Raw genomic sequence first — 57,671 nt, 5'->3', positions numbered from 1 at the left:
CGCCCCGGAGAATTTACCGTCGTGCTCGGCCCGTCCGGTTGCGGCAAGTCGACGCTTTTGCAGATGATCGCGGGCCTCGAAAGGGTATCGGGCGGCAAAATCGTCATCGGCGGGCGTGAGGTGCAGGATCTGGAGCCGAAACATCGCGGCTGCGCCATGGTGTTCCAGAATTACGCGCTCTATCCGCATATGACGGTTGCGGAAAACATGGCCTATAGCCTAAAGGTTGCCGGTGTCTCCAAGGCCGAGAGGGCTGAACGCGTCGGCACTGTCGCGACGATGCTTGGGCTTGCCGATTACCTCGCCCGCAAGCCCAGTCAACTCTCGGGCGGCCAGCGCCAGCGTGTCGCGATCGGCCGCGCCATCATCCGGGAACCAGGCGTGTTGCTGTTTGATGAGCCGCTGTCCAACCTCGATGCGCAGCTGCGACACGACATGCGCGTCGAACTGACCGAGCTGCATCGTCGCATTGGCGCGACCAGCGTCTTCGTCACCCATGACCAGGTGGAAGCGATGACGCTTGCCGATCGCATCCTTATCCTCAACAAGGGGCGCATCGAGCAGTTCGATACGCCGAAGGCGATCTACCACAATCCGGCGTCCGTCTTCGTTGCCAAATTCATCGGGTCGCCGCCGATGAACGTTCTTCGCGTCACGGGCGATGGTTCCCATCTGCGGCTTGCCGATGGCCAGGTCGTCGCGGATTTCGCGCGCAAGGGGGATTTCCAGCTCGGAATTCGCCCGGAAGATATCACCGTCGGCGCTGGCGGGTCGATCAGGACCGAGATCCGCTACCGCGAAGATCTCGGATCTCATGAGATCCTGGAGACGACGATCGCCGAGCAGAACCTGCGGATCGCCATGCCCTTCGGTGTCGAGTTCGATACGACCCAGACGCTGCAGCTCTCGTTCCCCCAGGCGCGCCTGCATCTCTTCGATGCTGATACCGGCCGCGCCATTCCCAAAGCCTTTGCCGAGGTGCGATCGGCATCTGTGAAAGAATACCAGTGAGCTACAGGGAATTTATTGCCGACCGGACGCGCGATTGTGCGGTGGTTGCGCACAGGGGCATCTGGCGAGCAGCGCCGGAGAACAGCTTGGCCGCCATCGAACAGGCGATATCCGCAGGCTACGATGTCGTCGAGATCGATATCTGCCGTTCGGCCGATGGTGGTCTGTTCTTGCTGCATGACGACACGTTGGAGCGCATGACCGGCCTCGATCAGAGGCCGGAGACGCTGACTTCAGGCGAGCTTGCAGCCCTTCGTCTGCGCGACCGCGATGGGGGCAAGGACAACAGCGTCACGTTGGAAAAACTGTCGAGCCTCAGCGACGTGTTCGAGCTGACCCGCGGGCGCATCTTCCTGCATCTCGACGTCAAGGATCGCGCGGTGATCCCGGATGTCATAGCTCTCGCCAAGTCCATGGGTGTCGACAGTCAGGTCGATTTTTGGGCATCGCTGGAAAGTAGCGACGACCTTGCCTGGATCCGCCAGACGATCCTTCCCCATGATGTGCTTTTCCTGGCCAAGACCCGGCTCAACGTTCCTGATGCGCAAAGGCAGCTGGCGTTGCTGCAGGAATTGTCACCCGCGGTCTGCGAGATCTATTTCGATGCTCTCGAAGAGCTTCAAGCGCTGAAGCCGCTGACCCGAAACACCGGCATGGCGCTCTGGGTCAACACCCTCGACAGCATCGCCTGCGCCGGCTTCACCGACACCGCAGCACTTGTCGATCCCGATGCTGTCTGGGGGCGGCTGATCGATGCCGGCATCTCGGTGATCCAGACCGACGAGGCGGCGGCTCTCAAATCCTATCTCTCGGCCCGCCGCGCCTGAATACGCTCTAAGGAAACCCACATGACGCACTATGTAGACTATATCGCCGACCGGAACCGTGATCCCGCCATCGTCGCCCATCGCGGCGCATGGCGTGGCGCACCGGAAAACAGCCTGGCCGCCATCGAGCGTGCCATCGCGGTCGGTGCCAATATCGTGGAACTCGACATTCGCAAGAGCGCCGATGGCGAACTCTTCATCATGCATGACGACACGCTGCTGCGCATGGCCGGCATCGACCGCGATGCGGAGACGTTCACCATTGCCGAACTGCAGGCGATCGCGCTGCGCGAGGACGATGGCGGTGAACACCGCGCGACGACGGATCAGCGGATCCCGACGCTAAAACAGGCTTTGGAAATCATCCGCGGCCGGATCTTTGCAGACCTCGACCTCAAGGATCGCGACCTGTTTTCGGAAGTTGCCGCCTGCGCCCGCGAGATGAGGGCTGCATCTTTTGTCGACCTGAAGACGACGGTGATGACCCGCGACGATCTGAATTGGGTCCGCGCCCAGAAGATCGACGGCGTCCCGTTCATGGCCATGACAAAGTTCACGGCGAGCGGGTTCGACACCACGATGGCTCTGCTCGGCGAGATCCAGCCGTTCATGTGCGAAATTCACTTCGATCATCTCGATACGATCTCTGCCAACCGTCAGCGTTTCCTCGGTGCCAATATGGCCCTGTGGGTCAACACGCTCGACCAGGTCGGCAGCGGCGAATGGCGCGACGACAAGGCGCTGATCGATCCAGATAGCATCTGGGGCCGGTTGATGGATGCAGGCATCAGCGTCTTCCAGACCGATAGGCCGGAAGAACTGAAGGCCTATCTCGCGGAGCGCCGCACATGAAGGCCGTCAGCGACGAGCTCCTGGCGGGGCTGATGAACGATATGCACGAGGTGGCGCAGGCTGAAATCCTGCCGCGTTTTCGCGCCATTACGGCCGATGCCATCCGTGCCAAGACGGCCGCCGACGATATCGTGACCGACGCCGATATCGCGGCCGAGCGCGTGCTGAGCGAGCGACTGGCCGCGAGGTTTCCCGGGATCGAGATCATCGGTGAGGAAGCCGTCTCAGACGATGCCTCCATCCTGTCGCGTCTTGCCGATGCGGATCTGGCTGGTGTCATCGATCCGGTCGACGGTACTTGGCATTTCGCCCATGGCACGCCGATGTTCGGCAGCATTCTTGCCATCGTTTCCGGCGGAAAAACCATCGCCGGCATCATCCACTATCCGGTTTTGGGCGATTTCCTCGTCGCGCGGCCGTGCGAGGGCGCCTGGCATGTCTCCGAAGACGGAACCCACACCCGCCTTACTGCTGCAACACCGACACCGATCGACGAAATGCACGGCTTCATTCCGCTGCATATGTTTGAACCGGACATGCGCGCACAACTCGCGCCGCGCGTCTTGAAGTTCCTGCGCGTGACGACATGGCGCTGCTCGGCCTGGGAATATCGAATGCTGGCGACAGGTGCGATGAGCTTCTGCCTCAACGAGAGTTTGAAGCCATGGGACCATGCTGCGGGTGTTTTAATTCACACGGAAGCAGGTGGCTATGCAGCAACTCTTACGGGCGACGCCTACAGGCCGACCCTGAAGGTTGGTCGTCTGTTGGTTGCTCCTGACAGGGTGTCCTGGAATGCCCTCGTTGAAGCGCTTACTATCGATTGAAACGTGACCCGTCCGCGCATGGTCAACAGTTTATAGAGGTGGTGGCAGACATTGTCTAAACTCAACTCTTTACAGCGATCGCCCTTGCTGAGCCCTACTATGAACCGGCTCCTTCTTGCCGAGAGACCAGCGATTTGAACGCCTCTTTCTCGTTCAGATACGCGCGATAGGCGATCAGCCCGGACAGATAGTGTTCCACATCGTCGATCCTTACGCGAAACGCGTGGTGGCGGATGTAGAACGAACCCATGATCCGCCTTGGGTTGCGCATGAACATCGCCACCTCCGGGTAGAAATGACCGTTCAGCAGGTAATGAGCGCGTTTCTCGAGCGCTACCTCGAACGCTGCAAGGTCGATCTCGCCGAGGAGCGGAACCAGATCCGGGTGGTCAGCAATCCGCGACAGCGCCTGCCGGGTTGCCATCATCAGTTCCAGCAGTGTCGGAAAGGTGGTTATGCGATTGGCGACAAAATCGAGATAGGTGCTGACATTTTCGACGCAGAAGCGGAAATAGCGTTCCTCCGGCCGAAACAGCGTCAGTTCGTTGGCGCAATAACCCAGCCAGTGGTCGTGATATTGAGTGTAGTTCCGGCGCAGGAAATGCTCGAAAGCTTTTTCAACAGCGCTGATCCAGCGGATATCGCGGGTGAGCGCATAAAGGCGCATCAGCGCGAAGGCGGCCTCGCCGTCGTAATAGACAGTGCGGAACTCGGCCTTGGTGGAAAGGTCCGGGTAAAGCAGGACGTGGCGGAATTCACCGGTCTTTGCGTCCTGCATATGAACGATGCCGGTGGCGAGCTTATCCATCAGCGGCAGATATCGATCATCGCTCATGACACTTGTATATTTCGCGAGCGCCAGGAGGAAGACGGCATTGCCGCCGAGCTTTATCTCCGAACCGACGTCGATCAGAAAGGCGGCCTCGGCCCCATCAGGCAGTCTTGCGATCCGGGTAAGATGACCGGTCAGCTGCCCGAGCGAGCGCTCTATTGCCGCTCTCGTCTTGCTATCCCTCGTTACCTCGTAAGCTTCGATCATTGCATAGGTCGTGCTTGCATGGCGCAGGACATTGTAGGTGCGGATCTCGCGGTCGAAGCACGGGTGATAGCCGTAGACGAACGCGCCGTCCGGCTTGACCTGAGACGCAAGATAGCTGGATGAGGAGTCGATCAGGCGATCGAGCATGGCACGATCAAGCGGCTGACCTTCACGCTGACCGCTTCCCGCACCTTCGCCGCAAAGACGGTAGTGTCGGCCTTCCTCATCGAGAAAAAAACCGCTCGTTGTAAACGCCCAGAGCGCTCTCGCCTCGGCAAAATCCGTTTCGAACGCTTTTCCAAATCGTGTCTTCGCATAGAGCGCGAAGTTTCGTTCGTTTAGAACGCAGTGCTCGACCTTGTTGCCACCATAAAGCATGGCGTTGGCGTTCAGTTCGTTGTCCAGGAACGCGGTTTCGAATTGGTCGTTGAGCGACAGTCCGAGCCGGAAGTAGTTTCTCTTGGTGCGACCAAGCTGTTTGTGGAGGGTCTTGACCGTGATCTTCTCGATCCGCACCGGCCAGTCGATCCGCAACAGACGGCCGTCGAGCCTCTGGCTGTCCAGGAGGTCGCCGGCGGCAATTAGAGCCTTTTGCCAAGCTGCGTCAAAACTGTCGGCGCCGACCGTTGCAACGGACGCTCGTCTGTCTTCGTCGCTGATCGAGACAAACAGCACATAAGCCGGATGCGGTGCGTCGAGTGGTTGGATGACCTGCCGAACAGGGTCTCGAAGGCGATCCAGCCGCGCAAGGCCGAAAGTTTCTGCGGGCATGGTCACCTATCGCTCGCGCAGCGCCTCGCGCGCCTTGTTGAAGGGTTTGATCAAGTAGTCCAGCACACTCTTGCTGCCCGTGTTGACATCGACGGTTGCCACCATGCCCGGAACGATCGGCAGGCGCGTCCCTTGCGCGGTCACCAGCGCATCTGTGGTGGTCTGCACGAACACACGGTAATAGAACGTGTTAGGATCGACCTCGTCGCGCATGGTATCGGGGGAAATCGCAGTTACCCGTCCCTCCAGCCCGCCATAGACGGCGTAGTCATAGGCGCTGATCTTGACGCTGGCGCGCTGATCGGGGTGAATGAAGGCGATATCGCGTGGCGATATACGCGCTTCTATCAGCAACTCGTCGTCGAGCGGGATGATATCCATCAGCTTGCCGTTTGGCGGCACGACGCCACCGATCGTCGACACCTCGATATTCTTGACGATGCCCCGAACCGGTGAGCGATGCGTCAGGCGCTGCAGGCTGTCGGACCGTCCCTTGATGGTCGAGGAGAGCGATGTGATGTCGGAATTTGCCTTGGCGAGTTCCTCGCGGGCGCTGAGGTTCTGCTTGGCGGCGATATCGACCTTCTTCATTTCAAGATCGACCAATTCCCGCTTCAGCCGGATGATCTCGACATTGCTGGCGGCGCCGATCTTGGCAAGCGACTCGCTCATTTCCAGCTCGCGTTTGGCCAGTACGATCGCTTGTTCCATCCATTCCAGAGACTGTTCAAGGCTTGTCGTCCGCGCCTCGAATTGCTGGGTTTCCGAACGGATGAGGTCCGGATAGGCATTCAGCTCGGTCGGAAAGGTCAAAGCTGTCCGGTTGATCTCGGCCGTCAGGCGTGCGGCGGCCGCAAGCGAGGCACGGTATTTGGCCGATGATTCACCGACATCCGATTCGGTGATCGTCGGATCCAGCTGCGCCAGAAGCTGGCCGGTTTCTACAATCTGGTTTTCGCGAACAAAGAGCTCCGAAACGATGCCCCCCTCAAGCGACTGGACGACCTGTTCGCGCCTGATCGGAACGACACGACCCGCGCCGGTGGAGACCTCTTCAAGCATGGCGAAATAAGCCCAAACCGTCGCGATTGTCAGGAGGATCATGGCCAAAAGAATGACGGTCTTTGCCTTTGACAGCTGGACATCGTCCTCGTCACCGAAAGCCCACCCGTAGTCCGAAGCCTTGTCGCTCGAGATCTCTGCCATGTCTTCAAATCCCGCCAGACGTGTTGTGAACAGGAACCAGTTTGGGTGGCACTGTTTTTTCTGGGGCGAGCGGCTTGATGCCCTTCAGCGTCGTCATCGCATCTGCCTTTGCCTCGTTGAGCACCAGCTGACCCTTGTCGAACACCATCACCCTGTCGACCAGTTCCAGAACCCGCATGCGATGGGTTGCGATGACAACCGTCTTGTCGCGCGACCAGGTCTGGAAGCGCGATATGAACAACCGCTCCGTCGCCTCGTCCATCGCGGCTGTCGGCTCATCGAGGAGGACGACATTGGGATCGCGCACCAGCAGGCGGGCGAGGAGGAGAGCCTGCAGCTGCCCGCCGGACAGCCCGTTGCCGCCCTCCTGCAACGGGTAGTCGAGTCCCTTTGGCAGAGCGCGGATAAATTCGTCGGCACCGACAATCGATAGCGCGTCGAGGATTGCGGACTGGGAGGCGTTGGAGGCACCGAGCGTAACGTTCTCCCTCAGGGTCCCGTGGAACAGGCGGGAGTTCTGGGTCAGCAGCCCCACGTCACGGCGCAGATCCGACGGATCGATATGTCTCAGCGCAATATTGTCGAGCATGACTTCGCCGGAACTCGGTTCGATCATCCCAGATAGCGCCTGCAGAAAAGTCGATTTCCCTGCACCGTTCTTGCCCAGTACGGCAATCTTGTCGCCGGCGGCGATCTTGAGGCTTCTCAAGACCAGAGCCGGTTTACCGGCAGGCTCCGCGTGGTGGAACGCGGTCGATCGAAACTCGTAGGTTCCGGCAATGGCGGAAATAGAGATGCGTGTCTCGGCGACCGGATGGTCGACGGGCATCTGCATGATCGCGTCAAGGCTCTTCAGCCCGATTTTTGCCTGCTGGACACGGCTGAGAACCTGGGTGAGCTGCGCCATCGGCGCCATCATCCTGGAACCGAGAATGGAGCAGGCAACAAGCGCACCCGTTGTCATGTCCCCAGCCATGACGATCGGTGCGCCGAAGAATACGATGAACGCGTAAACGCTCGTCTGAACGCTGTGGCTCCAGCCGGTCAGAGACGACGTCAGAACGCGCATCTTCAGTTGGGCATCGGCATTGACCGCGTTGTAGTTATTCCATTTCTGCTGGAAGCGCTCCTCCGCCTGCAGCATCTTGATGTCTTCGATGCCCTGAATGCTCTCTACCAGGATCGCGTTGCGGAGTGATGCCTCGCGCATTGCAGCGCTGGCGCTCTGGTGCAGTCTTCGTTGTGATAGAATTCCGGGCAGGACAAGCAGCACGAGTGCGACCGCCGGAATGACGACCAGCATCCCGCCCACGAACCAGAAGATGACCAGAAACAGGAAGAAGAACGGCAGGTCCGCGACCGCGGCAACGGTGGTCGAGGTGAACACCTCGCGGACCTGCTCAAGATCCCGCAACTGAGCGATGAATGTTCCGGTCGATCTTGGGCGGACGCTGTTTTTCACACGCAGCGCGTGGCCGAAGATCAGGTCGGACAGTCGCAGATCACAGCGCTTGCCGAGGATATCGATGATCGAACCTCTAATCTTGCGAACGACAAAGTCGAACAGCACGGCGAGCATGACGCCTGCAAACAGCACATAAAGGGTGCTCATGGAGTTGGCGGGGACAACGCGGTCATAGACCTGCATCGAAAAGATGACGCCGGCGAGTGACAGCGCGTTGGCGATCAGTGATGCCACCAGAACATAGCCATAGGGGCGCAGGTCACCGAGCGCGAACCGTCTGAACCAGCTTTCGTCATGCGGGGCGATATAGGTGTCCACCCTCGAGTCAGGTGTGGAGCGTGCCGGCCTGGGAATGGCCGCAAGCGTTGCCTCGGCACACAGCACATCGATCGCCAGCGTCGTTTTGAGACCGTTGTCGCCGGCAAAGACGACCGCGCCATTGCGTTGCGCATCGATGGCGACAACCGTTGCAACCGACCCGTCCTTGAGCTGCACGATGACGGGAAGCCTCCAGCTGGTCATCATGTCCAGACTGGGTTGAGCCAGCTTTACACGAAGCCCGAATTTTAGCGCGAGCCGCTGGACGTATTTCGCCTGGTCTTCCAGCGAATAAGCCGCCGCAGCCTTGCGGGCCGCTTCGATCGAGAAGCCCAGTCCGTAAATCCGGGCAACCTGCTCAAACATTTCGATCCAGCCGTCCGCCTGGTTCTGCTGCACGACGTCGAACTGAGGTGTTGCTTGGGTCAATGCCGTGCCTTTCAAGCGTCTGCAAACGACGGGCGAGCGGGTGTCGTGCCGCTGCCGCAGAACCGGCAGCAGCACGACTGAGGCCTAGATCACTGAGGTACCGGCATGGTGCAGAGCGTCGTCGTCGAGCAGGCTGCCCACAGTTCCCCCAGCAAGCCGCCATGCAGCACACTGTCTGCGGCCGAACCGTCCAGCAGGTCCACGGTCGTGTCCTCCAAGACCGTGGGGACGAGGTTGCCGGCAAACTCGGGCAGGTCGGCAACACCGTCGGCTCCGGCGAGCCCGCCGATATCAAGGTCACCGTCCACGACAAGGCCCTGGTCTCCGCTCAGAAGTTCGTGGAGGCCAACGTCGATCGGCAGTACGCTGACGCTCCCGAGATCGATGAACTCACCGAGTTCGGTGCTCACACCATCCAGCGAGATGACGTCTGTCAGATCGCCGAAACGGCCGTGACTTCCGGTATCGAGATCCAGGAGGTCGAAGTCTGCGAACGCGGACGTCAGCATGCTCGGCTGCAAAGCTTCAGAGCCTGTATCGGCCGCCATCATCATCGACGTTCCGGCGATGGGCTCGGCCTGGTCGATGAGGATCGTCAACTCTGCTTCAACGACCTCTCCATTGGGATGAACGAGACGGTAGGTGAAGCTGTCGGTCATTCCATCAAGGCCGAGTGTGTCGTTCGGCTCATAGGAATAGCTGCCATCGGCAGAGACTTTGAGCGTGCCGTGATCACCCACGATGACGGTACCTGCGGCGGCCGGATCGACAAACACTGTCCCATTGGATACCTGGAAGTTGGTGAAGTTGGAGCCGAGCGTATCACCGTCCAGAACGTTGCCGACTGCCGCGACTACGCCATCGGAAATGACCGTTCCGAGGTCACTCGTCGACGTGGCGAGCTGAACGTCGATGTTGCCACCGATGTTCACGCCATCCTGCGATACCGTAACGCGGTAGTTGCCCGCGTCCAGGTCCTGCAGTTCCAGGCCTGTGGAGCCGCCAAGCAAACCGGCAAGCTCGGCCAGATTGGCACCTGTGCTGGTTTCGACGACCGTCCAACTGAGGTCAGCCTGCTGCATTTCGACGGCGATCGTCGTTGTCCCGAGGAGACCCAGAAGCTGGTCTGTGTCCGCGCCGATCTGAACCGTTGCCACGGATCCGGCGGCCACCGTGAACGTTCCCGTTTCACTTCCCCCAAACAGTCCCAACGAGACATCGAGGAAGTCGGCGTTCACGGCCTCCGTCACCGGGTGAGTGGTCACGACGGTCGCCGACCCAGCGTCGTCCGTGGCGACAATTCCAAGGCTCGCATCCGCCGTTGGATCAATCGTCGAGAAGGTGAGGTTTTGTCCCTCGCTGTCGATCTGGACATGCAGTTCCGCAGTCGAAGTCGCCTGGGTTTGCGGATCGAAGATCGTGTATTCGAAGGAGTCTACCCGTCCGATGCCGGCTGCATCGGGGTTCGGGGTGTAGGTGTAGCTGCCATCCTGGCCGATGACCAGTGTACCGTGATCTCCCTGGATGGTTGCGCCTGCAGCGGTCACCGGTGTGGCATTGATGCTCTGAATGATGGTGCCGGGATTGACCGCGTCGATTTCGCCGCCGATACCTGCGTCGGTGATCACGTTGCCGCTGGCAGCAACTACGGCGATGGCGCCGATACTGGTTGTGTCGGTATCCGTCCCGGTGATCGTCAGCTCGCTTCCGAGGCCCGCACCCAGCAAGCCGTCATAGGCGATAAAGGCGCGGTACTGGCCCGGTCCAAGATCCTCCAGGCTCACTGTCGGTGCACCATCCAGCAACTGCAGGTCCAGCAGTGTGGCATTGCCGGTGCCGGTGCCTGTGACGTTGGTCCACTGGACACCGTCAAATCGTTGGATGACCACCTGATAATCGGACACAACGCCGAGACTTAGGCCCTCGTCGAGTTCAAAACGTGCATCGAGTGTATGGCCCTCCTCGACGTTGAAATCGATCGTTTCGACGTTCGGAAGCACCTGGAGATCCAAGCCACCAAGGCTGACGGCAACGCCGTAAGTCTGGGTACCTATATCAACGTTGGTCACCACGGGGGAAAGGTTGATCGACGCGACGGCGGTATTGTCGTAGGCGGTTGTGTCTGCATCCGCATCAGCATCTGCATCTGCATCTGCATCTGCATCTGCATCTGCATCTGCATCGGCATCTGCATCGGCATCTGCATCGGCATCCGCGTCTGCGTCTGCGTCTGCGTCTGCATCGGCATCCGCGTCTGCATCCGCATCGGCGTCAGCATCCGCGTCCGCATCGGCGTCAGCATCCGCGTCCGCGTCGGCATCCGCATCCGCGTCCGCATCCGCGTCCGCATCCGCGTCGGCGTCGGCATCCGCATCGGCATCCGCATCGGCATCCGAGTCCGCATCCGCATCGGCATCGGCGTCTGCATCTGCATCCGCGTCGGCATCCGCATCGGCGTCAGCATCCGCGTCGGCATCTGCATCGGCGTCAGCATCTGCATCCGCATCCGCGTCGGCATCCGCATCCGCGTCGGCATCTGCATCCGCATCGGCGTCTGCATCTGCATCGGCGTCTGCATCCGCATCTGCATCGGCATCTGCATCGGCATCAGCATCTGCATCCGCGTCAGCATCTGCGTCCGAGTCATCGTTGTCGTCGCCACCGCCGCCGCCTCCGGAAGCGAGAGCTATTCCTCCAGCTCCAAGCGCGCCGAGTGCAGCAAGGCCGAGAATGGATGCATCGCCCCCACCTTCAGCGCCACCCACCAACTGGTCGCCGCCGGCCGACTCGGTGAATGAGAAATCGGCTTCTCCGACGGTGTGGTTGCCATCCCAGACGACCCCGTTCTCATCCACCAGGACCAGCTTGCTTGATGCTTCACCAGGGCCGCTGGCGTAGAAATCGGCAACTCGGATCGCCTCACCGTTCTGCAGGCGGATGACGAGATCGTCGCCCTGACGGATGGTCGCAGCAATGTCTTTCGGGCCGACCTCAAGCTGAATAACGCTTGGTTCACGGACAGAGATGTTGCCCGATGCGACGGTAATGCTTTCACCACTTGCGATATTCGTTACAACGGCAACCATGGATACATCCTCTTAAGGCCGTGAGCGTCACAGCGAAACTGAACGGACCTGGCGGATGGGCAGCGAGATGCGATGACACGGACCGTCAAAGGTCTGCGCCGGGCAAAATGTTGAATACCGAACTGGCTGGTCCGGCAGTGTCTCGATTGCTGTCAATCCTACCAAGAAACTCTGGGATAAGACTTGCTCAATTTTAGAACGTTATCAATTAGCGATAACTAATTCTCGCATCGGACGGTTGATGCAGGGTTAATGCCGGTCAGCGTATTTGCGTTTATGAAAGGCGGACAAAAACGAATTTGACCCCTGCGGGCTAGAGAGCGCCGCGCAAAGCAAGCTCTTCGAACCGGTTTCGCTTGTCCTTAACGTCCGCGCCGATACTGGAGGCTTGAAGCGAAACGGCAAGCGCCTCGCTTAGCTCGGTCTCAACGTCTGCTCCGCGTTCGGCATTCTCTGCGGCAGCTGGTCCTGCCTCTATCGGCAGTGCTTGTCGCGCAGGCATCGCGACCGCCATTTCGATTGGCGTCTCCGACCTGGATGCGCCGCCGTTCACGACGGTCGCGGCCGTGCCCGGCTTCTTTTCGAGCTTGAAGATGTCCCGCAAGCGCCCTGCCGCGGAGGCACACTCGATATTCAGCTTATGGACATCGAACTGGATGTTGATTGCGTCGAAACGTGCGGCATGTAGCTCCTGATCGGCATTCAAGACATCGAGGAGAGTCCGCGTTCCCAGGTCGAGGAACTGCCTCTGATAAAGATCTCGGGTTTCGCGCATCAGCGTCTGTCGCGAGGCGAGTGTCGTGAGCAAAGCGCGCATTCCAGACAGCTGCGTGCGCGATTCCATCCAGCTCCGCTGCGCGCCTGTCCTGGCACTGGCGATGCCGGCCTCAGCGGACTGAACCGCGAACTGGCCAGCTTCGCTCCGGGCCTTATAGGAGCCGCCATTGTAAAGCTTGCCGGTCAGTTTCAGACCGATCGTATAGTCCGGGCTGCCTGGTGAATTTCCGAGCAGATCCATGCTGCTACCGCCTTCAAGCGCCAGGGTGGGCAGGACATCGGCCTTGCTGAACCGCAGATTGGCCTCGGCGGCCGTCTTCTTCGATGCCGCCGCCCGGACGCTCGGCACCGTACCCCAATCGGGCTCTTTCGCAGAGCAGGCATTGGGGAGGTCTGAGGGAATACTCGCTCCGAGATTGATCTTCCCGGACATACCCAACAGCGACGCCATGCTGCCCTGCCAGCGCTCCGACTGAGACCTGATCTCCAGTGCCGTGGTCTGGGCCATCTGCACCCGCGCTTCGGCCTGAAGCTTGTCCGATCTCGTGCTGGCGCCCTGTTCCGTTCGCGCGTTGACGAGCTCGAGTATTTCCTTCGTGTCGCGCACCTGATCGGACGCGACAACCGCGAGACTGCGGTTTCTCAGGGTTTCGAGGGACGCAAGCGCGGTGTCCCTGATCACGTTGTCGACCACGGCAATGAACTCGGCGCGCCGGGTTTCCTCTGTCGCCGTGGCACTGGCGACCTGACTGGAGACTTTCCCGAAGTCGTAGATCATCTGCGACGCCGTCACGGTGGCGGCCGGCTGAAAACCGTTCCCGAAAGCGCTGCGCCTGCCGACATCGATCCCGCCCCCGATCGACGGAAAATATCCCGATCGTGCATCCCGGATCGCCGCGCCTTGCTGGTTGAGTTCGCCCGCCGCCTGCATGATCGATGGCTGATAGTCGACCGCCCGCCGGACGGCCGCCTGCATGGTCAAAATCGTGTTCCGGTCCTTCACTGCTGGCCGAGAGCTCGGGACTGATGCGGTCGCGATACTGTCGACCGATGTCGTCCGCGCCCGCGTCTGCGTCTGCGTCTGCGCGCAAGACGCAACGCTGAAGGCGAGCGGCACAAATATCGCCGTCCGGACAACACGGGAAAGCATGCTCATCGTATCCCCCAAGCCCGCACGTCCAGACGGACCTGCAAAGACAAATCACCGTCGCTCGACTACTTTCCAAGCCGAAGCATTTCAAGCAATTCTAATATACGTCTGAAGATGGTTAATGACTGCTTAACTGAGATCTCGTCAGTCTCTGGAGCATGATGATTGTGTTGTCGGAGTGGGCGGTAGAAGGCCGCGCCGCGGGCCGGACGAGAGGGCGAAGCTAAACTGGCTTCTGGTAAATGCTATGCTCGACAATGCGGGAGTAAAGAACCCCTTATACTGCCTTCAATGGTTCATGGGATGGTGGTTCGAATGCCATCGAGGTTGCGGAAGTTACCCTCTCCGTCCCATCAGGACCGCGCTGCCACAGTCTGTCGGGACGACACCATGCGATGGACAAACATACCGGCAAGCATGGCCGCGACGAACAGTGCTGCTTCCCAGCGGCCTGTAACGAGAGAGGCGATTGCGGGACCCGGGCATAGACCGACGAGGCCCCAGCCGAGACCAAACAGTGCAGCGCCTGCGACAAGCGGACGGTCGATCGTGCGGCTCGTCGGCACATGGAACTGGGTTTCGAAGACCGGTTTGCGGCAACGACGCCGGATCGCATAGGCAATTGATGACGGGATCAGTGCCCCGCCCATCACGAAAGCAAGCGACGGATCCCAGTTACCGGTCACATCGAGGAACGCCAGAACACGGGCAGGATTGACCATGTCGGACACGACAAGGCCAATGCCGAACAGAATTCCGCAGGCGATGGAGACGAGAATGCGCTGGGTCATCATGCCACTCCCATCAAATGTCGGGTAATGAAGACGGTTGCTGCCGCCACGATCATGAACGTTGCCGTCGCGACGATGGACCGGGGCGATAGGCGTGCCAGTCCGCAAACACCGTGGCCGCTGGTGCAGCCGGAACCAAGCCGCGTCCCGAAGCCGACCAGGAGCCCGCCTACCACAAGAAGGGGAGGCGAGGCGGTGATCGCGAACTCTGCGTGCCGTAACAAGGTAAACGCGGCGGCAGCTCCACCGAGTATGCCAACCAGAAAACCGACCCCGAGCGGACTGATTCCACTGCCTGTCCATCCGACAGCAGATGCGGCCAGACCGGAAATTCCGGCTATCCGACCGTTCAGCAGCAGGTAGATCGCGGCGGAAAGGCCAATCAGAAGGCCGCCGGACAGCGGCCAGATAAAGCTGAGATCAGACATGGGTCGTTTCCTTGGCGCCGACAGCGCGTTGACCGATATCTTCAGATAATGAATGCCGTTGTCTTCGGCCAGGGGGAACTGGCGCGCAGTCCCTACACGCTCAAATGACAACGCAGCAGCAGCGCGGTACTGCTAAACGCGTGATGGCCGTAAGCGCGTCCGAAACGACGCCGAGCAAGTTCCGTTACGATGACGCAGCGGTGGACGCATGCGTTTAAGTCTGCGCGTGGGGTCTTCCTGCCGGGGCATGGCATCACAATGCAAAGCCCCAGCGTAACCTGCCCCCTTCATGTTCGAGCCATCCGGGAGACGTATGCTGCAACGTCCTGGCGAGGAAGAGGTCGCGACATCAGAAAGCCCTGAAGATCGTCGCATCCAAGCCGTTCAAGTTCGGCACGCTGCTCGATTGTCTCAACGCCTTCAGCCGTTATCTTCAGCCCTTTCGCTCTGGCCATGCCAATCATCGCAACAACAACGGCTCTGCTGCCGCTTTGGTGCATTTCGCCGATAAACGACCTATCGATTTTGATGCGATCCACCTCGATATTCTGCACGCGCGAGAATGAAGAATACCCGGTTCCAAAGTCATCTATGGCAAACCGGACGCCTGCTTTTCGCAGCATGGCTATGGTTCGCTTCAGGTCGATTGTGTTATCCGCAGTTGCAGTTTCGGTCATCTCGATCTCAAGCCTCTCGGGGCTTACGTTCATGTTTGCGAGGGTCGTCAAAACCCGCAGACTGTAGCCGGGAGAACTAAGCTCAAGTGGCGAAGCGTTGATCGCAATAGAGATGCCAGGAAGATCAGCGAGAGTTCTGCATGCATTGTCCAGCACAAGGGCGCCGATGTCGTTGATCAACCCGATGTCCTCCGCCAGAGGAATGAACTGGTCGGGACTTATGTAGCCCATCGTCGGGTGCTTCCACCGAGCAAGCGCTTCGAGAGAACAAATGCTTCCGTCGGTCGCATTGAAGACTGGTTGATAAAAAGTCTCGAGCTGGGTCCTGGTCTCGACTGCAAAACGGAGGTCGCTTTCCAACGCCCTGCGCCTGCGTAGCAGTTCGTCCATATGTTCACCAAACACCGCATGGGTATTCCTGCCGGCTGCTTTGGCATGATAAAGCGCGATATCAGCCTGGCGCGTCAGTTCGATGGGGTCACATGGGCCGGTTGCTAGAGCTGCTCCGACGCTTGCGCCAATGACGACATGCGTCGTTCCGATTTCGAACGGTGCCCGCAGTGCCTGCACAATTTTCGATGCGAGATCTTCAGCATTCCTGGCATCATTTTCTCCCAGCAGAATGGTGAATTCGTCGCCTCCCACCCGCGCCAGAAGAGATTGCGGCAGGAGATCGCGCATCCGGTTTGCTGCCAAGCAGATCAGCTTGTCGCCAACCGGGTGACCGAACGTATCGTTGACAGCCTTGAAGCGATCAAGATCAACGAACAACACACAGTGGAGAGCCTCGGCGTGCCCGCTCGATAGTTGACGATTGAGTTGCTCGTTGAAGTAAGCGCGGTTTGCAAACCCGGTCAGGGCATCGTGGGAGGCTTGATGTTTCAGTTCTGCGCGGCTCGCAGCCAGCCGCTCGGAGCGGCGCCAGATTGCACCTCCAGAAAAACTGGTCCCAGCGAAAAGCGCAATAAACGCGATAAAAAGGGCCGGGGCAGTGGCTTCGAATACATATTGTCCGGGTTGGAATGGGTTCCAACGGAAGTATCCGAAGACTTGTCCGTCTCGTGCGACCAAGGGCACGTACGCAACATTCCGTTCCAGAGGCCGCTTAGAGGTGAACTCCAGTTTGGCGAACTCATATTCGGTACCGATGGCCAGAGGAAGATCGCCGTCGAGAAAGCGTATGCTCACATGCAGCATTTCCTCGCCCGGCGTCTGTTCCAGATCACCGGTGTCCGAAACGATTGGCTTTATGCTGACAATTGCAGGTCGAAATCCGACATAGCTCAGATCAGCTTCGCCAATCGAAAGCGTCCGTTCGCTGATACCCTCGGTATCTTCGGCAAGTAGACGCGCTTGAAGCTTTTTAGCGAGCGGCAAGTAGGCGTTGCGGAGATCATCAGGGGTAGGGGAATAGTCTGTCTCGGATGAAAACAGATATTGCACAGAGAGGTCCGGTCGAAGGACCAAGGCGCCATCATGCCCAAAATAGCTGTGCATCCATGAACCGAGGTTCGTCTCGATCCATTTCAGGTCGCCACTGGTTGCATGCCTCACGGCGTCGTCCCAGACAGTTGCGCTTTCCTGGTCATGCGCAATGCCAGCCGTCAGTTTCGCGACCGTAAGTTTCATGAGATCGCGCTGCCTTGCCGCGGCCACCTCATCGCTTGTAGCAGCCGCCCAACTCAAACTCAGTAAAAGCAGACCACAGACGACCAAAGAAACGAGAGCCGGCAGGCACCATCGTAGAAACCACTGACTCTGAAACTGTATCTTCATCCCGCAACCGTCATCTCTTATTTTACGTGATGGTAAAACAGAGGCTATTAAAGCACGGGTAAGTAAGGTGGTTACGTCTGCGTTAAATGGCGAAACAGCGGCACGACTTCCTCAGGCATCCTCCTACTAACGAGTATGGAGAGCGGTTGCGGAATGAGCCTTATCGCGAGGCATTCTCCGGACAAATCCGCTGGGTTAACTGGCATGCGCGAACTGCCTACCAGCCTTTGCCTGGACAACACCCATCGACCATTCACGCGCGGCCCGACCCCGTTTGGCAGGCTTCCAATCGGAAATTACCGCCACACAAACTGCGTCCAACACAACGGTCGCGCGCTCTTGGAACTTCTGGTCGTGTGAAATTGCGGGAGCTGGTATTCAGTCACCATTCAGGCCCGATGACTAGTTTGACCTCCAACTTAACAATGGGAGGCATGGGCTCATGCTCGCTACGCGATGCAAAAGTGTCTTCGATGACTTCTCAGTCCGCGAAGAACAGGATGGAAACCTTGGAGTCGATAAGGAGCAACTTCTGTTGGCTTTCCATCAGGGAACCCTCGCCGCGAAGGCAAACCGCGATGTTGGCCACTGTCCTTTCAGCGCACTGACACAACCGTCCGAATTCCTCGCGTGGTTGGAAGGCTTTCAATGCTGTTCGGCGTCACGCTAGCGAATTCGTCGGAGCGGTCCTCCGGCATCGCATCTCTGCATGAGGTGGGCTGTCCAAGGATTTCTCTGTTTACGGCGAGACAGGCTCTTCGCCTTCAATTACGCACTAGCACCGAGATTGCAGAAATGCCTTCGGAAAAGTTCGGTTCTGGAATGAAGTAACCCCGGGGCGGTGACGCTGCTTCGGGATATCAGTCCGGGAGCAACCGCCTGCCTCGTCCACTGCCAAAAGCCGATACGACGACGGTGGGACGCCTTCCTTCGTGAAAGATTTTCACTTGAATGATCGGCGATTGACCCTCGGGCTGCCTTGCTGCTTGCTCACCCAGCCAGCGTGGAGGCGCTGCCTTTGACTGCAGCTCACAAGGGGAGATCCAGGACATGAATGCGATCAGGAACGTTGCCATCGTCGGCGCAGGTCTGGTGGGGCAGGGCTGGGCGATTGTCTTCGCGCGAGCCGGCATGGACGTCACCGTTTATGATGCCCGCGAAAACGCCGAGGCTGTCATCGGCGCGCAGATCGACAAGGCCGTCGGCGATCTTGCGGCCGGGGGGCTTTGCGGCGACGTGTCTTTGGTCCTGTCGCGCATCCGTTTTGCGCGGAGCCTCAGCGAGGCTGTGTCGGGCTGCGACTACGTACAGGAGTCGGCGTTCGAGCGGATCGATGTGAAGCGCGAGGTCAGTCTTGCGATCGATGCGGTGCTTCCCGCCCATGCCATCGTCGGCAGTTCCACCTCAGGATTTCCCGGGTCGGCGTTCTATGAGGAGTGTGGCAACCGGGAGCGGTTGATGGTGGTGCATCCCGTCAATCCTCCGCATCTCGTGCCGCTGGTCGAAATCGTCCCGACGCCCTGGACTGCGCCACAGGCAGCGAGCCGTGTCCGGCGCCTGATGGAGGATGTGGGGCAGTCAGCCGTGTCGCTGTCGCGCGAAATTCCCGGCTTCGTGCTGAACAGGTTGCAGGGCGCCCTGCTGGACGAAGCGTTTGCACTGTTTGCGGAAGGGTATGCTACGGCCGAAGACATCGATCGCACGGTGCGCGACGGGCTTGGGTTGCGCTGGTCGTTCATGGGACCGTTCGAGACCATCGATCTCAACGCGCCGAAGGGGCTTGCAGATTATGCCGAACGGCTCGGGCCGATGTATGCCGGATTTGCCGATCAGCGCAGGGCAGACCGAGGCTGGGCGCCGGATGCGGTGACACGGGCGGATGCGGAGCGTCGCGAACTGCTCGCAGAGCAGGATCTCGATGCCAGACGCTCCTGGCGCGATGAAATGCTGATGCGGATCGTCCGGGCGAAGCAGGCGGTGGCGGACTAGTCCGCCGTCCAGCCGCCGTCGATCATCAACGCCGAGCCGGTCATCAGGGACGACGCGTCGGAGGCAAGGAAAATGGCGGCGCCGACGACGTCTGCCGGCTGCCCCAGGCGACCTAGCTTGATCTTGGACAGCGTCTCGCGGCGAAACTCCTCATCCTCGAAATACGAGGCGGTCATGGGTGTCTCGATAAAGGTGGGGCAAAGGGTATTGATGCGGATGCCGGCAGGTCCAAGTTCGACCGCCAACGCCTTGGTAAAACCTTCAATCGCAAATTTTGAGCCGCAATAGAGTGTCCTGTTGGCCGCGCCGACATGGCCCATCTGCGAGGACATGTTGATGACGGTGCCCCGCCTAGCGTGCCTCAGCATAACGGCCGTCACGGACTGGACTGCAAAAATTGCAGCCTTCGTGTTCAGGCCGAAGACGGCATCGTAGTCGTCTTCAGTGACCTCGGTCAGCGGCTTGGGGCGATTGGTGCCGGCATTGTTGACAAAGATATCGAACGGCGCTTGCGCCTCGACATGCTGGCGGAAGCCGGCAATGTCGGTGACATCGCACACAAGCGGCCGCGCCCTCCAGCCGCGCGTAGACATCAAAGCGCAGGCCTCCTCGATCTCCGTCCGCGAGCGCGCGCAAAGCGTTACTTCGGCACCCGCCTCGGCAAGGCCTTCGGCGACCGCGCGTCCAATGCCACGGCTGGCGCCGGTGACGAGCGCCCGCTTTCCGCCAAGATTGAAAAGGCCGCTCATTCGGCTGCTTCGCCATAGGCGACGTCGCGGTTGCCATAGCGTCTCACCCGCAAGTTCGCCTGTTCGGCATGGCCGACGAAACCCTCGAGCATGCTCAGCCTCGAGCAATAGGCGCCGATCTCAGCCGCCGCTTGGTCCGTTGTGACGCGCTGGTAGGAATGGGTCTTGAGAAACTTGCCGACCCAGAGACCGCCGGTATAACGCCCCGCCTTTTTCGTCGGCAAAGTATGGTTGGTGCCGATGACCTTGTCGCCATTGGCAACGTTGGTGCGTGGGCCGAGGAAGAGCGCACCGTAGTAATGCATGTTTTCGAGAAACCAGTCGTCCCGGTCTGTCATAACCTGCACGTGCTCGGAGGCGATGTCGTTGGCGACGTTGAGAATCTCCTCGTAGGTGTCGCAGACGATGATCTCGCCGTACTCGCCCCAGGATACGGAAGCGGTTTCGGCAGTTGGCAGGATTCCGAGAATTCGATCGATTTCAGCGATCGTCGCTTTCGCCAGCGTCTCCGAATTGGTCACGAGAACCGCCGGGGAATTGTAGCCATGTTCGGCTTGCCCCAGAAGGTCTGTGGCGCACATTTCCGCGTCCACAGTCTCGTCCGCAATGACCATCGTTTCGGTCGGGCCGGCAAAGAGATCTATTCCGACGCGCCCGTAGAGCTGGCGCTTAGCTTCCGCAACAAACGCGTTGCCGGGGCCGACAAGCATGTCGACCGGGCGAATGGTCTCGGTCCCGAGCGCCATCGCGCCGATCGCCTGAATGCCGCCGAGGACATAAATTTCATGGGCCCCGCCGAGATGCATTGCAGCGACGATGGCGGGGTGGGGTTCGCCTTTTTGGGCCGGAGCCGCTGCTGCGATGCGGGGAACGCCCGCCACCGAGGCCGTGAGGACAGACATATGCGCCGACGCGACCATCGGGTACTTGCCGCCTGGAACATAGCAACCGACCGACTGGACCGGAATATTGCGGTGGCCGAGGAAGACCCCCGGCATTGTCTCGATTTCGATATCGGTCATCGACGCTCTTTGGGCTTCGGCAAATTTGCGGATCTGAGTCTGGGCAAACCTGATGTCGTCCATGTCGCGAGCCGACACCTTGTTGATTGCCGCCTCGATCTCGGACGTGGTCAGTCTAAACGAGGCCGGAGAGAAGTTGTCGAATTTCGCCGACAGGTCGCGTACTGCGGCGTCGCCTCGGGTTTCGATGTCCTTGAGCGTCGCTTCGACAAGCGTCCTGACTTTGGCGTCATCCTCGGCGCGTTCGGCGGCCGCCTTCCCCTGTTTCATATAGCGAATTGACATGTCTCACCTCCCTTTTGACATCGAGCGTAATGTGCTAGCGACGTTGAATGCAAGTTTTCATCATTGTGTGAAAAAATTTCATGGAGTCTGTTTTGAAGCCGACAGCCAAGCAGGTCGCTCATGAGGCGGGCGTTTCCATCGCCGCGGTATCACGCGCGTTTTCGCCGGGATCGTCCATCGATCCGTTGAAAAGACAGCGTATCCTTCAGGTCGCAGCGCAGTTGGGTTATAGCAGTCCGGCGCGCCGTACTGCCGAGGTGATCTCCGCCGGTACAGTGACGTTGGTGGCAGGCGATCTCGCCAACCCGTTCTATCCACTCGTTCTCGACACGCTCGCAAAAGCACTGCAGGCGGTCGGGAGACAATTGCTCGTCTATGCCATCCCGCCGCAGGCGGACATGGACCAGCTGACGCCGCAGATCCTTGCCGCTCGCCCCAGCGCACTTGTCGTGACCTCCGCAAGCCTGACGTCTGGAATGGCCAACGCCTGCCGGCAGCATGGCATCCGGGTGGTGCTGCTCAACCGGATCCAGCGCAATGTCCGCGTAAATGCGGTCGCGTGCGACAATCACGCAGGCGGTCGTGATGCGGCACTTTTTCTGCTCGGCAGGGGGCGCCGACGGATAGGCTTCATCGGCGGGATCTCCAACACGTCTACCCACCGTGACCGGGCGGAAGGCTTTTCCGAAGCATTACGCGAGAGCGGGCATTCCGTGCTTGCCGAGGGAAACGGGGAGTTCACCTACCGAGGCAGCTACGGCGCAGTGCTATCACTGCTGACAGCAAAAAACCGTCCGGATGCGCTGTTCTGCTGCAACGACATCATGGCGCTCGCCGCCATAGATGCTGCCCGCGAACTTGGACTGTCCGCACCTGAGGATCTTTCGATCGTTGGATTTGACGACATTCCCATGGCCGGTTGGAGATCCTATCGTCTGACGACGATCCGGCAGCCGATTACCCGCATGATCTCCGAGGTCGTGGGCCTGATACAGGCCAGCAAGACCGTTCCACTCGACGTGACGACGACCAGCATCCTGCCTGGCAAATTGATTGTGCGCGGCAGTGCCTGAAGACGATCCGGCGCAACCGGGGATGCAGGATATTTCGCGCGTCGGCAGAAAAAAACTTGACGGGACGGGCAAATTTGCGAAAGTTAGTGCACACGTTTGCGCATCTGCAGCGGCGATAAGGAGGTCGCAACTGAGTCATCGGATGCAAGCATTGACCGGGAGGGATAAGATGAAGCTCAAGACACTTGCTGTCGTTATGGCAGCTCTTGTGATGGGAACGGGACAGGGTTTCGCCGCCGAGCGGGCCCTTCGCGTCGCCACCAGCGTTCCGCACAATCACTACCTCACCAACGTCATCAAGGAGTTCGCAGACAACGTGTCGAAGCGGACCAACGGCGAAATTACCTTCGAATTCTATGACTCTGGTTCACTCGTCAGCGACCAGCACATGGACGAGGCGGTTGCAAACGGCACGATCGATATCGGAATTGCCTCTGCATCCATCCTTGCCGGCACCGTGCCCGCTCTCAACGTGTTCGCCGTGCCATTCTTTTTCGATACGCGCGAAAAGCTTGATCGCGCTGTGCTGCCCGGAACCCCGATCAGGACCATACTCGACAAGAGGATCAACCAGACCGGGTCTCGCGCGATGTTCTGGATCCCTTATGGCTTCATCACGATGATCACCCGCGACAAGGAAGTTCATGTCCCTGCGGATATGCGCAACCTGAAGATCAGAACGTTCGGCTCTACCGTCAGCGAATTCGTCGAGGCCGTGGGAGCCGCTCCGGTCGTCACCAGCGGTAGCGAACAGTTCCTGGCGCTTCAGCGCGGTATCGTCGATGGCGGGCTGACGGGATGGCCGTCGGTCGAGGAACGCCGCCTTTTCGAGGTTTCGCGCTACGTCATCGCCACGGACCACATGTATGAGACGCATTTCGCCCTGATGAGCGAAAAAGCGCTCGAAAAGATGCCGACCGAACTTCGTGCGATCTTCCAGGAGGAGGCCGCGAAACTCGAGACGGTGCTCATGGATCGCATCTTCGATGCCACCAAGCATACGCGCGAGGTTCTCGCGAAGAAGATGGAGATCATCGATCTCACGCCGGATGAAATCGTCCGGTGGAAAGAGGAAACGGCACCTGTCGCAAAGTCGTTCTACGACAACGGAAACGACCTTGCGAAATCTGTTTTCGACGAAGCGCAAAAGCTTCAGTAGCGGCAATTGGCTAGCCGCGCCGCCTCGCACAGAGTCGGCACAATGTAAAAGCACGACACCAAAAACAAGGGCGGGGCGCAATGCCACCGTCGCGGCGAAACGCGCATTCGCGCAGCGTCTGAGAGGGTCAGACGCGAACGTCTGGGAGGAACGGCACCATGCCCCCGCAAGAAAAGAAATGGGTCGGCACAATCGAGTCGACCATCATGAGGATCGGTGAATACAGTTCATGGATCTACCTCTTCATCGGTATCATCGTCGCCTATGAAGTGGCGTCGCGATACTTCTTCAACAGTCCGACGGACTGGGTCGAGGAGACCTCACGTCTCGGCATGGTCTGGGCAACATTCCTGCTGTTTCCAGCCTGCATGGGGCGCCGGCAGTTGATCTCGATCACGCTTTTCTCCGATGCGGTCGGCGAACGCGCCAAGGTCGTTCTAGAAGGCATAAGCTTTGCGATCATTGCGCTCGCCTGTGCCGTCGTCTCCTTCGAGGCGCTTGTTGCCGCAATCGACGCGGCGACAGTCGGCCGCGCTACGGCGAGTGTCCTGCGCATCCCCTATTGGCTCTTCTACCTGCCGGTCGCGATCGGGTTCTTTCTTTTCTTCGTCCAGGCTGCGCTGGAACTGATCCTGCTTGTTGCGACGGGGCAGCGACGCAAGCTCGAACTCGCGCACGAGGAGATCTGATATGGAAAGCGTTATCGTACTAGTCGCGCTCTTCGTCTTTCTGTTTGCGGGCATACCGGTCGGTATCGCGCTTTCGACGACGGGTATCGTTCTTCTCCTGATGAAGGACGTGCCGCTCGCCAGCGTGTCGATGGAATTCCTCGGCTCGGTCAACAATTTCATCCTGCTGGCGGTGCCGGTGTTTCTTTTGACGTCGAATATCCTGCTGAAGGCGGGGGTCGCGAAAGACCTGTTCGATGCGGTGCAGCGATGGGTCGGCGGCGTGCGCGGCGGTGTCGCGATCGCAACGATCATCTCCTGCGGCATCTTTGCCGCGATCTCGGGCTCTTCCGTGGCCGTTGCGGCCATGATTGGCACCGTGGCAATTCCCGAGATGACCAAGCGCGGCTACGATCGTCGCTTTGTCATGGGAACGCTCGCTGCTGGCGCAACGCTTGGCATCCTCATCCCGCCGTCCATTCCGCTGATCATCTATTCGGCGGTCGCGGAGCAGTCCACCGCCTCGATGTTCCTTGCCGGCGTCGGGCCCGGGCTGTTCCTGATCGTGCTGTTCCTGATCTACTGCATCGTCAAGTCGTTCATGGGGGCGGCACCGAAGGCGGAAAAAGGTGAATCCGGACCGGGTGGTCGGATGGCTGCAAGCCTTCGCGCCCTGCCGACCATGGTCATTGCGCTGACGATGATCGTCGGGATCTATGCAGGCGTCTTCACGCCGACGGAGTCGGCAGCTGTGGGCCTCGTCATGACCCTGATCTACGTGTTCGGCATACGCCGGGGCGTGTCTTTTGCAGATTTTCGGGGGGCGGTGTTCGGCGCGGGTCTTACCACGGCGAACCTGCTGCTCATCATTGCGGGGGCAAACGTATTCGGCAAGGCGATCATGCTTTACCGCATTCCATACGAAATCTCCCAGTGGATCGCCGTTAATATCGAGACGGCTGGCATGTTCATGCTGGCGGTCACGGCGGTATTGCTCCTGCTCGGCCTGTTCCTGGAGGGGATCGCGATGATCTTGATCGTGCTTCCGGTGCTCCTCCCGTCGCTCGGCGTGCACGGAATCGATCCGATCTGGTTCGGCATCTACTTCGTGCTGATGATCGAGATCGCGCTCATTACGCCGCCGGTGGGTATGAACCTCTTCGTGATACAATCGGTGGCGAAATCGAGTTTGAAGGAGGTGATGTACGGGGCTCTGCCATACGTCGTCATCATGCTGTTCGCCGTGCTTGCCATCTACTTCTTCCCGGCAATCGTGATGTATATTCCGAAAGCGGGGGGATAGGCTGCACGGATTTTGGATCGAGGAAGGGCGCTTTTTGCGCCCTTTTTCATGCCCGGCCGGTGGAGCCGCGAACAATCAGCTTGCCGCGCATGGCGATCAGTTCGTCCGGCAGGCTCGGATCGACCGTGCGCGCTCGCAGCAGTTCAAAGGCGCGCTGGATCATCAGGGGCAGGGGCTGCTGGATTGTCGTGAGGTCGTAGATCGGCCGGGCGGACGCCGCAACGCCATCGAAGCCTGCAACCAGGATGTCGCCGGGCACATCGATCGACGCCAGGCGCAGTGCGTCGAGGACGCCCATGGCCATGATGTCGCTCAACGCGAAGATCGCATCCGGGCGCTCGGCCGAGGGGATCGCCGCGATCTCGCGACCGGCCTCGAAACCGCCGTCGTAATTGGAGTGGCCGTCGATTCGAAGCGAGAGTGCCAGACCGGCCTGTTCCAGTTCGGCGACAAATCCTTCCTCGCGTTCGCGAGACGTCGAACTGGTGGAGGAGGTGTAGATCAGTCCGAAACGACGGCATCCTCGCAACATCAGAAGTTTCGCCATCTCAGCACCGCCAGCACGATTGTCGCAGGTGACGAAGCATCCGTGCGAAAGTGCGACGCGGTTGACCATCACGAGCGGGACGTTGTTCTGGGCGCAGATGTCGGCGGCCTTTGAGGACAATATGGCCGACGAGATGATGCAGCCATCGACCTGGTACTGAATCAGCGCTTGCGCAGTGGTATCCTCGATAGGCCCGCCGCCGGCATGAATGATGAGGAGGCGAAAGCCGAGCTTCTCCGCTTGTCGCGTCGCTTCGTGCAACAGCTCCGTATAGAACGGGTTTTCAGCCGGTCCGAGGACAAGTCCGTACAGACCGCTCTTCCCCGAAGACAGCGTGCGCGCCAGAACGTTCGGCATGTAGCCGTGTTCTTTCGCAAGCCCGATGATCAGGTCCCGCATTTTTTGGGAAATCCGCGTGTCGCCTTTGAGCGCGCGGGTCACCGTCGATGGCGCGACTCCTGCCAGTGCTGACAGGGTAACGACCGTCGCTCGGCGCGGTGTGGAAGGCGGCAGTGTTGAGTTCATACCGATTCATAACAAAACAGCTGCGCCCTGTCGCGCCACTCCGCATCCGCACCGATGCGAAAAAGAGGGCCTGCATGACAAAATATTCGCTCCCAACTTGACATCTCCTCCAGAAAGCGATTGGATCGGAGTGCGCAAACGTTTGCGCATATATTTGCGATTGACGATGACACGGGAGGAACGATGTCTACTTCAAAACGCCAGATGAAAATGGTGGGCTTCCTGCAGGCGCAGAACTGCTCGATTGCGCCCGGCTCATGGCGGCATCCTGCCGGCGCCACCGATTTTCTGTCCGCCGAATATTTCCAGCGCATCGGACGCATCCTTGAGGACGGCAAGTTCCATCTCGCCTTTTTCGACGACCGTCTAGCCATGCCCGACATCTACGGTGACGATCACCAGGAAGCGGTCGAGAACGGCGTTCGCGTCGTCAAGATGGATCCGGTCTCGATCATCACGGCGATCGGCATGGCAACCAGCCATATCGGCCTGGGCATCACCTATTCGACCACCTATTACGAGCCCTTCCATGTGGCACGTCTGTTCGCAACGCTCGACCTGATGACCAAGGGTCGTGCTGCGTGGAACGTCGTGACCTCGCTCAACAATTCCGAGGCGGCCAACTTCGGCCGCGTCGAGCATCTTGCCCATGACCTGCGTTACGAGCGGGCCGACGAATTCCTGGACGTGGTGACAGGGCTCTGGAACAGCTGGGAGCCCGATGCGCTGATCGTCGACAAGGAGACCGGCCAGTTTGCCGATCCGAAGAAGGTCCATCGGCTCGATCACAAGGGCAAGTATTTCAGTTCGAAGGGTCCGCTGCCGGTGCCTCCGTCGGCGCAGGGGCGCCCGGTGCTGATCCAGGCAGGCCAGAGCGGCCGCGGACGCGAGTTCGCGGGCAAGTGGGGCGATCTGATCTTTGTCGTCTACCCGACGCTTGAGGCCGGGCAGAAACAGTATGCCGCCGTGAAGCAGGAGGTCGCTGCCGCCGGTCGTAATCCCGACGAGGTTGCAATCTGCCCGGCCTGCTACGTCTGCGTTGGAGAGAGCCAGGAAATTGCCGAGGAAAAGCGCGAGTACATCCGTGCGCTCGCTAAGCCGATCGATGCCGTCGTGCTGTTGTCGGAAGCGCTCAACTTCGATTTCGCCAGCAAGCCGATGGATAGCGAATTCACCGACGAGGAGCTGAAGAAGCTGTCATGGTCGGGCTTCAAGGAGCGCGTCATCTCCCTGAGCGGCAAACCCAATCCGACCGTGCGTGACTTCGTGCACTATTCGGGCCGCGGCACGATCGGCGAGTTTCCGATCTTCTGCGGGACGCCGACCATGGTCGCCGACCAGATGGAAGAGTGGTTCACATCAGGAGCCTGTGACGGTTTCGTGCTTGCGGCCACCCATACACCGGGCGCCTACGAGGACTTCGTCCGCTACGTGGTGCCGGAGCTCCAGCGTCGCGGCGTCTATCAGAAGGACTATGCCGGCACGACGCTGCGCGAAAACCTCGGCATTCCCATGCCGGTTCATCCCGCCCAGCGCCAGGCGGCGGAATAAGCGAGCAGTCGGAGAAGAGTGATGAAAGAATTCAGAATGCTCTCGACGAGCGGCATCCTCGGCTACGGTTATGCCGAGGAATCGCTCAAGATCGGAATGTCGTGGGAGCCGCATGTCATTGGTTGCGATGGCGGCAGTACCGATCCGGGGCCCTACTATCTCGGTGCCGGAACGTCCTTCTGCTCGCGCCTTTCGGTCAAGCGTGACCTGCGGCTGATGCTGCAAGCCAGCATTGCGGCCGGTATTCCCTGCATCATCGGCACGTCCGGTGGTGCAGGCGGCGAGCCGCATCTGCAGGATACGGCAGCCCTGGTGCGGGAAATTGCGCGGGAGGAGGGGCTGTCGTTCAAGATGGCGCTGATCCATTCCGAGCAGAGCAAGAGCGACCTTGCCGGCTGGGCCGAGAAGGGCCTCACGAAACCGCTGGCAAAGATGAAGCCGCTCGACCGGCAGATGATCGACAACTCTACCCGCGTCGTCGGCATGATGGGGCCGGAGCCGTTTGCAAAGGCACTCGATGAGGGCGCGCAAGTCATTCTGGCCGGTCGAAGCAGCGATCCGGCGCAGTGGGCGGCACCCGCCATCCGGGCCGGCATGGCGCCGGCACCGTCGTGGTATGCGGGCAAGATGCTGGAATGCGGCGCCGAGCCGACCGTGCCAAAGGAGCCGGACTGCATTTTCCTTCGCGTTCGCGACGACCATGTCGTCTGCGAGCCGCCGAACCCGATTCGGCGCTCGACGCCGTTGGCCGTCGCGAATTTCGCGCTGCATGAGAATTCGAGCCCGATCCACCACGTCGAGCCCGGTGGTCTCTTGGACACGACCGATTGCCGGTTCGAGGCGATCAGCGATCGTGCCGTCAAGATCGACGGCATGACCTGGACGCCGGCCGATCGGTACACGATCAAGCTCGAAGGCGTCGAGATGGCCGGTTACCGGTCCATCGCGATCTGCGGCACGCGCGATCCGATCCTGATCTCGCAGATCGACGACTATCTCGCCACCCATCGCGAGAAGGTTGCCGTGAAGGCCGAATCCTTCGGCGTTCCGCGCGACGATTACCGGATGATCATCCATTGCTACGGCAAGGACGGCGTCATGGGCGGCTGGGAGCCGGTGAAGCAGATCACGAGCCACGAACTTGGCTTCGTGATCGAGGTTGTCGCCAAGACGGCGGATATCGCCAATGCGGTCATCGCCATGGCGCGCACCTCGATGCTGCATGCGGATTTTCCGGGGCGTCTGTGCAAGGAAGGCAACATGGCGTTCCCGTTCAGTCCGTCGGATATCGACATGGGGCCGATGTATCGCTTCAGCATCTTCCATACGGTCGAAGTCAGCGATCCCTGCGCCCTGTTCCCCATCGAATACGAGAAGGTGTGAAATGGCCCTCATCAGAGACATCGCCCAGATCTGCAAGAGCAAGAATGCCGGTCCTTTCAACGTCACGATCGACGTCCTGTTCGAGGATCACGACCTCTACCGCCGCGTGAAGGCGACGGGAACGCTCAATGCGGCCCTTTTCTCCAGGCTCTACGGCGTCAAGGAAGAAGACGTGCTGTTTACGCCCTACGATACCGCCGCTGCGTTCAAGGCGACGTTCCCGCGAGCGATTCCCGCCGGCGATATCGGCGATACCGACGTCTACGGTGCGCAACAGCACGCCCCCCTGCTGGATGTCGATATCCCGCTCGAAAACTAACCACGATCTGCGCATGGGTCTTCCGCTGGAGGCTTGAGGGAGACCCATGCGATTGCCAATAACAGCTCGGGGAGGAGCTTCATGGCCACGCAAACATCCGACATCCGCAAGGTCGCACTGGCGAGCTTTATCGGGTCGACCCTGGAATGGTACGATTTCTTCATTTTCGGTACCGCCACGGCACTCGTCTTCAACAAACTGTTCTTTCCGGAATTCGACCCGGTCACAGGTATGATCGCGGCCTTCGCGACCTTCGCCATCGGGTTCATTGCCCGGCCTCTCGGAGGCATCGTGTTCGGCCATTTCGGTGACCGGATCGGCCGCAAGGCGATGCTGATCCTCAGCCTCACCATGATGGGCGGAATCACATTTCTGATCGGTCTTATCCCGACCTATGCAGTCCTCGGCGTCGGGGCGCCGATCCTGCTTACCGTGCTTCGCTTCCTGCAGGGCTTTGCGGTTGGCGGCGAATGGGGTGGAGCGACCCTGATGGTCGTCGAACACGCGCCCAACAAGACGCGCGGCTTTTTCGGCAGCTGGCCGCAGATGGGCATTCCGGCGGCCCTTCTTCTTTCGTCCGGCGTGATGGCGCTTGTCGGCGGATTGACGACGCCCGAGCAGTTCATGGCCTGGGGATGGCGCTTGCCCTTCCTGTTCAGTGGCATCCTTCTCGTCTTCGGTATCTTCCTCCGCAGACGCCTTGCGGAATCGCCAAGCTTCCAGAAGCTGAAATCCGGTGGCGAACGCCAGCGCCTGCCGATCGTGGACGTGCTGGGCAAGCATGGCAAGAAGACAGCGCTTCTGGTCGCCTGTCAGGCCGCGGAAAACACCAGTTTCTATATCGTGGCGGTGTATTCGCTGGTCTATCTGACGACGGTCGTCGGCATCGACCGGGCGACGGCGCTTAATTCGCTGATGATCGCAGCCGTCTTCTGCTTTATCGCCCAGCCCCTGTTTGCCGGACTTTCCGACCGGATCGGCCGCAAGCGTGTGTTCATGGGGGGCATGATCTTCAACGGCCTCTTCATCGTGCCGTTCTTTCTTCTCATGGATACGGCGAGCGTATTCTGGATCACCGCTGCGATGACCGTGTCCATCATCTTCGGACAGGCGACGACGCAATCCACCCAGCCCAGCCTTTTCGCCGAGCAGTATGGGGCGTCGGTCCGCTATAGCGGCGTGTCCGTCGCCTATCAGTTCGCAACCGTGCTCTGGAGCGGACCGACGCCGATGATCGCAGCCGCGCTCTGGGCCTGGTCGGGAAGCTGGATACCGCTTGCCTGCTACATCATCGCCGCCGCCTGCCTGTCGGTCGTCACGATCATTCCGTTGCGCGAGGCGGCCGGTGCCGATCTCGAGGACGAACAGAGCGGCTCGCTGCCCCAACCGGCATCATCCTCAAAGACCATTCATCACCATCAATAAGACAGGGAGCAATCACCATGTCCAACGACCCCCGCATTCTCCGAAACGCGCTTGGATCCTTCGCGACCGGCGTGACCGTCGTCACCACCCGATCCGCGGACGGGCAGTATATCGGACGCACCGCAAACAGCTTCAGCTCGGTGTCGCTCGATCCGCCGATGATCCTCTGGAGCCTTGCCAAGACATCCTCGAGCTTCGACGATTTCCGGCAGGCGGGCCATTTCGCAGTTCACATCCTGTCAGCCGAACAGAGCGACATCTCCGGTCTTTTCGCCAGCAAGAAGGAAGACAAGTTCGAGGGGCTGACCGTGGAGAGGGGAGACGGCGACATTCCGCTGCTCAAAGACTGCGCTGCCCGTTTCGAATGCCGGACCGCCCATCAGTATGAAGGCGGGGACCATATCATTTTCGTGGGCGAGATCACCGGGTTCGAGCATTCGAGCACACCGCCGCTGGTCTTCCATGGCGGGCAATACGGCCGGCTCATTCGCCACGCCGGCGAAAACACCTCGTTCGAGAAAACCGAAAGCAGTCTCTCGCCCGATGATTTCATCTACCAGATCTCACGGGTCTTCTACCAGATCCGCAACGACGCGGTGGTCGAACGCCGGCGGCGCGGATGGAGCGGCGCGGACTATGCCGTGCTGACGCTGCTCGGCCATGAGGATGGCAGGACACTCGACACCATCAGCGAGATCGGTCGCTCCCGCGGAGACGAGATTACCGACGAGACGATGGCAAAGCTCGAGGCCGAAGGGTTGATCGAGATCGACGGGACAGGACCACGGCGTGTGCATCTGACGGGCGCGGGACGCAAGGCGATGATGGAGATCGTCGCCATGCTGAAGGCTGCCGAAGCCGACTGCCTTGCGCTTCTCGACGAAAACGAGGTCTGGGTGCTGAAACAGCTGCTGAACCGGCTTGCGACATCGACTGATTCCGGTTGGCCTCCGGTCCGGCAACAGGCAGCTGTCGCGAGCGCGTGAGCAGGCCCGAACTTCGGAGATTTTCATGACCCGTTTTGCCATTGGAGACATCACGGTTTCGGCCATATGGGAGCTGGAAGATACATCGTTCCGGATGAAGACGTTCTTCCCTCTCGTTACGGACGAGATCCTCGAGCGCGAGCGTTCCTGGCTTGCACCGGCGTTCTACGATGCCGATAGCGATCGGATCAGGCTCAGCATCCATGCCTGGCTGGTCGACACCGGCCGGCACAAGATCCTGATCGATACCTGCGTCGGCAACGACAAGGAACGGCACGCTCGCGCCCAGTGGTCCAACCTTTCGACCCCGTTTCTCGAGCGTCTTCGCGCAACAGGCGTTGAGCCCGAGGACATCGATTATGTCTGTTGCACCCATCTCCACGCCGATCATGTCGGCTGGAACACAAGGCTGATCGACGGACGCTGGGTTCCGACCTTCCCGAATGCCAAATACATCTTTGGCCGCACAGAGTACGATTACTGGGCCGAGAAATACGGCTCCGATCCCGGCGGCCATCATCTTGCAGCCTATAGCGACAGCGTTCTGCCCGTCGTGGAGACCGGTCAGGTCGTGCTGGTCGACGATGGGTATGAACTGGATGGCTGCCTCACGTTCAAACCGGCGCCGGGCCACACGCCTGGCCATGTCGCAATATGGCTGCATTCCAATGGCCGCGAATGCGTGTTTTCAGGCGATATCATCCATCACCCGATCCAGCTCAAATATCCGCAACTGAGTTGCATGGGCTGCGAAAATCAGGCCCAGTCCGCGCTTACGCGGGCAGCATTGCTGGGCGATATCGCCGATACAGAGACTATGCTGATGACGGGGCATTTCCTGGTGCCACACGCCACGCAGATCGAAACCGACGGCGGAAGTTTTCGCATGCGGTGCAGACAATGCTAGTTTTCACACGCCGCATTCCAAATTCCAGAGAGGTATGACATGAAGATCCGAGCCGCAACGCTTCGCCAGACAGGCGCGAGCATGCCTTATGCAAAGAGCAAGCCGCTTGAAATCGCCGAGCTGGATCTCGATCCGCCGGGGCAGGGAGAGGTGCTTGTGCGCATTCGTGCCGCAGGGCTCTGCCACTCGGATCTCTCGGTGATCAACGGAAGCCGGCCGCGACCGCTGCCGATGGCAATCGGTCACGAGGCCGCGGGCGAAGTGGTGGAGCTGGGTGAAGGTGTCGAGGATCTTGAGGTCGGCGATCACGTCGTGCTTGCCTTCGTGCCAAGCTGCGGCCACTGCCTTCCCTGTGCGGAAGGAAGACCGGCGCTCTGCGAACCGGGCGCTGCAGCAAACGGCAAGGGCACACTACTGACAGGCAGCATTCGGCTGAAATCGCATGGCGAGCCGGTCCATCATCACATCGGTTGCTCGGCTTTTGCCGAACACGCGGTCGTGTCGCGCCGCTCGATCGTCAAGATCGACAAGGACCTGCCGTTCAACGAAGCAGCGCTCTTCGGCTGCGCGGTCCTGACCGGCGTCGGCGCGGTGGTGAATACGGCGAAGGTCCAGGCAGGCCAGACCACGGTGATCATCGGCCTCGGCGGGGTCGGGCTTGCCGCTCTGCTGGGAGCTATTTCGGCGGGTGCGGCGCAAGTCATCGCCGTCGACCTCTCGGATGACAAGCTGAGCATCGCCCGCGATCTGGGCGCGACGGCGACTGTCAATGCACGCGATGCGGACGCGGTCGACAAGGTTCGGCAGCTCACCAATGGCGGCGCTGATTTTGCTTTCGAGTTTGCCGGTTCCGAAAAGGCGCTGGAGAGCGCCTACAGGATGACACGGCGCGGCGGGACGACGGTGACGGCCGGACTGCCGGCACCCACCGCGACGCTTCCCCTCAACATCGTCAGTCTTGTCGCCGAGGAGCGAACGCTGAAGGGCAGCTATATCGGCACCTGCGTCCCCGTCCGCGACATTCCGCGCTACGTTGCTCTCTACAAGTCCGGGCGCCTGCCGGTGAACAAGCTTCTCAGCGGCGAGATCCCGCTCGACGAGATCAACGAAGGTTTCGACCGCTTGCATCGGGGCGAAGTGATCCGGCTGGTTGTGCAAATGTGACGGCGGGCTTGAGCGGTAGAGACGATCACCTGCTTGTTTGTAACAATTGGAGCACGAGAACCGAGGGAAGGTTCTCGTCTGACATGACAAGAACTACGCCAGGATTTCGGATGTCATAGGCATCCCACAATATCCTGTGGTGAAATTAGGAAGGGCTGATCCCAGCCTGGTCCTTCAGTAAGATTCGTGCCGCGGATCTCTGTGTAATCCAGCTTTCGGTTCTGCGCGATCAGGTAGAAAAAGGTGTCTGGAAAAGTCGCAGGTGCAAGATTGATCACCTTTGCACCCGGAGCGCAAAACATTATGTTCGTTAAGCCGGCTCCCATTACCCCGACGACATGACTGGCCCTGGCAAACGTCGTTGCCTGCTCTTCCAAAGACATGCCACCAGGATGGACAACTTCGAAGCCGACTGCCATCAAAGACGCGATCACTTCGTCTTCGTTGGCAAGATCACGGGGCGCGCCGCGACGGCTAACAAAAATCTTCTTGGGATCTGCGCTGCCTGTAATCAGCTTGTCTGTCTTTGCAAAGACGAGGGGCGACATATACACGCCGTGCGCGGTTAGTCCTTCCACAAAGAGCAACTGCTTGAAAAAGATGACCTCATCATCCGAATGTTCGATCAAACCGTAAGAACCATTCGACGATAGCCGCAAAGCGGTTTTCATCACCGCTTCCATGGCACCTGAACGCCTCGGTATCACGCAGTCGTCGATTCTACACAGGTCTTCTGTTGCCCATAGCTTTGGAAGCAGCTCTATCATCCAGTGACCGTAGTTTGAATCACCGCGTTTGCGAAGAAGAACGCAGGAACCCCATTCCGTGCGGGGATCCGTGGCATCAAGAACCCGGCGGTGCGCCTCCGCTATCCCTGCCGGCTCGTACTGAGTCACGCTCTCCGAAATCAAGTTTTTGTTGCGATCAAACAAAAGACCTTCGCCGGTAAGATAGACATCAAACAGTCGAACAACATGAAGCGGATGCGGTTCAAAGGTCCGCGTTGTCCATGCCGGCAGCATGGCGTTATGCGGGCCTTCCGGAATGAGATCCTTATGCAGGACCTTCGGGGGCGGTGCATCGAACCCAGGGGATGTTGAGTTTAGAATGATCTCACGATGGAGATCGTGAATGGATACGCTGAATATCCCTGAATAGCCCCAAGATTTGTAGACGCCTTCTTTCCTAATTTTGAGGCAAGAAGATCACCATGAGCAAATCGAATTTCAGCGAAGAGTTTAAGCGCGACGCGGTGCGTCAGATCACGGAACGGGGCTATCCGGTTGCGGAGGTTTCGCAGCGGCTCGGTGTAAGCCCGCACTCGCTTTATGAGTGGAAGAAGAAGTTCTCTTTGGCGTCTGGGAACCAGGGTAACGACCAGTCCGAAGAGATCAGGGAGCTTAAAAAGGAACTGGCGCGGGTCACGGAGGAGCGCGACATATTAAAAAAATTGACCGCGTATTTCGCCAGGGATGCACCCCTCTCGACGATGTAAACATCGTCTGCCGGGCAATGAGTGAAGTACGCGTTCGTTGCCCAGCATCAACAGCGGTTCTCGGTGCGAATGATGTGTCGCCTGTTCCGCATCCATCCCAGCGGGTTTTATGCCTGGCTTCGGATGCCCTTGAGCAAGCGTGCCTGTGAGGACAAGCGGCAGATCGATCTGCTCCAGACGGCTTGGGAAGAGAGCGGCAGGGTCTACGGGTATCGCAAGCTTCATGGCGACCTGCTCGATCACGCGAGACATGCTGCCCCAACCAGGTTGCGCGTCTGAGGCGGATTGCCGGGATAAAGGCTCAGATCGGCTACAAGCGCCGTCCCGGAGTTGATGGCGGCAGGCCTTCCATTGTCATCGACAACACTCTGGACCGTCAATTCGACGTTGCTGCTCCGGACAAGGCGTGGGTCACGGACATCACCTACATCCGGACCAACGAAGGCTTCGCCTATCTCGCGGTGGTGATCGATCTCTATTCCCGCCGTGTTATCGGCTGGTCGATGCAGAGCCGTCAGACAACGGATGTCGTGCTGCAGGCGTTGCTGATGGCTGTCTGGAGGCGAAAGCCAAAGGAAAAGGTTCTGGTGCATTCGGATCAGGGATCGCAATTCACCAGTATGGACTGGGCAGCGTTCCTGAAGCACCACAATCTGGGTCATTCGATGAGCCGACGGGGCAACTGCCATGACAATGCCGTCGCTGAGAGCTTCTTCAATCTGTTGAAGCGGGAGCGGATACGCCGAAAGGTCTATCGCTCAAGAGACGAAGCCAGGCAGGACGTGTTCGACTACATTGAGATGTTCTACAACCCGAAGCGCAAACATGTCAGAAACGGGATGCTGTCGCCCGTAGAGTTCGAAAAGCGGCAGAAAACTTAACCCGAGGGTGTCTAGGAAACTCGGGGCTATTCAGTCATGCTGCTGCAGGCGCCAGTAACAGCACCATCACCAGCTACCGAAAGCAGGCGAAGATCTTAAGGTGTGATATTCGGGCGCGGGATGGTCTCCGCTGAGCAATTCGGCAGGGCAATTGCGCGGCGTCATGTCGCACACACCTATGTCTCGTCAGGTCTGACGACGGAGAGATGAGGTCAACAAACCAAGATGTATCCTAACTACGACCGAAAGCCCTATCAATAGCCGCAACAAATTGAAAACGTTGGAGAAAAGACGAAAATTACGGCTGACAAGAGCGTCATTTCTCCGCTTCCTTCGCATCTAACACTCTTCCTCTACCTGCAAACATATAAGCGCGACCAATCTGCTATGGCGGATGACGAGGTGAGCCTCCGGATTGAGGCGAGCCTGCAAGAACCGTTCCTTCGCGAGTCTCAATATTTCAACCACGGACAAACCGAACGGCGTGACTTCCCCATCCCGCTGGCCGTTGCGCTCAGTGATCTCCGCAGTCTGGATCTCCTCGGCAGGGCTGCTCGCTGTCGTCGATGGTGGAATTTGCGCCAGGGCAGGAGCGAACGCTGCATAAAGTCATGAGCAGCTGGAACGTACGCTTGTGCGAGCCGACCGTTTTAGCTGATAAGACGCGCAGCTCGCCCCGTTCTTCTGGTCGCGCTGTTGTAATAGCTAGACGCCTGCTGGACCGAACGATGTCGAGACTGCTCCATCGCTTCGGGCAGCGGAATGCCGCGATTAGCGGCCTCCGTCAGATATCCTGATCGCAGCCCATGTGCGGAAAACTCTCCAGTCTCGAGCCCGGCCATTTCAGCCCGCTGCTTGACGATCGCATTGACCGCGCCGGGCTCCAGAGGCCGGTTAGAGAGGTTGCCCCAGCGGTCCACCTTTCGAAATATGCTGCCCTTGTCGATCCTGGCTGCCGCAAGCCAGGCATTCAGCGCATTGACGGGTCGGCCCGTGAGATAAACGACCTCGTCATGATCGGCGCCAGATGTCTTCGTGCGGCCGAGATGGATCGAAAGCGAGGGGAGGGGAGAGCCTTCTGGAACGTCGATCGATGGCTCGACCGTCAACTGTTCGACGCGCATGGCGGCAATCTCGCTGCGGCGCCGACCGCCCGAGGCGAAAGCGACCATCAGGATTGCCCGATCACGGATGTCGCGCAAGCTGTCGGTGCTGCAGGTTGCCAGCATCTTGCCAAGGACATCGCCGGTAACAGCCTTGTTGCTCTTTCGCCGACGTTGTCGCGGAGTCGCCCGCACAGCGAGCCGTATCGCGGACTTGAGGGCAGGGGAGGCGAAGACGCCGGTCAGTCCGCGCCATGTCGTGAGCGTCGACCACGTGGCGAGGCGCCGGCGCACGGTATCGGGTGCATGCGGCCTGCCGACTTTAGAAAACCTTGGCTTCGGAGGTTCCGCTCCACCTCTGTCGGCATCCCGTGATCCGGATCGGTTTCGCGCTTCTGCGGGTTCCACAGATGATGGGCGACGAATTTTAGGAGCAGGGCTTCGGGCGCCGGCCAGGGCAGAGATTTGCCAAGTGCTGCCAGCGACCAGGCCTGCAGATAGGCAAGATCAGACGCCAGGGCTCGAAGGGTATTTTCGCCCATGCCCTCGTTGACCAGATGGCGCAGTGTTGCGACGTCCTGATCGGTGAGCAACTCGGCAAGTTCATCGCGGCGCTCGAGAGTCAGTACTGCTGCAATCGTATCGAGTTCGTGGGCACGGCGATCGACCGGATCTGAGCCAGTGCTTGTCATGCCATCGACGACGCGGGATGCAGTTTGAGATCAGTGTGGCCGAAGTCATGCCCCTTGAACAGGAGCGGCGCCTTGGCAACAGCGGCAACAGCGTACGAGAAACAGTCGCCCATATTGAGCGCAGCTGGATGACGACCACGGCCAAAACGCTCGAAAGCCTCTTCTGCTGCTCGGTAGTGTTTCTCATCGAAAGCGACAGTCGTGACATTCGCAGTTTCGGCAAGTCGCCCGATCATTTTGGCGGCACTGACGAATCCTTTACCCGACAGGACCATCCTTGCCTCAAGCAAGGTCGGCCAACCGATGATGACCGCCTCGCGTCCCATCAGTGGTCTGAACACATCTGCTTCCGGGTCTTTCATCGATATCGCGATAATAACAGACGTATCGACGGAAATCATATCGGCAGACCGTTCTCATCGTAGAAGTCATCGTGATTGGACGTCGTGCCGGGTGCGACATTGCGTAGATCCTCGGCTGCCAGATCCCATACTGCGTCCATGGGATAGCGGATGTTGTCAGCGCGCAGCTCCTGGTCGTAACGCTCGAGTGCCAGTTCGACCAGCCGGTTGATCGGCTGGCCAGTGCGGCGGGAGAGAGAATGGGCCAGATCTCGGGCCTTGCTGCTGCGAATGGAGAGCTGCGGTTCGGACATGGTGTGCCTCGTGAATCGTGGCTTCAATATAGAGATTACACCTCAGATGGCAGGAAAATTACCATAGATGGCTAACCCTCGATAAGGGATACTTATCGAGGGTTAGAGTACCAACCCACTATGATACCATATGAGGAACCATAATAGGCGGATAGCGTTCGTACAGGAATAATTTATCATAATTTCAATGGCTTACGATCTCGCGAAAATCATTATGACAGCCCTGATGCGGCCGGCTTTTCACGCTGGTATCGTTATTGCGCGTCTGGACGAGCGGATCGCCCGTTCACAAGTCGGTCAGGGATGGATTGAGCGCTCCCAATTCAACGACGCCTGCGGCTCGTTGTGGATCGACGGAGAACTCGTCCTTCGAAGAGCTCGTCTCCACGACGCCGCGAAGGATATTCGCACGCCGACGCACGAGCTGACCATCGGCCGCGGCGTCTTGTGCACCCGCCGGCGGATATGTTCACAACCCGCAGCCCGGGCCGTTAGAAGGGAGGCCTGCACGGGCCTCCGCCAGACGTATCCAGGGCAGGCGTGGATAGCAGCATTTCCTTGTGCCGACCGCCTGTATTTCTCCTAGCAATCCATTGAGAACCTGCGCGGAATTCCATTCGTACGATCGGTCACGCTGCTCTCTCGAGGATGGCAGTAGCGTGTCGAGTCGGAAACGAACCTTCTAAATTGGCACGCCGTCGCTTCGACACCGACGACGTGGAAGATGTTCCTACCGCTATCAGTTCCGTAGAAAGCCGCTGAACGCAGCACATTGCATTGTGGTATTGCTACGTCGTTCGTTTGACAGCCTCATAATGCTTTGCGAGGACGAGGCGGACCATCCCATCACTGGTGACTTCCGATGTTAAGCGGGACGCTGTGGCTCATGTCTGCATGCAGCATGAGGTGATCCAGCGTCGGGCGTGCGAGGTTTTGTCCATCGACCGGTCGAGCGTGCGAATGCCTTCATCGACGGTCGCCGCGTTCGGGTCTCGGCGGTTGTCGACGACTACACGCGCGAATGCTTGTGTCTGGTGAGACACATCCCTGTCCTGCGAACTGGACAGGCTCATCGTCAGACGGGGAAAGCCGAGAACGATCGTCTCTGACAACGGCGCGGAGATGACGAGTATGGCCGTCCTCAAATGGTGCAATGAGACCACCGTCTAATGGTATTACATCGTCCCCGGCAAGCATCTGCAAAACGGCTTTTCCGAGCTTCAACGGCAGCTTCCGCGACGAGTCCCTGAACGAGACCCTGTTCTCGTCGCTTGCTCAAGCCTGCGCCGACACCACTAAATGGAAGGGGCTTACAATAGAAACAGACGGCACTCGTCGCTGGGCAACATCACCCCAGTGGTTCGCAATCAAAATGGCCATGGAAAACCAGCCGCATGAGGCGAGATTCCAAAAATCCAATACTCTCCCGAAACAAGGAAGAAAAGTGGGTCTCAGGTCAACACCAAGCCCCCTTAGACTGATAAACAGGCAGCGCTACATCGTAGATCTCGTAGACCGTTGCCAGCAATTTCCTGACTTCCTCGGATTCGCTTCTGTAGTATATCGTCTGGGCGTCGCGCCGGGTCTGCACGAGCTTGAAATTTCTTAATTTGGTGAGGTGCTGAGACAGAGATGATAGGGTTATATTCGCCATGACGGCCAACCTTCCTACAGATGTTTCCTCTCTACTGATGATATCGAGCACAAGCATGCGCTTCTCGTTCCCCATCGCTAATAAGAGATTGGCGGCCATCTCAACGTCCATGCTGGGTAGCGTCATCATCGCATCCTCAACTTCCGTCGATGATTCATGGCGCCGGTTACGTGAGTAAGTCGCTTTTGACAACTCCGAACGCTCCGCTGCGAAACTAGGCGCCACCATTGGATAGTCCCTCGGAAGGCCCCACTTCGATCGGTACATTGCTGGTGTCAAACCATAACTGCTCATCAAATGCCGCCTCAGTGACCTGAACCGCCGCCCGTCTTCTAGACTGACCAAATAATGATTATGGATTGATTCGTGGATCGGAACCGCGGGCAACCGGTTTGCTGGCTCTTCTTTTAGCGTCAGGTCGATGATCAAGATTCTTAATGGCGAATAACGTTTTTGCAATGACGTTCGGAAGTTCCGATCGTGGAAGCACGTTATTTGAAACATAGCCCGCAACGATGCGTGTTGTCGCAGCAATTATAGCTCCATTACCAAGATCTTTATTAGGCAACCTCTCATCCTCAACAATAATACAAATTATATTTTATAGTATCTTTTATCTAGATGTTGAAAACATAGCAAATGCTATTTAACTTGCAACGAGTCGCCTTGGCGTAGCAGGCGTCTGCTCCTAGAAAATAAAGGTTACCGCTGTAGCTTACAAATTTTAAGGCTTATCCCGTTCGCACAGGTTCACACCACCATTGAGAATTAGACGATCCTGAAACGTAGGGGACGGCTTGTATCTGTCGTAGCGAAACAAGGCCGACGACCTGATCTTCGGATGCCGCGTTCTTTTCAGAAACTGCAAAGAAGTCGTTCGGCCCCCAGCTTCACCAGGGACATGGACAGATTCGCTGCTGCGCGTCGATCAGAGAGGTGGCTACGCCGAGGCTCGGGTCTTCCGTCCACAGGCGACTTCATTCGCGGGGACGTGAGTTTGGAGCCGACCGGGATGTGGCGCAGATACCCGGCGGCGATCTCGTTCGGTGCCAGGCTCGGCGGATGGATATAACGGCGGGTATTTCACTCCTCGTCCCTCCGCCTTAGCGGTAGCGCTGGGCGCACTGGCTTGCGACGGAAGTACACGTGCCGTTCCTCGTCTTGTCGGATGTCGTCGAGAGCGTCGAAGATATCCATGCCGTTCTCGAAGGCGTGTTCTTTCCATTTGCGGGTGTCGCCAACGATGCCGCGCCGGGTGACCGGGCCGATCTTTTGGCCAAGGCCGAGAAGAGTGTCGATGGATGTTTGGAAGCTACGGCGGCGGTTCCAGCGGAAGACGAATTCGTTGCAGTAGATGTCGACGTGCTTCTCCCGAAGGCCGTGGTATGTCCCCATCGCCCAGCGCTTGAAGTTGGAGAAGATGCGATGAATCCACTTGAGGACGATATGGGCTGGCATTGCATTCTTGGCGCTTAGATTGTGTGCCTTGTGTTTGCGCTCTGCAGGCCGTTTGTAGGTACTATAACCATCGGTGATGATCTCTGTGCCGCGAGCGGCGTTCTGGGCAATGAACCGCTTCAGCGCCTCGCGATCCGCGACCTGGACGCGTTGCAGCCTCATGCGCCCGGCATAGAATTTATCGACAATCTCGACCGCCCCGACGAGGACCATCTTCCCTATTGGGCTACGGCCTTGCCCTCCCGTGACCGGGTCCGTCTGCCTTCGATAAGGCACGTTGGTCTCGTCCATCTCGACGATGCCTCTCAACGGCCGCCGATCCGGATCGACCATGGCGCGACGAAGCTTACGGAGAAGAAGCCAGGTGGACTTATAGCTGGCGATGCCCAGCTTGGCCTGGAGCTGAAGGGCTGACATGCCGTTCGAGTGAGTTGCAACAAGGTAGCGGCCAGGAACCATTTGCGCAGCGGCAGATGAGTGCCGTGCATCACTATCCCGGCGATGAGCGAGGTTTGATGATGGCAGCCAGTCTTGGTCCGTTCGCCTTTAGCATCGACCAAAACGCTCTGGCATTCCCAGACCCACGGCCGTGCCTCAAGCCGCCAGGCACGGTTGCGCCGCTGCCAACCTCCAAGATGGAATTTCAAGTTAAGTGCCAGGTCTCAAAATAAGTGCCAGGTCATCTTGTTGAAACTGTTAGGGCCGGAATCTCATGGTTAAATGCAAAACGACAACTGGAGCGATCAACGGTCAAAGCAGGGCGGCCCTCAACCGTCCGAATTTGCTATGACTAACAAACCGCGTCACGATACGGTACCGTCCATACGGACTGGCTCCGACCCGTAAACTCCGCGATGCTCCAAATGCCGGAACGGAGGGAGCGATCGTGAGCTCAGACGCAACTAGGGACACCGTCCACGATATAACTGAGCCGCCTGCGCTGAGGGGTCCGCGGTAGAATTTCCGCCAGCAGGATACAAACAGAAGCAGGTACTGCCATTTTCTCATGATTGTCTGTCGACGACGCATATAGCAGTTGTTTTTGAACGACCGTTTGCGTAAAGCAGGTTTCGTTGGAAATGCATCTGCGCTACTTGTTTTAGCGCCACTGTTTATTACACGGAGAATACCTTGACGGCGAAAAGAGCATTAATTACAGGCGTGACCGGCCAAGACGGCGCGTACCTAGCGGCCCTACTCCTCAAGGAAGGGTATGAGGTATTCGGTCTCGCGAGGCGTTCTAGCTCGTCGGATGTCAATCTTAGTCGGCTTGACTGGCTTGGGATTACCAGCGACGTACGGATTGTCGACGGAAACCTGCTTGACCTTTCCGGTATGATCCGCACCCTGCGTGAAGTAAAACCGGACGAGATATATAATCTTGCAGCGCAGTCTTTTGTGAAATCATCTTGGCAGCAGCCGTTGCTTACCGGTCAAGTCACCGGTTTAGGTGTGGTGAATCTCTTAGAAGCCATTCGCCTTGAAAGTCCGAACGCCCGGTTCTATCAAGCTTCTTCTTCAGAGATGTATGGCCTCATTCAAGAGTCTGTACAAACGGAAACAACGCCGTTTTATCCTCGGTCGCCTTATGCGGTAGCGAAGCTCTACGGACATTGGATTACCGTCAACTACCGTGAAAGCTACGGCCTCCACGCCTCAAGCGGCATTTTGTTCAATCACGAGTCACCGCTCCGGGGCATTGAGTTCGTTACACGAAAAGTAACCCACTGCATTGCAAAGATTAAACTTGGCTTGGCACAAGAATTGCGGCTTGGGAACATTGACGCGAAACGCGATTGGGGCCACTCCAAAGATTACGTCCGTGCCATGTGGCTAATGGTACAGCAAGATATTGCTGACGACTATGTGATTGCAACAGGCCGAACGACTACTGTTCGAGATATGTGCAAAATTGCTTTTGAGCACGCGAACCTCGAGATGGATCGTTATCTTGTGATCGACCCTGATCTTTTCAGGCCTGCCGAGGTAGACGTTTTGCTCGGTAGCCCTGCGAAGGCGACTGCGGCGTTTGGTTGGACGCCTACGATTTCGCTTGAAGAAATGATCGTCGAAATGGTCGACGCGGACTTGAAGAGGCTGTCCAACCTTAAGTCACTCTAAGGAAACGGTGAAGCAACGTTGGAAAAACGAGTATTAGTAACTGGTGCATCCGGCTTTGTCGGATCTTATACTGTGGATGCCTTACGGGCGCATTCGAAGTTATCCGATATTGCCGTATATAGCGTGGGGCGAGCGGATGGCTTCGATTTTTCCATGGACTTGAGAGATCCTGCGGCATGGGTCAGAGTATTAAAAGACGTTTCGCCAACGGCTATTATTCACCTTGCAGCGATTGCTGCGCCTGGCGATGCAAAAGCAAATCCGGGCGCAGCGTGGGAGACAAATTTCAAAGCGACCGTCGACTTAGCTTCGAGTATAATGCGTTACGCACCGGACTGCCGGCTAGTATATGCGGGGAGCTCAGAGGTGTACGGCGCGACGTTCAATGAATCCAAGTCCGTAAAGGAAAGCGCTAGTCTTCGACCCACAAGCCTCTACGGTGCGACAAAAGCTGCGGCGGATGTGGCTCTAGGCCAGATGCACTATGACGGGCTACGATCGGTTCGGTTCCGACCCTTCAACCATAGTGGGCCACGGCAGTCGCCGAACTTTGTATTACCAGCATTCGCAAGCCAAATTGCCAAGATCAAAGTAAGCGGACAATTTCCAGAAGTTCAGGTTGGAGCACTGGAAGTAGTAAGAGACTTTCTTCACGTGCGAGATGTTGCAAGTGCCTATGTAAACGCCGCTCTCGACGAGGAGAGGAACCTAGATGGTAGGGTGTTCAACCTCTCAAGTGGTTCTCCTGTGCCAGTGCAATATATTCTTGACAAATTAATTTCTCTCTCAGGGCTGGAGATTGCAGTAAGTCAGGATACTGCAAGGATACGTCAGTCCGAAATTCCTTATGCTGCAGCAGACTCAAGCGCTGCGCGCTCACTGCTGCGCTGGGAACCGAAGTATACTTTGGACGATCTTATTGAAGACGTCTTCAATTACTGGGTATCCCTCGAGCAGAAACTTGTTACCGGGCGAAATCATCAATGAAATTTGGAACAAGCGGCCTCCGCGGTCTCGTCACTGATCTCGAGGGGCGAAATTCAGCCCGATATGCTCAGGCGTTTGCTAACTACCTACTGCAGTCCGGTCTTGCGCAGCCGGGCGATTGTATTTTGGTAGGGCGCGATTTTCGGGCGTCGAGTCCGGGCATTGCTGCCACGTGCATTGGCGCTTTGCAACGCGCAGGCATGCGCCCGTTGGATTGTGGACCTATTCCAACGCCCGCGGTTGCCGCATATAGTATGTCACTTCGTGCGGCTTGCCTGATGATTACTGGATCGCATATTCCGGACGATCGTAATGGGATTAAATTCTATCGCCCGGACGGCGAAATTGACAAACATGATGAGGCCGCAATCACAGCGATTGCGGACGAGCTAGACAAGCAAGAGATAAATTCTACACCCAGCTCCGCGCCGGAATGCAGAGCGGAGGCGGAAAAATTGTTTGTTCGCCGAAACGCGACACTTTTGCCGGTAAGAGCGCTATCAGCCTTAAAAATTGGTGTCTACCAGCACTCAAGTGTGGCGCGAGACATGTTCGTTTCATTACTTGAGAGCTACGGCGCGCAAGTGGTGCCGCTCGGACGGTCTGGACATTTTGTCCCGGTTGATACCGAGGCGGTATCACCGGAAACCATCAGTCTTCTTGCAGGCTGGTGTAAAGATCACGCTCTAGACGCAATTGTCTCCGCTGATGGCGACGGAGATCGGCCTCTCGTGACTGACGAGAACGGCAAACCGCTACGTGGCGATCTCCTCGGCCTGATTGGCGCCAAGCTTTTGGGAGCCGACGCGATTGTTACTCCAGTCACGTCGAATTCTGCAATTGAGGCCAGCGGCGTTTTCGCCGTTTTTCGTACGAAGGTCGGTTCGCCTTTTGTCATCGCCGGAATGCAGGAAGCGCTCAATGCGGGATATACAGACGTAGTTGGCTTCGAGGCCAATGGGGGAACCCTCAACGGCTCGCGGTACGTCGGGAACGGAGGTTATTTTTCACCGCTTCCGACCCGGGACAGCTTCTTACCAGTGCTTGCTTCACTACATCTCCGTGCCGAACGACGGGAGCCGCTCTCCTCGATCGTTGGAAGCTTTGGCCTAGCTTCCACCGCAGCCGGTCGTCTCGAAAATTTTCCAGTCATATCCAGTGCGGCACTGATGAAATATTTGCGCGCCTCTGAACAAAATCTTGAAACCTTTTTTTCGACGATCGGCCCGATCGCTAGTACGAGCGATATCGATGGAATGCGGGTAACATTACGCGATGGAAGGATCGTACATCTAAGGCCATCGGGCAATGCACCTGAGATGCGTTGCTATGTGGAGGCGGAGACGGATGCTGGAGCGGAGGCGTTACTGAACGCGGGCCTTGCTTTAATCAATCACTGGCATGCTGCTCGTGAACCCGGACTCCAGAACCAACTTCGCAGCTGAATTTATAACTTCAATCTCAATATCGGCCGCAGTTTCCATTTAAACAGGTCGAATTACTTTGTAGCAAGAACCGGAGATTTCTTCGATGACCAGCAAAATCGTTCCCGTGATCATGGCCGGCGGCAGGGGCACTCGGCTGTGGCCTCTTTCACGTGCCACAGCGCCAAAACAGTTCATCCAATTCATCGGTGATCAAACGTTGTTCCAGGCCACGCTTGCGCGAGTTTCTGATACCACCCTCTACGAGGCTCCGGTAATAGTCACGAACGAAGACTCCCGTTTTCTTGCAGCCGAACAGGCCCGCGAAATTGGTGTCGCTCTTACCGCGACCTTACTTGAACCGGTGGCGCGCAATACGGCGGCTGCGGTTGGAGCCGCTGCGGCCTTCGCTGTTCGTAAATTCGGGGAAGACACTCTCATCCTAGTCCTCGCCTCCGACCACGAAGTTGGCGCAGGTGAAGACTACACCAACGCCATCCGCATCGCTCAGAAAACCGCCGCATCGGGAAAACTCGTCGCGTTCGGCGTTACTCCAACCGAGCCTTCCACCGGCTACGGTTATATCGAAACCGGCGATAAGCTCCCGACCGGCGCTGCCAAGGTGAAGCGTTTCGTCGAAAAACCGGGGCTGCAACAAGCCGAAAAGATGCTTGCGAGCGGCGGCTTCGTCTGGAACTCGGGGTTCTTTATGTTTAAGGCTGCTCAGGTTCTCCAGGAACTTGCACTACACGCACCGGAGGTAGAGAGTGCCGCAACCGCTGCCGTGGAGAAAGCTGTTGGCGATCTCGACTTTATACGCCTGGACCAGGCTACATTTTCCGCGAGCCCGAACATATCAATCGACTATGCGCTGATGGAGAAAACCGTGAGCGCTGCGGTTGTGCAGGCGTCGTTCCCTTGGTCCGATATGGGTAGTTGGGATGCCGTCTGGAAGCTCGGAAGCCAAGACCAAGCCGGCAATGTCACTTCCGGCAACGCGACTCTTATCAACACCAAGAATTCGCTTGTGATGTCGCGTCACGGCCATCTCGCCGTGCAAGGTCTTGACGGAGTGGCAGTCATCGCCAGCGAGGACGCCGTTTACGTCGGACGCTTGGACGAGAGCCAGAACGTAGGCGAAATGGTGAAGCAGCTCGCCGCCGCGAAAGCGACGACGGCATTGACTGAGACGCACCCGACCTCCTATCGGCCCTGGGGCGGCTATACCTCGATCCTTAAAGGCGACCGTTTTCAGGTGAAGCGCCTGTTTGTAACTCCAGGCCAGAAGCTTTCTCTCCAAAAGCATCATCATCGCTCGGAACATTGGATTTGCGTTAAAGGTACCGCCGAAGTAACGATCGGGGACGAGGTGAATACCGTACGCGAGAACGAAAGCGTTTATATTCCCCAAGGTGAAGTGCACCGCCTCTCCAATCCAGGCAAGATTTTGCTCGAAATGATCGAGGTGCAAACTGGCTCCTACCTTGGCGAAGACGACATCATACGCTTGGTCGACGCCTTCGGAAGAGGCTGAAAGCGCAACTGCGTCGCGTCGTTCCATTCAGGGAACGATTACATTACTCAGCGGCACTGGATGCCGCGTTTTTAATCACTCAGAAACCGAGGGTATTGGTAATGTTCTCCAGACGTTCGAATCCGGCACGTTTAATGCGCGAGGCAGACGCTGCGCGGGATTCACGCGCTTGGGAGAGAGCTGTGCAGCTCTATAGTAATGTAACCGAACGTGCGCCAAGAAATAGTGCTGCTTGGGTACAACTGGGTAACTGCGCAAAAGAATGTCATAAATTCTCGATAGCAGCCAACGCTTATGCACGGGCGATTACACTCGATCCTGGAAATGAAGATACTTATCTGCAATTAGGCCATCTCAAGAAAATTACAGGTAACATAGTCGATGCGCTTTGGGCCTATTCTAGATCAGATAGTATTAAACCTGGCGGCGACGCAGCCAGGGAAATAAGATCGATTAGTTCCGAGTTCCAGAGCTTCGAGCATCGAATAATGCAGCAACTGATTGTAGAAAGACCAAGCATAATCATTTCATCCTTCGAAAAGGACCCATCGCTTACCGCAAATCGATTAGAAGAAGCGTCTGATACAACTACGCTGTCGAATGATAAGCTTGATCCGCATATACGTGCGGCAATGAAGCGGTTCCTAAAAATTCTTACTGGCGGTTAAACCTATGAAAATTGTAGTAGATCTGCAGGCCTGCCAGACCCCTGGAAGCGCCACTCGAGGAATAGGACGATACTCGTTCTCCTTGGCCGAGGCGATGTTAGAAGTCGGCAACGGTCACGAATTCATCTTAGTTGGCAACGATGCTTTTCCTGATACGATGCTCGAGATCAGGCGACGTTTCCAGGATCTCGTCGAACCGTCCAGAATCAAAACCTTTACCTCCCTTTCTCCATCCTCTGCGAATAATCCGTCGAACCATTTTCGGCGGGCGGCGTCAGAGCTTCTCAGAGAAAAGTTCATTTCGGACTTGCGCCCTGACTTCGTGCACATATCCAGCTTGTTCGAGGGAGCGCACGACGATGCGATAACTTCAGTCGGTGGATTTCAGTCGCAAGGTCTTTCTGCTGTAACGCTGTACGACCTGATTCCTTTGCTAAAACAGCATCTTTACCTTACTGATATGCAAATTAAGCGCTGGTATTTGAATAAAGTCGGAATGCTCCAACGTGCGGACCTTTTACTTGCTATCTCAAACGCCACACGCACAGAAACACTCGAAGCCCTCGGATTAGAAGAACAAAAAGTCGTCAACATATCAAGTGCGGCTGATAGTGTTTTCCGCCCTACAGAATACAGCGATGTACAGATTGACGATGTGCTGCGGAAACATAAGCTTAGCAAAACTTTTATCATGTATACCGGTGGGATCGACGGTCGGAAGAACATCGAATCGCTCATTCGTGCCTACGCAAAAATGCCACTGCATCTTAGGTCCAAGTATCACCTAGCCATCGTATGTTCGATTAGTCCTACTGACAGAGCAAGGCTAATTGAACTTGGGCGGTCGCATGGGATTAAAGATGGTTCCCTTGTTCTTACTGGCTATGTAAGCGAAGCCGACCTGGTTGTGCTATACAATTTATGCAGCCTTTTCGTCTTCCCTTCGCTACATGAAGGGTTCGGACTGCCGGTGCTGGAAGCGATGGCCTGCGGGGCTCCATCAATTGGCTCAAACAACAGCAGCATCCCGGAGGTTATAGGACGAGCGGACGCTCTTTTCGACCCCTACGAGGAAACATCCATAACCGCGAAAATGATCGAGGTACTAAACAATCCGGGCTTCGCAGACGCGCTTCGACAGCATAGTCGCCAACGCGCAACTACCTTCACCTGGGCGCAAAGTGCTAAGCGCGCGATAGACGCGATGGAAGAGGCATCAAAACGTAGAGCTGAAATACGTAACTACAGAGCGATGGCTCCGGCCAAACCCACGTTGGCTGTGCTATCGCCGCTACCGCCCGCGAAGTCCGGGATAGCCGACTATACGGCAAAACTCCTACCTTACCTTCACACATACTATAATATCGAGGTCGTAAGCGACCGCCCAATAGTTGACGATTGGATATGGGCGAATTGTAATATCGTGTCACCGGCAGAATTCGAGATGCGCGATGATCTGAAGGTCTATGATCGCATACTATACCAACTTGGGAATTCTGACTTCCACGAATACATGTTTGATTTGCTCGAAACCCGTCCCGGCACTGTCGTGCTACATGACTACTTTCTTAGCGGAATTGAAAGTTGGCGTGAGCATCATTACGGCAAGCGACATCATTTTGTTGACCAACTTACAAGGGCGCATGGATACAAGGCGCTTGTCGAGCATATGCGAGAGGAAACGGAAAATTATACTCTTTGGAAATACCCGGTTAACAAGCACGTTGTTGACAATGCCTATGGAATAATTGTTCACTCCGATTACTCGCTGAGCGCGCTGAAGAGCGAATATGGCATCTTCGGCCCGGAATCAGCTCGAAAGGTACCAATTGCTCAGGCCGGTTGTAAGCCCGATCGAGCTTCTGCACGCAAGCACCTCGGGCTCCGTGATGATGATTTCATAATTTGCTGCTTCGGCTTCCTGGGTGAGACAAAGCTCAATCATGTTTCAGCCGAAGGCTTTTTAAATTCATCTCTTGCCAAACGTGACGACTGCAAGTTGGTGTTCGTGGGTGAAGGAAGCGGCGCGTATCAGGAAAGCCTTTTGAGGCTTATCGAAGCATCACCAGAGCGTGATCGCGTTTTCATTACCGGTTTCGCTTCTGCCGAAGACTACGCGGCGTATTTGTCTGCTGCCGACGTCGCGTTGCAGCTTCGCTCAAAGTCGCGTGGAGAGACATCGGCCGCTATTTTGGATTGTGCCGCCCACGAGGTCGCCATTATTGCAAATTCGCACGGTACTTTTGCTGAACTTGATCCGGGTGCCGTTATAATGTTGCCCAATGAAGTGGCCCCTCGGGACGTATCTGCAGCATTGGAAACACTCTATTCAGATCGCGGTGCCTTAGCTGCCTACACAAATTGCTTCAGCCAAATTCTAAGAAATGAACACGCGCCACCGCTCGTCGCACAGAAATATTTCGCCGCCATCGAGCATTTCTGGAGCCAGAACGCCCTATACAAGGAGAGACTGATACCCGAGGCTCTCCGAAGGACTCAGTATTACAGCGCAGCGTCCTCCGGGGATGTTACTGCCATTGTCCAAGCATCTGTCGTAAACCGGATTCGCACCGGAAAACATAATCTTTTTGTCGACGTTTCAGAGCTTATACGTAAAGACTGGGGGTCCGGCATCCAGGCGGTTGTGAAGTCCATACTCTGGTCCCTAGTAGCGAACTATTCCGAGCAGTATAATGTTTTGCCGGTCTACTTCGAGGAGGCCGACGGGTCAGGCGGTTACTTTTCCGCGAGGGAGTTCTCGGCAAGGTTTTTCGGTGGAGTATCGATCCCACTGACCGATCAAAAGATTGAACCGGCTGGCGGCGATATATTCCTCGGGATAGACTTGGACTATTTCGGCCCGATTTTGAATAAGGACCGGGGTGTTTACAGCCGCTGGCGGGCACGCGGTGTCGGCGTTTTTTTCTTCGTGTACGATATCTTGCCACTAAGCAACCCGGAGTTTTTCCAAGGCGATAGCTACACTGCATTCTACAGGTGGTTGACCGCTGTATGTGAGAGTGCAGATGGCCTCATATGCATCTCTGAGAGCGTGGAGAGAGAACTAAGAGTATGGCTTGAGGGCGTAGATCTCTCCCGCTCAACGACATTGGGACTCGGGCATTTCCACTTAGGCACCGATATCCGGTCGTTTGGAGACCATAGTAAGAATTTGGCGCTATCGGCGGTGTCCGGCTTGGACTCTCTCGATCAGACCCTTCCCACACTTCTTATGGTTGGCACGATAGAACCGCGTAAGGGGCACAGCGACGTCCTTAACGCTGCGGCTTTGCTATGGCAGAGGGGAGTCCGCTTCAATCTAGTCGTTGTAGGGAAGCGCGGATGGCTGTGCGACGATATTGCACGACAGATGGAGGCACTTGTGCAAGAAGGGCGAAACTTATTTTGGCTCCAAAGCGTCGGGGAAGAGATTTCCCGCGTGTACGCAATGTCTGACGGACTGATTGCGGCTTCCTACGCTGAGGGTTTCGGCTTGCCATTGATCGAGGCTGCCGCGGTCGGTCTTCCATTATTTGCCCGCGACATCCCTGTGTTCAGGGAAGTCGCGAAGAATGGAGCTACATTTTTTACTAGTGAATGCGCCGATATTAGCAATGAACTGCAGCGTTGGATAGCGGAGATTATTCAGGGCACGGTGGTTAGTTCCTCGAGCGTTGTAGCACAGACATGGAATGCTGCTACCGATCAGTTGATGAGACGCGTTGAAGATCGAAACTGGCCAATCGGATGGTCTCGATCTAAAGAATTCTGGAAATTTCGTGCGATGGACGAGAAGCTTCAATGCCCGGTGGGGGTGCGAAAGCGCGGCAGGATAGATAGCGACGGCACAGACGGCGTGCTCTTATATGGACCGTACTTGGCTCTCCCATCCGGTATCTACGAGGTTAAACTATTAGGCGCACTTGAGAGTACAGACTCTTCGTCGGTGTTAATTCAAATAACGGCCAACCGCGGTAACGATATCATAGCTTCAGAGGAACTTTCTGGTAAGGTTCGGACTGATGAACTGATACACGCATTCCCACGTATGTTACTTGCGGAGAACGTCACTGACCTTGAAATCCGCGTAGACATCAAGGGGAAACCGGAAATATCGATCTCAGGGATAGAGATCAGACGGCTCGCTAGTTAGGCCTCTGTTTCGGCGTGCAAAATTGGCCCCGTAGCCGGGGGGCGACTGGCGTCGGCTTTATCGGACCATCCGTTTTTTGACAGTGGATGGAGAGGGAGTTGGAGCGAGTGGATACGATGCGCGCGTCCGTCGGACGTTGTGTGTCCAAGAAAGGTCGCTCGTGAACTTCATGTTACCCACGATACGGTCCGCAAGATATTGCGCACCGACGAGACCAACTTCTCCTACGAGCGCGAGCGGCAGCCTTTGTCGAAAAACTGAGTCTGGAAGGCAGAGCTCGGGCGGTTCATCGCAAACGAACGAAGACAGACCACCGCGGGAATGGCTAACGCTGATCTGGATTTACGAGGAGCTTCGGGCATCCGAATTTCAGCAGCTATCGATTCTTTCTGCCGTTATTCCAGGGTTTGGGCGAAGAACCACGGATCAGCGAGCGCGCAGGCCTATGTGCCGCCCTTTTGAACCCGGCGAAGCTATCAGTTCGACTTTAGCCACGCGCTAGGCGCGGCAACGACCATGAAAGGCCAACATCCGGCTCTGCCACAGCCGCATGATGTGTGCCCGTGCGTATATGCGAGGTAAGCCCACGGTAAGGGTCGTATTGCAAGCCCGGCCATTGATTGGAATCGTGGCCGGCTTCAGATCGGAATGTACGAAGGGACGTCAAACTTTTATGCTCTCTAGAATGCCGTATAGCCGGAGGCCATACTACAAGAGGTCATCCGCTTCAGAGTTGGCCGCGGCCGGCGCGAGAGCCACAATTGCACTACGCTGATCGGTGCCAAGCCCACCATTAAAGGTAATGAGCATTTCTGCGTCGTACAACAGGTATGTCGTAAGCGCCCGGTCAGGCCATTTCCGACGGTCGTTGCAGGTTCCACGGCAGGAGTTCGTCGATTCGGTTGATGGGATGATCGGCGATACGGGTGAGGACCTCCCGCAGGTAGGCTTCCTGATCGAGGCCGTTTAGCTTTGCGGTTTCGATCAACGACAGGATTGCAGCCGCGCGTTCGCCGCCCTTGTCTGATCCCGCAAACAGCCAGTTCTTGCGGCCGAGCGCAATCGGCCGGATCGCCCGTTCAGCCGCATTGTTGTCGATCTCGATGGTGCTGTCTTCAAGGAAGCGGCAAAGCGATTTCCAGCGGGAAAGCGTGTATCGGATCGCTTCCGCTGTCCGGATTTTTGCGGCAGGCGTTTGAGATTGTCATCCAGCCGTAGCCACAAGACGTCGACCTTGCGAGTGCTGCTATGTTGCCGCACAGCTTTCCGCACATCTGGAGGCTCACCACGAATGACCTTTTCGATGTCGTAGAGTTCGCCGATCCGAGGCAGTGCTTCCTTCGCAATCGGTGCTTTTCCTGAAGTCGTCAGATCGAAGAACTTGCGTCTTGCATGCGCCCAGCAGGCGGCTTCCAGGACTGTCGGTGGGCTGCCTGGCTTGCGTGGTTCGTAGAGGTCACGGAAGCCTGCGTAGCGGTCGGCATGCAGCACGCCGGAGAAGGTGGCCAGATGCTGCCTGGGATGCAGTCCCCTACGATCCGGACTGAAGAAGTAGCAGACTGCAGGTGGGATAGTGTCACCCCAGGGACGGCCGTCGCGAACATAGGTCCACAACCGCCCGGTCCTGGTCTTGCCCTTGCCTGGCTCCAGAACCGGAACGGGCGTGTCATCACCATGAAGTCGATGGCCAACGAACACACTGTCCCGAAGCTTCATCAGCAGCGGCTCCAGCAATATAGTAAGCATCCGTCGAAGGCCGCGGGTCAGGCCGCCTGAGCATTCAGCGTCTTGGGTGCCCAGTTCCACGGTAGCAGTTGCTCCAGCCTGCTGAGAGGTGTGTCGGCGATACGGGCAAGGACGTCGGCAAGCCAGGCCTGTGGGTCGATGTCATTGAGTTTGGCGCTCATGATCAGTGTCGCCATGAATGCCGCACGTTCAGCACCACGATCCGATCCGGCAAACAGCCATGACTTCCGTCCAAGTGCAAAGCCTCTGAGCGCGCGCTCGGCGGCATTGTTCGTGAGACAAATCTGTCCATCGTCGAGGAAGGACGTGAAGCCGTTCCAGCGCTTCAGCATGTAGTGGATCGGTTCAGTGACGGGAGAACTGCGCGACAGTTTTGCCCGCTCGGTCTGGAGCCAATTATGCAGCTCTTCGGCGAGTGGCTGGCTGTCCTTGCGGCGGCGCTCCAGTCGTTGCTCGGCGCTAAGACCATTGATCTCCCGTTCGATATCGAACAGGGCGTCTATCCGCTTGACGGCCTCCAACGCCATCGGTGAGATCGGCGCAACTTTGCTGCCACGTTTGGCGTTCCCGGCGATGTCGGCCAGCACGAAGAACTTGCGGCGTGAATGTGCCCAGCAGAGTGCTTGGCACAGAGGCGCGGGATTGGGGTCTACCTTGAACAGCGGATTGTAGCCGCCATAGGCATCCGCCTGCAGAATGCCGGAGAAGGTCTTCAAGTGGCGCTCTGGATGCTCCTGCCGTCGATCCCGCGAGGCATAGTAGAGGGCGGCGGGCGGTGACTGTCCGCCGAACGGCCGATCGTCCCGGACATAGGTTCAGATGCGGCCCGTATCGGTCTTTCCCTTCGCCAGGATCGGCACGGTCGTGTCGTCGCCATGCAGTCGCTCGGCCGCCGGGACATGGGCCTCGATCAACGAATGGATTGGCTTGAGGGCTGCGGCGCACGCGCCGACCTGGTCGGCTAGCGCCGACAGGCTGAGGTCGATCCCCTCTCGGGCATAGCGCTCGCTCTGGCGATTGAGCGGCTGATGCTGGGCGAACTTCTCGAACAGGATCATCGCCAGAAGGTTCGGGCCGGCAAAGCCGCGGGGTGTCACATGGAAGGGTGCTGGCGGCTGCGTGATCTTCTCACACTCGCGGCAAGAGAACTTCTCCAGCACGGTCTGAATGACCTTCCACTGACGCGGAATGACCTCCAGCGTCTCGGTAATGTCCTCACCAAGATTCGACAGCTTTGCTGAGCCGCAGCAGGCGCAACGGGCTGGGGCGGCGATGACGACACGTTCGCGCGGCAGGTGTTCAGGAAATAGTTTCCGTAATGGTCGCTTGCGCTCGAAGGCCCTAACGGTCGAGGGTCTCGCCTGCACGGATGAAGTCGGAACCGCCACAAACCGGGCATGAGCGCGTTGCCTGATGCGTCACGTCATGGCGTGGCAGATGATCGGGTAATGGCTGGCGGCTTGGTCTGGCTTTGGCCGCACCGGCATTTGATGGTGATGCCGGAATCATGGCTTCCGCCTCGGCCGCCTCGATATCTTCCAGCGCCAGTTCGAGCTGTTCGATGGCGCGGTCCATCTGCTCGGAGGACGAACCAAACCGGGCCCGTTTGAGGACCGCAAGCTGCGCCTTCAATTTGTCGATCAGGGTGTCGCGGGATTGAAGCTTCCGGGCCTGTTCCATCAGTGCTGCCTTCGGCAGGGCCGTGCCGCCGGTCGGGGATGGCCAGGGAAAGCGGAATCAGGGCAGGCACGTTGGGGCTTGAGGAATCCGTTTCCGACGTCTCGAGTGCATGCGGGCTCACACCCAGCCGCTGCGAAACCTCCGCAACCGGATAGCCACGTTCCGTGATCTGACGCACCGCGTCGCGCTTAAACTCTTCGCTGAAATTCGATCTGCTCATGATGATCTTCTTGCCTCAAAATTAGGAAAGAAGGCGTCTACAAGTCTCGGGGCAATTTAACAGGGGGCTACCGAGCCTTACGTGAACGACACCACGCCCACGAGCTTCACGATCAATGGTGGGACAACGCCTTCCGTTTTGGGCGTGTCCTTCTATTGGAGAGCATGAGTAGATCACTGATCCTCAACGGCCCTCACGATAATGGCCGCTGCAGTCATGAATTATAGATGGAATAACGCGTTACCTGAGATCCGAGACAGAGACGCCATGATATCATCTTCGTAATCTAGATTGGTCGCGTAGTTCCGGCCTTGCTTGGCGATAGTTTTGGCTTTGGTGTCGTTTTCGACGCACCAAGCCACTTTCTGCTCAATGTCGCTCAGATCGTTGGCCACCGGCACGTAATGAACCCACGGCTGGAGAAACTGGTTGGGCCAGAGCTGCCAGTCGCTATCGACCAGGAGCATGCAGCAACCAAGTCGGAGCTTTTTCAGAAGCTCCCATGAATTTCCGTTCCCGTCGATCTGAACGAAAAATTTGTGCGACATGTAGTCTTCAGGTGTGGCCCACCCTCTGCATAGGTCCTTGCCGACAAGTATTCCTCTGATCGCTTGCTCCTCATCCAGATTGGCTGCTTGCACGACATTTGTGAACCCGAAATCCATAGCCGGTCTATTGCGGGAGCCGATCTCGCAAAGGCGGTAGCGTGGCAATG

Annotated in this window: 40 protein-coding genes and 7 pseudogenes (2 of these 47 running past the window's edge); 25 read left to right on the top strand and 22 right to left on the bottom strand. The window is 57.8% G+C overall.

Features of this window, described 5'->3' with window-relative positions:
• The 4 genes in view from ACQY1P_RS02825 to ACQY1P_RS02810 are tightly spaced (at most 21 nt apart) and all read left to right on the top strand, a layout consistent with a single transcriptional unit that may run on beyond the window.
• On the top strand, positions 1-1,011 hold the 3' portion of the coding sequence (locus tag ACQY1P_RS02825) for an ABC transporter ATP-binding protein (RefSeq protein WP_430252794.1). Its footprint begins 114 nt before the window's first position; 1,011 of the gene's 1,125 nt are visible here — the last part of the coding sequence; its start codon lies beyond the left edge, outside the window; the stop codon is at positions 1,009-1,011.
• Positions 1,008-1,838, top strand: a complete 831-nt coding sequence (locus ACQY1P_RS02820; RefSeq protein WP_430252792.1) for a glycerophosphodiester phosphodiesterase family protein — start codon at positions 1,008-1,010, stop codon at positions 1,836-1,838. Before ACQY1P_RS02825 ends, ACQY1P_RS02820 begins: the two co-directional genes overlap by 4 nt.
• 21 nt (positions 1,839-1,859) lie before the next feature.
• Positions 1,860-2,690 carry a glycerophosphodiester phosphodiesterase family protein gene (locus ACQY1P_RS02815; protein WP_430252790.1) on the top strand — a complete coding sequence of 277 codons (831 nt, stop codon included), beginning with the start codon at positions 1,860-1,862 and terminating at the stop codon, positions 2,688-2,690.
• Positions 2,687-3,517, top strand: a complete 831-nt coding sequence (locus tag ACQY1P_RS02810) for an inositol monophosphatase family protein (RefSeq protein WP_430252788.1) — start codon at positions 2,687-2,689, stop codon at positions 3,515-3,517. Before ACQY1P_RS02815 ends, ACQY1P_RS02810 begins: the two co-directional genes overlap by 4 nt.
• 97 nt (positions 3,518-3,614) lie before the next feature.
• Here ACQY1P_RS02810 and ACQY1P_RS02805 read toward each other — a convergent pair whose 3' ends face one another.
• From ACQY1P_RS02805 to ACQY1P_RS02770, 8 genes are all read right to left on the bottom strand, one after another.
• Complete coding sequence (locus ACQY1P_RS02805; RefSeq protein WP_325264622.1) at positions 3,615-5,327, bottom strand: hypothetical protein; 1,713 nt, start codon at positions 5,325-5,327, stop codon at positions 3,615-3,617.
• A gap of 6 nt (positions 5,328-5,333) precedes the next feature.
• Complete coding sequence (locus ACQY1P_RS02800) at positions 5,334-6,533, bottom strand: HlyD family efflux transporter periplasmic adaptor subunit (protein WP_092662839.1); 1,200 nt, start codon at positions 6,531-6,533, stop codon at positions 5,334-5,336.
• A gap of 4 nt (positions 6,534-6,537) precedes the next feature.
• On the bottom strand, positions 6,538-8,745 hold the full coding sequence (locus ACQY1P_RS02795) for a type I secretion system permease/ATPase (RefSeq protein ID WP_430252786.1): 2,208 nt from the start codon (positions 8,743-8,745) through the stop codon (positions 6,538-6,540).
• 89 nt (positions 8,746-8,834) lie between these two features.
• The gene (locus tag ACQY1P_RS02790) at positions 8,835-11,831 is read right to left on the bottom strand and encodes a BapA/Bap/LapF family large adhesin (protein WP_430252784.1); all 2,997 of its coding nucleotides are present in this window, start codon (positions 11,829-11,831) and stop codon (positions 8,835-8,837) included.
• Between the two features lie 313 nt (positions 11,832-12,144).
• Positions 12,145-13,764: a TolC family protein gene (locus ACQY1P_RS02785; protein WP_430252782.1), complete on the bottom strand. Its 1,620-nt coding sequence runs from the start codon at positions 13,762-13,764 to the stop codon at positions 12,145-12,147.
• 347 nt (positions 13,765-14,111) lie between these two features.
• Positions 14,112-14,549 (bottom strand): YeeE/YedE family protein, encoded by a 438-nt coding sequence (locus tag ACQY1P_RS02780; protein WP_174197540.1) that lies wholly within the window; start codon positions 14,547-14,549, stop codon positions 14,112-14,114.
• A complete protein-coding gene (locus ACQY1P_RS02775; RefSeq protein WP_062459130.1) occupies positions 14,549-14,977 on the bottom strand; it encodes a YeeE/YedE family protein in 429 nt (142 codons plus the stop codon). The genes ACQY1P_RS02780 and ACQY1P_RS02775 overlap by 1 nt, the downstream gene beginning before the upstream one ends.
• Positions 14,978-15,264: 287 nt before the next feature.
• Entirely contained in the window at positions 15,265-17,283 is a 2,019-nt protein-coding gene (locus tag ACQY1P_RS02770) for a bifunctional diguanylate cyclase/phosphodiesterase (RefSeq protein WP_430252780.1), read from the bottom strand.
• A gap of 1,197 nt (positions 17,284-18,480) precedes the next feature.
• On the opposite strand from ACQY1P_RS02770, the gene ACQY1P_RS02765 reads away from it, so the two are divergent.
• On the top strand, positions 18,481-19,419 hold the full coding sequence (locus ACQY1P_RS02765; RefSeq protein WP_062577807.1) for a 3-hydroxyacyl-CoA dehydrogenase: 939 nt from the start codon (positions 18,481-18,483) through the stop codon (positions 19,417-19,419).
• Here the strand turns inward: ACQY1P_RS02765 and ACQY1P_RS02760 are convergent.
• Together ACQY1P_RS02760 and hisD are read right to left on the bottom strand one after the other, a co-directional pair.
• Complete coding sequence (locus tag ACQY1P_RS02760) at positions 19,416-20,168, bottom strand: SDR family NAD(P)-dependent oxidoreductase (protein ID WP_430252778.1); 753 nt, start codon at positions 20,166-20,168, stop codon at positions 19,416-19,418. The two genes, ACQY1P_RS02765 and ACQY1P_RS02760, sit on opposite strands and share 4 nt — an antisense overlap.
• The gene (gene hisD / locus ACQY1P_RS02755; RefSeq protein WP_430252776.1) at positions 20,165-21,475 is read right to left on the bottom strand and encodes a histidinol dehydrogenase; all 1,311 of its coding nucleotides are present in this window, start codon (positions 21,473-21,475) and stop codon (positions 20,165-20,167) included. Before hisD ends, ACQY1P_RS02760 begins: the two co-directional genes overlap by 4 nt.
• Positions 21,476-21,555: 80 nt before the next feature.
• On the opposite strand from hisD, the gene ACQY1P_RS02750 reads away from it, so the two are divergent.
• The 4 genes from ACQY1P_RS02750 (at position 21,556) to ACQY1P_RS02735 (ending at position 25,678) form a co-directional block, all read left to right on the top strand.
• Positions 21,556-22,548: a substrate-binding domain-containing protein gene (locus ACQY1P_RS02750; RefSeq protein ID WP_325265899.1), complete on the top strand. Its 993-nt coding sequence runs from the start codon at positions 21,556-21,558 to the stop codon at positions 22,546-22,548.
• 169 nt (positions 22,549-22,717) lie between these two features.
• Positions 22,718-23,707 carry a TRAP transporter substrate-binding protein gene (locus ACQY1P_RS02745; protein WP_162734864.1) on the top strand — a complete coding sequence of 330 codons (990 nt, stop codon included), beginning with the start codon at positions 22,718-22,720 and terminating at the stop codon, positions 23,705-23,707.
• 158 nt (positions 23,708-23,865) lie between these two features.
• The gene (locus tag ACQY1P_RS02740; RefSeq protein ID WP_062459152.1) at positions 23,866-24,396 is read left to right on the top strand and encodes a TRAP transporter small permease; all 531 of its coding nucleotides are present in this window, start codon (positions 23,866-23,868) and stop codon (positions 24,394-24,396) included.
• A 1-nt stretch (position 24,397) separates the two neighbouring features.
• Positions 24,398-25,678, top strand: a complete 1,281-nt coding sequence (locus tag ACQY1P_RS02735; protein WP_113166496.1) for a TRAP transporter large permease — start codon at positions 24,398-24,400, stop codon at positions 25,676-25,678.
• 46 nt (positions 25,679-25,724) lie between these two features.
• On the opposite strand, the gene ACQY1P_RS02730 is transcribed toward ACQY1P_RS02735, so the two are convergent.
• The gene (locus ACQY1P_RS02730; protein ID WP_082476356.1) at positions 25,725-26,750 is read right to left on the bottom strand and encodes a LacI family DNA-binding transcriptional regulator; all 1,026 of its coding nucleotides are present in this window, start codon (positions 26,748-26,750) and stop codon (positions 25,725-25,727) included.
• A 183-nt stretch (positions 26,751-26,933) separates the two neighbouring features.
• Between ACQY1P_RS02730 and ACQY1P_RS02725 the strand changes: the two genes are divergently transcribed.
• From ACQY1P_RS02725 to ACQY1P_RS02695, 7 genes are all read left to right on the top strand, one after another.
• Positions 26,934-28,301 carry an LLM class flavin-dependent oxidoreductase gene (locus ACQY1P_RS02725; RefSeq protein WP_082476357.1) on the top strand — a complete coding sequence of 456 codons (1,368 nt, stop codon included), beginning with the start codon at positions 26,934-26,936 and terminating at the stop codon, positions 28,299-28,301.
• Positions 28,302-28,322: 21 nt separating this feature from the next.
• The gene (locus ACQY1P_RS02720) at positions 28,323-29,684 is read left to right on the top strand and encodes an acyclic terpene utilization AtuA family protein (RefSeq protein ID WP_325265902.1); all 1,362 of its coding nucleotides are present in this window, start codon (positions 28,323-28,325) and stop codon (positions 29,682-29,684) included.
• A gap of 1 nt (position 29,685) precedes the next feature.
• Positions 29,686-30,003 carry a DUF4387 domain-containing protein gene (locus ACQY1P_RS02715; RefSeq protein WP_062459166.1) on the top strand — a complete coding sequence of 106 codons (318 nt, stop codon included), beginning with the start codon at positions 29,686-29,688 and terminating at the stop codon, positions 30,001-30,003.
• A gap of 81 nt (positions 30,004-30,084) precedes the next feature.
• Entirely contained in the window at positions 30,085-31,428 is a 1,344-nt protein-coding gene (locus tag ACQY1P_RS02710) for an MFS transporter (protein WP_430253863.1), read from the top strand.
• 17 nt (positions 31,429-31,445) lie between these two features.
• The gene (locus ACQY1P_RS02705; RefSeq protein WP_430253861.1) at positions 31,446-32,414 is read left to right on the top strand and encodes a flavin reductase; all 969 of its coding nucleotides are present in this window, start codon (positions 31,446-31,448) and stop codon (positions 32,412-32,414) included.
• 25 nt (positions 32,415-32,439) lie between these two features.
• Positions 32,440-33,321, top strand: a complete 882-nt coding sequence (locus ACQY1P_RS02700; protein ID WP_325265904.1) for an MBL fold metallo-hydrolase — start codon at positions 32,440-32,442, stop codon at positions 33,319-33,321.
• Between the two features lie 39 nt (positions 33,322-33,360).
• The gene (locus ACQY1P_RS02695) at positions 33,361-34,485 is read left to right on the top strand and encodes a zinc-dependent alcohol dehydrogenase family protein (protein WP_325265905.1); all 1,125 of its coding nucleotides are present in this window, start codon (positions 33,361-33,363) and stop codon (positions 34,483-34,485) included.
• Between the two features lie 113 nt (positions 34,486-34,598).
• Here ACQY1P_RS02695 and ACQY1P_RS02690 read toward each other — a convergent pair whose 3' ends face one another.
• Positions 34,599-35,507, bottom strand: coding sequence for a glycosyltransferase family 61 protein (locus tag ACQY1P_RS02690; RefSeq protein WP_325265906.1), 909 nt, complete (start codon positions 35,505-35,507; stop codon positions 34,599-34,601).
• A 188-nt stretch (positions 35,508-35,695) separates the two neighbouring features.
• Between ACQY1P_RS02690 and ACQY1P_RS02685 the strand changes: the two are divergent.
• A pseudogene (locus tag ACQY1P_RS02685) lies at positions 35,696-36,861 on the top strand (IS3 family transposase).
• 650 nt (positions 36,862-37,511) lie between these two features.
• Here ACQY1P_RS02685 and ACQY1P_RS02680 read toward each other — a convergent pair.
• From ACQY1P_RS02680 to ACQY1P_RS02670, 3 genes and pseudogenes are all read right to left on the bottom strand, one after another.
• Positions 37,512-38,656 (bottom strand): annotated as a pseudogene (locus tag ACQY1P_RS02680) (site-specific integrase).
• Positions 38,653-39,057 carry a type II toxin-antitoxin system VapC family toxin gene (locus ACQY1P_RS02675; RefSeq protein WP_430253858.1) on the bottom strand — a complete coding sequence of 135 codons (405 nt, stop codon included), beginning with the start codon at positions 39,055-39,057 and terminating at the stop codon, positions 38,653-38,655. Before ACQY1P_RS02675 ends, ACQY1P_RS02680 begins: the two are co-directional and overlap by 4 nt.
• Positions 39,054-39,311, bottom strand: a complete 258-nt coding sequence (locus ACQY1P_RS02670; RefSeq protein ID WP_209903951.1) for a type II toxin-antitoxin system VapB family antitoxin — start codon at positions 39,309-39,311, stop codon at positions 39,054-39,056. Before ACQY1P_RS02670 ends, ACQY1P_RS02675 begins: the two co-directional genes overlap by 4 nt.
• A gap of 178 nt (positions 39,312-39,489) precedes the next feature.
• Here ACQY1P_RS02670 and ACQY1P_RS02665 point away from each other — a divergent pair.
• Positions 39,490-39,837: pseudogene (locus ACQY1P_RS02665) on the top strand (RHE_PE00001 family protein); the annotation flags it as partial.
• Between the two features lie 445 nt (positions 39,838-40,282).
• A pseudogene (locus ACQY1P_RS02660) lies at positions 40,283-40,667 on the top strand (integrase core domain-containing protein); the annotation flags it as partial.
• A 100-nt stretch (positions 40,668-40,767) separates the two neighbouring features.
• Here the strand turns inward: ACQY1P_RS02660 and ACQY1P_RS02655 are convergent.
• Together ACQY1P_RS02655 and ACQY1P_RS02650 are read right to left on the bottom strand one after the other, a co-directional pair.
• Positions 40,768-41,394 carry a metalloregulator ArsR/SmtB family transcription factor gene (locus ACQY1P_RS02655; protein ID WP_430253856.1) on the bottom strand — a complete coding sequence of 209 codons (627 nt, stop codon included), beginning with the start codon at positions 41,392-41,394 and terminating at the stop codon, positions 40,768-40,770.
• Between the two features lie 654 nt (positions 41,395-42,048).
• The gene (locus ACQY1P_RS02650) at positions 42,049-42,882 is read right to left on the bottom strand and encodes an IS1595 family transposase (RefSeq protein ID WP_430253855.1); all 834 of its coding nucleotides are present in this window, start codon (positions 42,880-42,882) and stop codon (positions 42,049-42,051) included.
• A gap of 672 nt (positions 42,883-43,554) precedes the next feature.
• Between ACQY1P_RS02650 and ACQY1P_RS02645 the strand changes: the two genes are divergently transcribed.
• From ACQY1P_RS02645 to ACQY1P_RS02620, 6 genes are all read left to right on the top strand, one after another.
• The gene (locus ACQY1P_RS02645) at positions 43,555-44,544 is read left to right on the top strand and encodes a GDP-mannose 4,6-dehydratase (RefSeq protein ID WP_430253853.1); all 990 of its coding nucleotides are present in this window, start codon (positions 43,555-43,557) and stop codon (positions 44,542-44,544) included.
• 18 nt (positions 44,545-44,562) lie between these two features.
• Positions 44,563-45,531 (top strand): NAD-dependent epimerase/dehydratase family protein, encoded by a 969-nt coding sequence (locus tag ACQY1P_RS02640; RefSeq protein WP_430253851.1) that lies wholly within the window; start codon positions 44,563-44,565, stop codon positions 45,529-45,531.
• On the top strand, positions 45,528-46,976 hold the full coding sequence (locus ACQY1P_RS02635; RefSeq protein ID WP_430253849.1) for a phosphomannomutase: 1,449 nt from the start codon (positions 45,528-45,530) through the stop codon (positions 46,974-46,976). Before ACQY1P_RS02640 ends, ACQY1P_RS02635 begins: the two co-directional genes overlap by 4 nt.
• Positions 46,977-47,061: 85 nt before the next feature.
• Positions 47,062-48,489, top strand: coding sequence for a mannose-1-phosphate guanylyltransferase/mannose-6-phosphate isomerase (locus ACQY1P_RS02630; RefSeq protein ID WP_430253847.1), 1,428 nt, complete (start codon positions 47,062-47,064; stop codon positions 48,487-48,489).
• A gap of 101 nt (positions 48,490-48,590) precedes the next feature.
• Positions 48,591-49,157, top strand: a complete 567-nt coding sequence (locus ACQY1P_RS02625; protein ID WP_430253845.1) for a hypothetical protein — start codon at positions 48,591-48,593, stop codon at positions 49,155-49,157.
• A gap of 4 nt (positions 49,158-49,161) precedes the next feature.
• Positions 49,162-53,310: a glycosyltransferase gene (locus ACQY1P_RS02620; protein ID WP_430253844.1), complete on the top strand. Its 4,149-nt coding sequence runs from the start codon at positions 49,162-49,164 to the stop codon at positions 53,308-53,310.
• Positions 53,311-54,157: 847 nt separating this feature from the next.
• Here ACQY1P_RS02620 and ACQY1P_RS02615 read toward each other — a convergent pair.
• The 5 genes and pseudogenes from ACQY1P_RS02615 to ACQY1P_RS02595 form a co-directional block, all read right to left on the bottom strand.
• Entirely contained in the window at positions 54,158-54,298 is a 141-nt protein-coding gene (locus ACQY1P_RS02615; protein ID WP_430253901.1) for a transposase domain-containing protein, read from the bottom strand.
• Positions 54,299-54,379: 81 nt separating this feature from the next.
• Positions 54,380-55,026: pseudogene (tnpC, locus tag ACQY1P_RS02610) on the bottom strand (IS66 family transposase); the annotation flags it as partial.
• 47 nt (positions 55,027-55,073) lie between these two features.
• Positions 55,074-56,754 (bottom strand): annotated as a pseudogene (tnpC, locus tag ACQY1P_RS02605) (IS66 family transposase).
• 85 nt (positions 56,755-56,839) lie between these two features.
• Positions 56,840-56,956, bottom strand: a pseudogene (locus ACQY1P_RS02600) (transposase); the annotation flags it as partial.
• A 221-nt stretch (positions 56,957-57,177) separates the two neighbouring features.
• Positions 57,178-57,671: the 3' portion of a glycosyl transferase family 90 gene (locus tag ACQY1P_RS02595; RefSeq protein WP_430253842.1), read on the bottom strand. 310 nt of this gene lie beyond the right edge of the window; only the last 494 of its 804 coding nucleotides appear in the window; the start codon falls outside the window, past its right edge; the stop codon is at positions 57,178-57,180.

Origin of the sequence: Neorhizobium sp. DAR64872/K0K18 (genome assembly GCF_050500175.1) — a bacterium.
Lineage (GTDB): Bacteria > Pseudomonadota > Alphaproteobacteria > Rhizobiales > Rhizobiaceae > Neorhizobium > Neorhizobium soli.
The sequence above is the reverse complement of the archived record's forward strand: the minus strand, read 5'-3'. Positions and strand labels throughout refer to the sequence as shown.

Coding starts and splice junctions, on each gene's coding strand:
- ACQY1P_RS02785 (WP_430252782.1), bottom strand. CDS start 13,764: ATGAGCATGCTTTCCCGTGTTGTCCGGACGGCGATATTTGTGCCGCTC.
- ACQY1P_RS02745 (WP_162734864.1), top strand. CDS start 22,718: ATGAAGCTCAAGACACTTGCTGTCGTTATGGCAGCTCTTGTGATGGGA.
- hisD (WP_430252776.1), bottom strand. CDS start 21,475: ATGTCAATTCGCTATATGAAACAGGGGAAGGCGGCCGCCGAACGCGCC.
- ACQY1P_RS02700 (WP_325265904.1), top strand. CDS start 32,440: ATGACCCGTTTTGCCATTGGAGACATCACGGTTTCGGCCATATGGGAG.
- ACQY1P_RS02710 (WP_430253863.1), top strand. CDS start 30,085: ATGGCCACGCAAACATCCGACATCCGCAAGGTCGCACTGGCGAGCTTT.
- ACQY1P_RS02725 (WP_082476357.1), top strand. CDS start 26,934: ATGTCTACTTCAAAACGCCAGATGAAAATGGTGGGCTTCCTGCAGGCG.
- ACQY1P_RS02800 (WP_092662839.1), bottom strand. CDS start 6,533: ATGGCAGAGATCTCGAGCGACAAGGCTTCGGACTACGGGTGGGCTTTC.
- ACQY1P_RS02715 (WP_062459166.1), top strand. CDS start 29,686: ATGGCCCTCATCAGAGACATCGCCCAGATCTGCAAGAGCAAGAATGCC.
- ACQY1P_RS02670 (WP_209903951.1), bottom strand. CDS start 39,311: ATGTCCGAACCGCAGCTCTCCATTCGCAGCAGCAAGGCCCGAGATCTG.
- ACQY1P_RS02720 (WP_325265902.1), top strand. CDS start 28,323: ATGAAAGAATTCAGAATGCTCTCGACGAGCGGCATCCTCGGCTACGGT.
- ACQY1P_RS02635 (WP_430253849.1), top strand. CDS start 45,528: ATGAAATTTGGAACAAGCGGCCTCCGCGGTCTCGTCACTGATCTCGAG.
- ACQY1P_RS02770 (WP_430252780.1), bottom strand. CDS start 17,283: ATGAAACTTACGGTCGCGAAACTGACGGCTGGCATTGCGCATGACCAG.
- ACQY1P_RS02690 (WP_325265906.1), bottom strand. CDS start 35,507: ATGCTGCCGGCATGGACAACGCGGACCTTTGAACCGCATCCGCTTCAT.
- ACQY1P_RS02790 (WP_430252784.1), bottom strand. CDS start 11,831: ATGGTTGCCGTTGTAACGAATATCGCAAGTGGTGAAAGCATTACCGTC.
- ACQY1P_RS02775 (WP_062459130.1), bottom strand. CDS start 14,977: ATGTCTGATCTCAGCTTTATCTGGCCGCTGTCCGGCGGCCTTCTGATT.
- ACQY1P_RS02630 (WP_430253847.1), top strand. CDS start 47,062: ATGACCAGCAAAATCGTTCCCGTGATCATGGCCGGCGGCAGGGGCACT.
- ACQY1P_RS02765 (WP_062577807.1), top strand. CDS start 18,481: ATGAATGCGATCAGGAACGTTGCCATCGTCGGCGCAGGTCTGGTGGGG.
- ACQY1P_RS02815 (WP_430252790.1), top strand. CDS start 1,860: ATGACGCACTATGTAGACTATATCGCCGACCGGAACCGTGATCCCGCC.
- ACQY1P_RS02780 (WP_174197540.1), bottom strand. CDS start 14,549: ATGACCCAGCGCATTCTCGTCTCCATCGCCTGCGGAATTCTGTTCGGC.
- ACQY1P_RS02675 (WP_430253858.1), bottom strand. CDS start 39,057: ATGATTTCCGTCGATACGTCTGTTATTATCGCGATATCGATGAAAGAC.
- ACQY1P_RS02760 (WP_430252778.1), bottom strand. CDS start 20,168: ATGAGCGGCCTTTTCAATCTTGGCGGAAAGCGGGCGCTCGTCACCGGC.
- ACQY1P_RS02740 (WP_062459152.1), top strand. CDS start 23,866: ATGCCCCCGCAAGAAAAGAAATGGGTCGGCACAATCGAGTCGACCATC.
- ACQY1P_RS02750 (WP_325265899.1), top strand. CDS start 21,556: ATGGAGTCTGTTTTGAAGCCGACAGCCAAGCAGGTCGCTCATGAGGCG.
- ACQY1P_RS02730 (WP_082476356.1), bottom strand. CDS start 26,750: ATGAACTCAACACTGCCGCCTTCCACACCGCGCCGAGCGACGGTCGTT.
- ACQY1P_RS02810 (WP_430252788.1), top strand. CDS start 2,687: ATGAAGGCCGTCAGCGACGAGCTCCTGGCGGGGCTGATGAACGATATG.
- ACQY1P_RS02705 (WP_430253861.1), top strand. CDS start 31,446: ATGTCCAACGACCCCCGCATTCTCCGAAACGCGCTTGGATCCTTCGCG.
- ACQY1P_RS02695 (WP_325265905.1), top strand. CDS start 33,361: ATGAAGATCCGAGCCGCAACGCTTCGCCAGACAGGCGCGAGCATGCCT.
- ACQY1P_RS02620 (WP_430253844.1), top strand. CDS start 49,162: ATGAAAATTGTAGTAGATCTGCAGGCCTGCCAGACCCCTGGAAGCGCC.
- ACQY1P_RS02625 (WP_430253845.1), top strand. CDS start 48,591: ATGTTCTCCAGACGTTCGAATCCGGCACGTTTAATGCGCGAGGCAGAC.
- ACQY1P_RS02805 (WP_325264622.1), bottom strand. CDS start 5,327: ATGCCCGCAGAAACTTTCGGCCTTGCGCGGCTGGATCGCCTTCGAGAC.
- ACQY1P_RS02735 (WP_113166496.1), top strand. CDS start 24,398: ATGGAAAGCGTTATCGTACTAGTCGCGCTCTTCGTCTTTCTGTTTGCG.
- ACQY1P_RS02650 (WP_430253855.1), bottom strand. CDS start 42,882: ATGGTTCCTGGCCGCTACCTTGTTGCAACTCACTCGAACGGCATGTCA.